The sequence below is a fragment of the Actinoplanes subglobosus genome (assembly GCF_042650585.1).
Taxonomy (GTDB): Bacteria; Actinomycetota; Actinomycetes; order Mycobacteriales; family Micromonosporaceae; genus Actinoplanes; species Actinoplanes subglobosus.
In genome coordinates, this window is the sequence record NZ_JBHSBL010000006.1 from 304,343 (window position 1) to 359,544 (window position 55,202).

The 55,202-nt window shown below is 71.6% G+C and carries 56 protein-coding genes and 1 pseudogene (1 of these 57 cut by a window edge); 34 read left to right on the top strand and 23 right to left on the bottom strand.

What is annotated here, in order from left to right:
• The 7 genes and pseudogenes from ACFO0C_RS07525 to ACFO0C_RS07555 form a co-directional block, all read left to right on the top strand.
• Nucleotides 1-1,143: pseudogene (locus tag ACFO0C_RS07525) on the top strand (malto-oligosyltrehalose synthase); the annotation flags it as partial.
• Nucleotides 1,140-2,867, top strand: a complete 1,728-nt coding sequence (treZ, locus tag ACFO0C_RS07530; protein ID WP_378065815.1) for a malto-oligosyltrehalose trehalohydrolase — start codon at nt 1,140-1,142, stop codon at nt 2,865-2,867. The pseudogene ACFO0C_RS07525 and the gene treZ, both read left to right, overlap by 4 nt.
• 27 nt (nt 2,868-2,894) lie before the next feature.
• Complete coding sequence (gene yidD, locus ACFO0C_RS07535; protein ID WP_378065816.1) at nt 2,895-3,269, top strand: membrane protein insertion efficiency factor YidD; 375 nt, start codon at nt 2,895-2,897, stop codon at nt 3,267-3,269.
• Nucleotides 3,270-3,314: 45 nt separating this feature from the next.
• A complete protein-coding gene (locus ACFO0C_RS07540) occupies nt 3,315-4,547 on the top strand; it encodes a transporter substrate-binding domain-containing protein (RefSeq protein WP_378065817.1) in 1,233 nt (410 codons plus the stop codon).
• Entirely contained in the window at nt 4,544-5,608 is a 1,065-nt protein-coding gene (locus tag ACFO0C_RS07545; RefSeq protein WP_378065818.1) for a hypothetical protein, read from the top strand. The genes ACFO0C_RS07540 and ACFO0C_RS07545 overlap by 4 nt, the downstream gene beginning before the upstream one ends.
• Before the next feature lie 81 nt (nt 5,609-5,689).
• Nucleotides 5,690-6,412, top strand: coding sequence for a PP2C family protein-serine/threonine phosphatase (locus ACFO0C_RS07550; protein ID WP_378065819.1), 723 nt, complete (start codon nt 5,690-5,692; stop codon nt 6,410-6,412).
• A 47-nt stretch (nt 6,413-6,459) separates the two neighbouring features.
• Complete coding sequence (locus tag ACFO0C_RS07555; RefSeq protein ID WP_378065820.1) at nt 6,460-9,114, top strand: putative bifunctional diguanylate cyclase/phosphodiesterase; 2,655 nt, start codon at nt 6,460-6,462, stop codon at nt 9,112-9,114.
• A gap of 26 nt (nt 9,115-9,140) precedes the next feature.
• Here ACFO0C_RS07555 and ACFO0C_RS07560 read toward each other — a convergent pair whose 3' ends face one another.
• Both ACFO0C_RS07560 and ACFO0C_RS07565 read right to left on the bottom strand, forming a co-directional pair.
• Nucleotides 9,141-9,887: a hypothetical protein gene (locus ACFO0C_RS07560; RefSeq protein ID WP_378065821.1), complete on the bottom strand. Its 747-nt coding sequence runs from the start codon at nt 9,885-9,887 to the stop codon at nt 9,141-9,143.
• Between the two features lie 200 nt (nt 9,888-10,087).
• Nucleotides 10,088-12,847 carry an ATP-dependent RNA helicase gene (locus ACFO0C_RS07565; protein WP_378065822.1) on the bottom strand — a complete coding sequence of 920 codons (2,760 nt, stop codon included), beginning with the start codon at nt 12,845-12,847 and terminating at the stop codon, nt 10,088-10,090.
• A gap of 439 nt (nt 12,848-13,286) precedes the next feature.
• Between ACFO0C_RS07565 and uraD the strand changes: the two genes are divergently transcribed.
• From uraD to ACFO0C_RS07600, 7 genes are all read left to right on the top strand, one after another.
• A complete protein-coding gene (gene uraD / locus ACFO0C_RS07570) occupies nt 13,287-13,802 on the top strand; it encodes a 2-oxo-4-hydroxy-4-carboxy-5-ureidoimidazoline decarboxylase (RefSeq protein ID WP_378065823.1) in 516 nt (171 codons plus the stop codon).
• The gene (gene uraH, locus ACFO0C_RS07575) at nt 13,792-14,151 is read left to right on the top strand and encodes a hydroxyisourate hydrolase (RefSeq protein WP_378065824.1); all 360 of its coding nucleotides are present in this window, start codon (nt 13,792-13,794) and stop codon (nt 14,149-14,151) included. The genes uraD and uraH overlap by 11 nt, the downstream gene beginning before the upstream one ends.
• Before the next feature lie 14 nt (nt 14,152-14,165).
• A complete protein-coding gene (gene pucL / locus ACFO0C_RS07580) occupies nt 14,166-15,017 on the top strand; it encodes a factor-independent urate hydroxylase (protein WP_378065825.1) in 852 nt (283 codons plus the stop codon).
• On the top strand, nt 15,014-16,363 hold the full coding sequence (locus ACFO0C_RS07585; protein WP_378065826.1) for an 8-oxoguanine deaminase: 1,350 nt from the start codon (nt 15,014-15,016) through the stop codon (nt 16,361-16,363). The genes pucL and ACFO0C_RS07585 overlap by 4 nt, the downstream gene beginning before the upstream one ends.
• 103 nt (nt 16,364-16,466) lie before the next feature.
• Nucleotides 16,467-18,014: a malate synthase A gene (gene aceB, locus ACFO0C_RS07590; RefSeq protein WP_378065827.1), complete on the top strand. Its 1,548-nt coding sequence runs from the start codon at nt 16,467-16,469 to the stop codon at nt 18,012-18,014.
• Nucleotides 18,015-18,073: 59 nt separating this feature from the next.
• Complete coding sequence (locus tag ACFO0C_RS07595; protein ID WP_378065828.1) at nt 18,074-19,210, top strand: DUF6986 family protein; 1,137 nt, start codon at nt 18,074-18,076, stop codon at nt 19,208-19,210.
• A 22-nt stretch (nt 19,211-19,232) separates the two neighbouring features.
• Nucleotides 19,233-19,901, top strand: a complete 669-nt coding sequence (locus tag ACFO0C_RS07600; protein WP_378065829.1) for a hypothetical protein — start codon at nt 19,233-19,235, stop codon at nt 19,899-19,901.
• Between the two features lie 84 nt (nt 19,902-19,985).
• On the opposite strand, the gene ACFO0C_RS07605 is transcribed toward ACFO0C_RS07600, so the two are convergent.
• Nucleotides 19,986-20,300 (bottom strand): hypothetical protein, encoded by a 315-nt coding sequence (locus tag ACFO0C_RS07605; RefSeq protein WP_378065830.1) that lies wholly within the window; start codon nt 20,298-20,300, stop codon nt 19,986-19,988.
• Between the two features lie 243 nt (nt 20,301-20,543).
• Between ACFO0C_RS07605 and ACFO0C_RS07610 the strand changes: the two genes are divergently transcribed.
• Complete coding sequence (locus ACFO0C_RS07610) at nt 20,544-20,696, top strand: hypothetical protein (protein WP_378065831.1); 153 nt, start codon at nt 20,544-20,546, stop codon at nt 20,694-20,696.
• 15 nt (nt 20,697-20,711) lie between these two features.
• On the opposite strand, the gene ACFO0C_RS07615 is transcribed toward ACFO0C_RS07610, so the two are convergent.
• Nucleotides 20,712-21,146, bottom strand: coding sequence for a glutaredoxin family protein (locus ACFO0C_RS07615; RefSeq protein WP_378065832.1), 435 nt, complete (start codon nt 21,144-21,146; stop codon nt 20,712-20,714).
• A gap of 92 nt (nt 21,147-21,238) precedes the next feature.
• On the opposite strand from ACFO0C_RS07615, the gene allB reads away from it, so the two are divergent.
• Genes allB through ACFO0C_RS07630 form a run of 3 tightly spaced genes read left to right on the top strand, consistent with a single transcriptional unit; the run spans nt 21,239 to nt 24,647 of the window.
• On the top strand, nt 21,239-22,549 hold the full coding sequence (gene allB / locus ACFO0C_RS07620) for an allantoinase AllB (protein ID WP_378065833.1): 1,311 nt from the start codon (nt 21,239-21,241) through the stop codon (nt 22,547-22,549).
• Nucleotides 22,549-23,520: an allantoicase gene (gene alc, locus ACFO0C_RS07625; protein ID WP_378065834.1), complete on the top strand. Its 972-nt coding sequence runs from the start codon at nt 22,549-22,551 to the stop codon at nt 23,518-23,520. The genes allB and alc overlap by 1 nt, the downstream gene beginning before the upstream one ends.
• Entirely contained in the window at nt 23,517-24,647 is a 1,131-nt protein-coding gene (locus ACFO0C_RS07630) for a phosphotransferase family protein (protein ID WP_378065835.1), read from the top strand. The genes alc and ACFO0C_RS07630 overlap by 4 nt, the downstream gene beginning before the upstream one ends.
• Here ACFO0C_RS07630 and ACFO0C_RS07635 read toward each other — a convergent pair.
• Nucleotides 24,633-25,388: a transglutaminase-like domain-containing protein gene (locus tag ACFO0C_RS07635; protein WP_378065836.1), complete on the bottom strand. Its 756-nt coding sequence runs from the start codon at nt 25,386-25,388 to the stop codon at nt 24,633-24,635. The genes ACFO0C_RS07630 and ACFO0C_RS07635 overlap by 15 nt on opposite strands.
• Nucleotides 25,389-25,429: 41 nt before the next feature.
• On the opposite strand from ACFO0C_RS07635, the gene ACFO0C_RS07640 reads away from it, so the two are divergent.
• Nucleotides 25,430-26,527 carry a protein-L-isoaspartate O-methyltransferase family protein gene (locus tag ACFO0C_RS07640; protein WP_378065837.1) on the top strand — a complete coding sequence of 366 codons (1,098 nt, stop codon included), beginning with the start codon at nt 25,430-25,432 and terminating at the stop codon, nt 26,525-26,527.
• A gap of 193 nt (nt 26,528-26,720) precedes the next feature.
• On the opposite strand, the gene ACFO0C_RS07645 is transcribed toward ACFO0C_RS07640, so the two are convergent.
• From ACFO0C_RS07645 to ACFO0C_RS07655, 3 genes are all read right to left on the bottom strand, one after another.
• On the bottom strand, nt 26,721-27,362 hold the full coding sequence (locus tag ACFO0C_RS07645) for a response regulator (protein WP_378065838.1): 642 nt from the start codon (nt 27,360-27,362) through the stop codon (nt 26,721-26,723).
• Nucleotides 27,359-28,612, bottom strand: a complete 1,254-nt coding sequence (locus tag ACFO0C_RS07650; RefSeq protein ID WP_378065839.1) for a sensor histidine kinase — start codon at nt 28,610-28,612, stop codon at nt 27,359-27,361. Before ACFO0C_RS07650 ends, ACFO0C_RS07645 begins: the two co-directional genes overlap by 4 nt.
• Nucleotides 28,613-28,778: 166 nt before the next feature.
• The gene (locus tag ACFO0C_RS07655; protein WP_378065840.1) at nt 28,779-28,904 is read right to left on the bottom strand and encodes a hypothetical protein; all 126 of its coding nucleotides are present in this window, start codon (nt 28,902-28,904) and stop codon (nt 28,779-28,781) included.
• 102 nt (nt 28,905-29,006) lie between these two features.
• Here ACFO0C_RS07655 and ACFO0C_RS07660 point away from each other — a divergent pair, with 102 nt between their 5' ends.
• Nucleotides 29,007-30,590, top strand: coding sequence for a phospholipase D family protein (locus ACFO0C_RS07660; protein ID WP_378065841.1), 1,584 nt, complete (start codon nt 29,007-29,009; stop codon nt 30,588-30,590).
• Nucleotides 30,591-30,594: 4 nt separating this feature from the next.
• Here the strand turns inward: ACFO0C_RS07660 and ACFO0C_RS07665 are convergent, their stop codons facing one another.
• From ACFO0C_RS07665 to ACFO0C_RS07675, 3 genes are read right to left on the bottom strand one after another with little or no spacing between them, the layout of a single operon-like run.
• Nucleotides 30,595-31,791, bottom strand: a complete 1,197-nt coding sequence (locus ACFO0C_RS07665; protein ID WP_378065842.1) for an aminopeptidase — start codon at nt 31,789-31,791, stop codon at nt 30,595-30,597.
• Nucleotides 31,792-31,806: 15 nt separating this feature from the next.
• Nucleotides 31,807-32,757 carry a pirin family protein gene (locus ACFO0C_RS07670; protein ID WP_378065843.1) on the bottom strand — a complete coding sequence of 317 codons (951 nt, stop codon included), beginning with the start codon at nt 32,755-32,757 and terminating at the stop codon, nt 31,807-31,809.
• A gap of 5 nt (nt 32,758-32,762) precedes the next feature.
• Nucleotides 32,763-33,203, bottom strand: a complete 441-nt coding sequence (locus tag ACFO0C_RS07675) for a MarR family winged helix-turn-helix transcriptional regulator (protein WP_378065844.1) — start codon at nt 33,201-33,203, stop codon at nt 32,763-32,765.
• A gap of 68 nt (nt 33,204-33,271) precedes the next feature.
• Here ACFO0C_RS07675 and ACFO0C_RS07680 point away from each other — a divergent pair, with 68 nt between their 5' ends.
• Nucleotides 33,272-33,727, top strand: coding sequence for a GNAT family N-acetyltransferase (locus tag ACFO0C_RS07680; protein WP_378066078.1), 456 nt, complete (start codon nt 33,272-33,274; stop codon nt 33,725-33,727).
• 62 nt (nt 33,728-33,789) lie between these two features.
• Complete coding sequence (locus tag ACFO0C_RS07685) at nt 33,790-34,296, top strand: GNAT family N-acetyltransferase (RefSeq protein ID WP_378065845.1); 507 nt, start codon at nt 33,790-33,792, stop codon at nt 34,294-34,296.
• Between the two features lie 32 nt (nt 34,297-34,328).
• Here the strand turns inward: ACFO0C_RS07685 and ACFO0C_RS07690 are convergent, their stop codons facing one another.
• From ACFO0C_RS07690 to ACFO0C_RS07715, 6 genes are all read right to left on the bottom strand, one after another.
• Nucleotides 34,329-34,949: a Clp protease N-terminal domain-containing protein gene (locus ACFO0C_RS07690; protein WP_378065846.1), complete on the bottom strand. Its 621-nt coding sequence runs from the start codon at nt 34,947-34,949 to the stop codon at nt 34,329-34,331.
• A 1-nt stretch (nt 34,950) separates the two neighbouring features.
• Nucleotides 34,951-35,187, bottom strand: a complete 237-nt coding sequence (locus tag ACFO0C_RS07695) for a helix-turn-helix domain-containing protein (RefSeq protein WP_378065847.1) — start codon at nt 35,185-35,187, stop codon at nt 34,951-34,953.
• A gap of 101 nt (nt 35,188-35,288) precedes the next feature.
• Nucleotides 35,289-35,492, bottom strand: coding sequence for a DUF3072 domain-containing protein (locus ACFO0C_RS07700; RefSeq protein WP_378065848.1), 204 nt, complete (start codon nt 35,490-35,492; stop codon nt 35,289-35,291).
• Nucleotides 35,493-35,700: 208 nt separating this feature from the next.
• A complete protein-coding gene (locus tag ACFO0C_RS07705) occupies nt 35,701-36,417 on the bottom strand; it encodes a VOC family protein (protein WP_378065849.1) in 717 nt (238 codons plus the stop codon).
• Between the two features lie 144 nt (nt 36,418-36,561).
• On the bottom strand, nt 36,562-37,821 hold the full coding sequence (locus ACFO0C_RS07710) for a cation:proton antiporter (protein WP_378065850.1): 1,260 nt from the start codon (nt 37,819-37,821) through the stop codon (nt 36,562-36,564).
• Complete coding sequence (locus ACFO0C_RS07715) at nt 37,818-39,977, bottom strand: ATP-binding SpoIIE family protein phosphatase (protein ID WP_378065851.1); 2,160 nt, start codon at nt 39,975-39,977, stop codon at nt 37,818-37,820. The genes ACFO0C_RS07710 and ACFO0C_RS07715 overlap by 4 nt, the downstream gene beginning before the upstream one ends.
• A 190-nt stretch (nt 39,978-40,167) precedes the next feature.
• Here ACFO0C_RS07715 and ACFO0C_RS07720 point away from each other — a divergent pair, with 190 nt between their 5' ends.
• Nucleotides 40,168-40,644 carry a hypothetical protein gene (locus ACFO0C_RS07720; RefSeq protein ID WP_378065852.1) on the top strand — a complete coding sequence of 159 codons (477 nt, stop codon included), beginning with the start codon at nt 40,168-40,170 and terminating at the stop codon, nt 40,642-40,644.
• Nucleotides 40,645-40,758: 114 nt separating this feature from the next.
• Nucleotides 40,759-43,350 carry a mechanosensitive ion channel family protein gene (locus ACFO0C_RS07725; RefSeq protein WP_378065853.1) on the top strand — a complete coding sequence of 864 codons (2,592 nt, stop codon included), beginning with the start codon at nt 40,759-40,761 and terminating at the stop codon, nt 43,348-43,350.
• Between the two features lie 149 nt (nt 43,351-43,499).
• Here the strand turns inward: ACFO0C_RS07725 and ACFO0C_RS07730 are convergent, their stop codons facing one another.
• Entirely contained in the window at nt 43,500-43,856 is a 357-nt protein-coding gene (locus ACFO0C_RS07730) for a DUF6401 family natural product biosynthesis protein (RefSeq protein WP_378065854.1), read from the bottom strand.
• A 315-nt stretch (nt 43,857-44,171) separates the two neighbouring features.
• Here ACFO0C_RS07730 and ACFO0C_RS07735 point away from each other — a divergent pair, with 315 nt between their 5' ends.
• A complete protein-coding gene (locus tag ACFO0C_RS07735; RefSeq protein WP_378066079.1) occupies nt 44,172-44,654 on the top strand; it encodes a hypothetical protein in 483 nt (160 codons plus the stop codon).
• A gap of 16 nt (nt 44,655-44,670) precedes the next feature.
• Here ACFO0C_RS07735 and ACFO0C_RS07740 read toward each other — a convergent pair whose 3' ends face one another.
• Nucleotides 44,671-44,880, bottom strand: a complete 210-nt coding sequence (locus tag ACFO0C_RS07740; RefSeq protein WP_378065855.1) for a hypothetical protein — start codon at nt 44,878-44,880, stop codon at nt 44,671-44,673.
• Between the two features lie 79 nt (nt 44,881-44,959).
• Between ACFO0C_RS07740 and ACFO0C_RS07745 the strand changes: the two genes are divergently transcribed.
• The gene (locus ACFO0C_RS07745; protein ID WP_378065856.1) at nt 44,960-46,018 is read left to right on the top strand and encodes a hypothetical protein; all 1,059 of its coding nucleotides are present in this window, start codon (nt 44,960-44,962) and stop codon (nt 46,016-46,018) included.
• 100 nt (nt 46,019-46,118) lie between these two features.
• Here the strand turns inward: ACFO0C_RS07745 and ACFO0C_RS07750 are convergent, their stop codons facing one another.
• Nucleotides 46,119-46,583 carry an SRPBCC family protein gene (locus tag ACFO0C_RS07750; protein WP_378065857.1) on the bottom strand — a complete coding sequence of 155 codons (465 nt, stop codon included), beginning with the start codon at nt 46,581-46,583 and terminating at the stop codon, nt 46,119-46,121.
• A gap of 80 nt (nt 46,584-46,663) precedes the next feature.
• On the opposite strand from ACFO0C_RS07750, the gene ACFO0C_RS07755 reads away from it, so the two are divergent.
• A complete protein-coding gene (locus ACFO0C_RS07755; RefSeq protein ID WP_378065858.1) occupies nt 46,664-48,226 on the top strand; it encodes a phytoene desaturase family protein in 1,563 nt (520 codons plus the stop codon).
• Here ACFO0C_RS07755 and ACFO0C_RS07760 read toward each other — a convergent pair.
• Both ACFO0C_RS07760 and ACFO0C_RS07765 read right to left on the bottom strand, forming a co-directional pair.
• Nucleotides 48,192-48,434, bottom strand: a complete 243-nt coding sequence (locus tag ACFO0C_RS07760) for a hypothetical protein (RefSeq protein ID WP_378065859.1) — start codon at nt 48,432-48,434, stop codon at nt 48,192-48,194. The two genes, ACFO0C_RS07755 and ACFO0C_RS07760, sit on opposite strands and share 35 nt — an antisense overlap.
• Nucleotides 48,434-48,649, bottom strand: coding sequence for a hypothetical protein (locus tag ACFO0C_RS07765; RefSeq protein ID WP_378065860.1), 216 nt, complete (start codon nt 48,647-48,649; stop codon nt 48,434-48,436). Before ACFO0C_RS07765 ends, ACFO0C_RS07760 begins: the two co-directional genes overlap by 1 nt.
• Nucleotides 48,650-48,860: 211 nt before the next feature.
• Here ACFO0C_RS07765 and ACFO0C_RS07770 point away from each other — a divergent pair, with 211 nt between their 5' ends.
• Nucleotides 48,861-49,094 carry a hypothetical protein gene (locus ACFO0C_RS07770; protein WP_378065861.1) on the top strand — a complete coding sequence of 78 codons (234 nt, stop codon included), beginning with the start codon at nt 48,861-48,863 and terminating at the stop codon, nt 49,092-49,094.
• Between the two features lie 35 nt (nt 49,095-49,129).
• Complete coding sequence (locus tag ACFO0C_RS07775) at nt 49,130-50,005, top strand: helix-turn-helix domain-containing protein (protein WP_378065862.1); 876 nt, start codon at nt 49,130-49,132, stop codon at nt 50,003-50,005.
• Here the strand turns inward: ACFO0C_RS07775 and ACFO0C_RS07780 are convergent.
• Nucleotides 49,978-50,424 (bottom strand): SRPBCC family protein, encoded by a 447-nt coding sequence (locus ACFO0C_RS07780; protein ID WP_378065863.1) that lies wholly within the window; start codon nt 50,422-50,424, stop codon nt 49,978-49,980. The genes ACFO0C_RS07775 and ACFO0C_RS07780 overlap by 28 nt on opposite strands.
• Nucleotides 50,425-50,547: 123 nt before the next feature.
• Here ACFO0C_RS07780 and ACFO0C_RS07785 point away from each other — a divergent pair, with 123 nt between their 5' ends.
• The 5 genes from ACFO0C_RS07785 to ACFO0C_RS07805 form a co-directional block, all read left to right on the top strand.
• Nucleotides 50,548-51,687 (top strand): glycosyltransferase, encoded by a 1,140-nt coding sequence (locus tag ACFO0C_RS07785; protein ID WP_378065864.1) that lies wholly within the window; start codon nt 50,548-50,550, stop codon nt 51,685-51,687.
• Between the two features lie 82 nt (nt 51,688-51,769).
• Nucleotides 51,770-52,663: an ABC transporter ATP-binding protein gene (locus tag ACFO0C_RS07790; protein WP_378065865.1), complete on the top strand. Its 894-nt coding sequence runs from the start codon at nt 51,770-51,772 to the stop codon at nt 52,661-52,663.
• Between the two features lie 5 nt (nt 52,664-52,668).
• Nucleotides 52,669-53,409: an ABC transporter permease gene (locus tag ACFO0C_RS07795; RefSeq protein ID WP_378065866.1), complete on the top strand. Its 741-nt coding sequence runs from the start codon at nt 52,669-52,671 to the stop codon at nt 53,407-53,409.
• 2 nt (nt 53,410-53,411) lie between these two features.
• A complete protein-coding gene (locus ACFO0C_RS07800) occupies nt 53,412-54,680 on the top strand; it encodes a sensor histidine kinase (RefSeq protein WP_378065867.1) in 1,269 nt (422 codons plus the stop codon).
• On the top strand, nt 54,677-55,202 hold the 5' portion of the coding sequence (locus tag ACFO0C_RS07805) for a response regulator (protein WP_378065868.1). It continues 101 nt past the right edge of the window; the window shows 526 of its 627 coding nt (coding positions 1-526); it begins with the start codon at nt 54,677-54,679; its stop codon lies off the right edge, out of view. The genes ACFO0C_RS07800 and ACFO0C_RS07805 overlap by 4 nt, the downstream gene beginning before the upstream one ends.

A 55,202-nucleotide genomic window follows, 5' to 3' on the forward strand; every position in this document is an offset into this window, starting at 1 on the left:
GCCGAGGCCACCCGCCGGCGCCCGCAGCTGATCCCCGTCCTCGACCAGGTGACCGCCCGGCTGCGCAACCCGGCCGACGAACTGGCGGTCCGCTTCCAGCAGTTCACCGGCGCGGTGATGGCCAAGGGTGTCGAGGACAACGCGTTCTACCGGTGGACCCGGTTCGTGGCCCGCAACGAGGTCGGCAACGACCCGGCCAAGTTCGGCGTCACCATCGACGAGTTCCACCACTACGCCGAGCAGCGGCAGGCCGAGTGGCCGGACACCATGACGTCGCTGGCCACCCACGACACCAAGCGCGGTGAGGACGTCCGCGCGAGGCTGGCGGTCCTCGCCGAACTGCCGGGCGACTGGACGTCGGTGGTGCGCCGGTGGGTCCGGTTCGCTCCGCTCCCGGATCCCGCGCTGGCCCATCTCCTCTGGCAGGTCACGGTCGGCGCGTGGCCGATCTCCCGGGAGCGACTGCAGGCGTACGCCGTGAAAGCCGCCCGGGAAGCCGGGACCGGAACGAACTGGCTGACCCCGGACGAGGGTTTCGAGACCACCCTGCGGGAGATGGTGGACCGGATCTACGACGACCCGGACCTCCATCGCGAGGTGACCGATTTCGCCTCCTCGATCGCCGCTCCCGGCTGGTCGAACTCTCTCGGTCAGAAGCTGGTGCAGCTCACCATGCCCGGCGTCCCCGACGTCTACCAGGGCACCGAGCTGTGGGACCACTCTCTCGTCGACCCGGACAACCGCCGCCCGGTCGACTTCCCGGCCCGCCGTGAGTTGCTCGGCCGCCTCGACGACGGCTGGCTGCCACCGGTGGACGAGACCGGAGCGGCCAAGCTGCTGGTGACCAGCCGGGTGCTGCGGCTGCGCCGGCAGCGGCCGGAGCTGTTCACCGGTTACCGCCCGGTCTTCGCCGACGGGCGCGTCCCGGAGCACGTGCTCGCCTTCGACCGCGGCGGCGTGGTGGCGATCGCCACCCGGCTCCCGGTCGGATTGTCACGGCACGGCGGCTGGGGGGACACCACGCTGTCACTGGACGGACATAGTTGGACGGAAGTGTTCACGAACACCAGCTACGGTGGGAATCGTCTGACGGTGGCCGAGCTGCTGCACACCTATCCCGTCGCTCTCCTGGTGAAAGAATGACGATCTTCGAAGTGTGGGCTCCGGGTAAGACGGTCCGGCTACGGCTGGGCGACCGGGATTACGCGATGGAGCCCGGCGAGGACGGCTGGTGCCGCGTGGACGTTCGATCACCCTCCGACGCCGATTACGGATTCCTCCTGCCCGGCCAGGAGCAACCGCTGCCCGACCCGCGTTCGGCCCGGCAGCCCGACGGGGTGCACGGCCTGAGCCGGCTCTACGACCACTCCGCGTTCGCCTGGTCCGACCAGTCGTGGACCGGCCGCCAGCTGCCCGGCTCGGTCCTCTACGAGCTGCACATCGGCACCTTCACCCCCGAGGGCACCTTCGACGCCGCGATCGAGCGGCTCGACCACCTCGTCGACCTCGGTGTCGACCTGGTCGAGCTGCTGCCGGTCAACGCGTTCAACGGCACCCACAACTGGGGCTACGACGGGGTCTGCTGGTTCGCGCCCCACGAGGCGTACGGCGGTCCCGACGGCCTCAAACGGTTCGTCGACGCGGCCCACGCCAAAGGCCTCGGCGTGGTGCTCGACGTGGTCTACAACCACTTCGGGCCCAGCGGGGCGTATGCGCCGATGTTCGCCCCCTACCTCAGCAGCGGCAGCAACGCCTGGGGCAGCTCGGTCAACCTCGACGGGCCGGGCTCCGAGCAGGTGCGCCGCTACATCGTCGACAGCGTGCTGATGTGGCTGCGCGACTACCACATCGACGGGCTGCGGCTGGACGCCGTGCACGCGCTGCACGACGAGGGTGCCGTCCACCTGCTCGAGCAGATGGCCGTCGAGGTCGAGACACTCTCCACCGAGCTGCGCCGGCCGCTGTCGCTGATCGCCGAGTCCGATCTCAACGACGCCAAGCTGATCACCCCGCGTGAGGGCGGTGGCTACGGCCTGCACGCCCAGTGGGACGACGACGTGCACCACGCGCTGCACACCCTGCTCACCGGGGAGCGTCAGGGCTACTACGGCGACTTCGGCTCGCTCGACTGCCTGCGCACGGTCCTGGAGGGCGCGTTCTTCCACGCCGGCACCTGGTCGTCGTTCCGCGGCCGCCCGCACGGCCGCCCGGTCGACCGGCAGCGCACCCCCGGCCACCGGTTCGTCGCCTTCCTGCAGAACCACGATCAGATCGGCAACCGGGCGGTCGGCGACCGGCTCACCGCCAGCCTCTCGCCCGGCCTGCTCAAGGTGGCCGCCACCCTGCTGCTCACCTCCCCGTTCACGCCCATGCTGTTCATGGGTGAGGAGTGGGCGGCCAGCAGCCCCTGGCAGTACTTCACCTCGCATCCCGAGCCCGACCTGGCCTCCGCCGTGCGGACCGGGCGGCGGCGCGAGTTCGCCAGCCACGGCTGGGCCGAGGCCGACGTGCCCGACCCACAGGACCCGGCCACCTTCGAGCGCTCCAAGCTCGACTGGTCGGAGCTGGGCAAACCCGGCCACGCCGAGATCCTCGAGCTGTACCGCAAGTTGATCGCGCTGCGCCGGAGCATCCCCGGGCTGACCGATCCGTGGCTGCACCAGGTCGAGGTGTGGCACGGCGACCAGCACGTGGTCATCCGGCGCGGGCCGAACGTGGTGGCCGCCAACCTCTCGGCGAGCCCGCAGACGGTCAGCGTGCGGTCCCTGCCACGGTCGGTGCTGCTGGCCACCGCACCCGGCGTCATCGTCGAACGGGACCGGCTCGTGCTGCCACCGGAGAGCGCGGCGGTGGTCTCGGTCCGCTGACGTGCGCGCTTCCGCCATCATGTGATCGTGAGCTTTGGGAGATCGCGGAAGAAGAAAAAGAAGCATTCGTGGCTCGACTCGTGCAACCCGAACACCAACTGCGACTGTGACATCCCCGGGTGCGACTGCTTCTCGCTGAGCATGATGCTGCGGTTGTTCGCGGCGCTCAGCCGTACCCCCGGAAGCTCCCGGGCCGAACGGGCGGTGACCGGCGCGATCCGTGGTTATCGGAAGGTCTCGCCGAGGCTGCCCACCCGGTGCCGCTACCAGCCCACCTGTAGCGCGTATGCGCTGCTCGCGATCGAGCGCCACGGTCTGCGTGCCGGCCTGCGGCTGACCGCCTCCCGTCTCGCCCGGTGCCGTCCGGGTGTCCCGTTCGGTACCGGGGATCCCGTTCCGTAGGGATGTCGGGCACGATGACTCGTCTGGGGATGAAGGGACGGGTCGATGGCTGACACCGACAACGGCGGCGACGAGACCGCGCCACAGCAGCCTCCGCCACAGCCACCACGGGCGCAGCCGGACGACAGCTGGCTCCTGCGGACACTGCAGCAGCTTCCGCCGAAGCAACTGGCCGCGATGCGCCGCTTCGTGACCGCCGCCGCACCGCCGGAGCCGCCGTCCGTCCCGGTCGAGGAGCTGACCGTCGAGGAGATCGCCTCCCGGGACATCGCCGCGCAGGCGGCGATGGAGAAGGCACGCGCGGAGGCCGAGCACGCGGCCATCACCCGGCGGGACAACCAGTTCAAGGTGTGGCGGCTCGCCGGGCTCGGCCTGCTGATCGTCCTGACCCTGACGGTCGCCCTGGTCCGGCTGCTGATCGGCGGGCCGGAGTCGGTCGCCGAGCTGCGCGCGAAGTCCGGGGTCGACAGCTGGACGACCCTGGCGATCGGGGTGAAGGACGACCAGTACGGGACCGCCTTCTACGACCAGGCCACCAAGACATGGTCCGGGTTCGACATCGACATCGCCTACATGATCGCCGCCGATCTCGGCTTCCGCCGTGACGACGTGCGCTTCTACGGCCTGGAGAGCGAGGACCGGGCCCGGATGCAGGCCACCGACCCGGCCGACGGGAAACGTGTGCCGGTCCAGCTGGTGATCGCCAGTTACAGCATCACCGAGGAGCGGAAGAAGGCCGGCGTGCACTTCTCCGAGCCGTACCTCTACACCGAGCAGTCGGTGATCACGCTCAAGGGACACCGGTCGGTCGTCGCGCTGAAGGACCTCGAGGGCCAGCGGGTCTGCACCCTCTCCACGTCGACCAGCGAGAGCGCACTGTCCAAGGCCATGGCGATCGTGACCCAGAAGAACCGGGTCGGGGAGTGCTTCGAAGCGCTCGACCGCAACGAGGTCGAGGCGGTGAGCACCGACGCGGCGATCCTGGCCGGCTGGCAGCACAAGTTCCCGCAGAAGTACGAGCACTGGGACCTCGGCCTCGAGGCCAACGAACGGTGGGGCGTCAACGTCGGTGAGAACCCGGCCCTGGAGAAGCTCGTCAACCTGACGCTCTACCGCTCCTACGCCGACCCCGAGGACGACCGATGGGAGAAGGCCTACGAGCAGAACCTGCAGACCCAGATCGATCCGGTGAAGGACACCCCGATCGCGGTCGGCCAGCAGCCTCCGGCGCAACGGCCGGACATCAGCTGGCTGCCCTGGGAGGATCCACTGGGATGAGCGGCTTCTCCGAGGATCTGATCCGGACCGGTGCGGTCAGCAAGGAGCCACGCGCCGTGGTCCGGCCGGGCTACCGTGCCGAGTTCAACTGGCTGCTCGCCGTGCTGCCCGGTTTCCCGCTGGTGCTGCTCGTGCTGCGGCTGTGGTATCTGAGCCGGCAGGACCTGCCCACGATGCTCCTGCTCGTGCAGTACATCAACCCGCTGGGCATGGTGGGCGCGCTGTTCATCACGCTGAGCTGGACCCTGCCCGCCGCGATCCTGCTGGTCCGGGTCCTCGGCGGGATCGCGCTGGTCAGCTCACCACGGCACACCGCGACCTCGTTCCTGGCCGTGGCCGCGTTCCGGATGCCGGGCTGGGTGGTGGTCCTCGCGGCCGGGATCGCCGCGTTCACCTGGCAACTGCGCATGCTGCCGCTGCTGATGATGCTGGTCGTGGCGGTTCTCGGGCTGACCGCGGTACAGGGGGAACCGGGTGAGCCATGGCTGATGCGGTGGATCACGCTCGGGGTGCCGATCATCGTCGGTCTGCTCGTGTGGATCTTCGTTTGGCCGGGAGTGGTCGCGGCCGTCCGGGCCGGTGCGTACACGACGGCCGTACTGCTGGTGGCTCCGCCGTTGTTCGGCCCGGTGCTGACCGGGCCGTTGCCGGACCGCTGGGCCCGGATCGCCACCCACTGGCCGGCCGTCGCCGTCGCCTTCGCCATGCCGTTCATGGTCGGCGTCGCCTTCCTGCGCGCGCCCGTCCTGCCGGACAGCGCCATCGAGGTGGTCACCGAGGGCGAGCCGATCCGGGTCGTCCGCGGCCAGCTCATCGCCGTCGACGACACCTCCACCACGATGCTGGAGCCGACCGGTGAGGTCACCTTCATCCCGAACGGCGAGGTCCGGTCGAAGACCCTCTGCCCACAGGCCGGCGACGACCCCGCCAGCGGGCTCACCGTCCGCGGGTGGCCGGTCGAGGCCCCGGCACTGGAATGGATCGCTCCGACACGGCCCGTGACCGAAATCGATCCTCGTTGCCTCGGACGGCCCCTGAATCGGGGTTCAGGCGGTGGATGAGTGTAATTTCAGCAACGACATGTGCGACATGCCGCCCACCACGTGCAGACAGGCTGGCGCCGACCTGGCAGGCTGCACGCCATGACCTTGCACCTCCGGTGGGCGGCCGTCACCGACCAAGGACACGTCCGGAGCAACAACGAGGACTGTCACTTCGCCGGTGACTCGCTTCTCGTCGTCGCGGACGGCATGGGCGGCATGGCCGCCGGCGATCTGGCCAGCCGGATCGCCATCGAAGCCATGGTCTCGCTCGACACGCCGATCGCCACCGAGCACCAGATGGACGCCCTGCACCGGGCACTCGAGCTCGCCAACGGGCGGATCGCCGAGACAGTGGCCACCGACCCCACGCTGGCGGGCATGGGGACGACGTTGACGGCGGTGCTGTTCAACGGCGAGCGGGCGGCCATGGCCCACGTCGGCGACTCCCGGGCCTACCTGCTCCGTGAGGGCCGGCTCAACCAGCTCACCAAGGACGACACGTATGTCCAGATGCTGGTCGACCAGGGCCTGATCAAACCGGAGGAGGCGGCCGCCCACCCACGCCGGGCCGTCGTCACCCGGGTGCTCCAGGGCGAGCCGGTCACCCCCGCCTACGTCATCGTCGAGCCGCAGCGCGGCGACCGCTGGCTGCTGTGCAGCGACGGTCTCACCGGCGTCGTGCCCGACCCCGTGCTCGAGGAAGAGCTGCGCACCATCGCCGACCCGAAGTCCTGCGCGGAGAGGCTCATCGATCTCGCACTGCGCGGCGGCGGCCCCGACAACATCACGGTGATCGTCGCCGACGTGACCGCGGGGGACTGAGCGGGTATTTTACTCCGGCCGCACTGCTCGCGGCCCGGACTCTGGTGGTGATCACGACGGCGCGACTGCTCGGCACGCTGGCGTTCATCCTGGGTGTGGTCGCCTTCGGCGAACTCGTCCTCGGCACGCCCCGCCTCTACACCGACACGGCGCAACTGGTCGCCGGGCTCGTCGCGGCCGCCGTCTGCCTCACCGTCGGCCGGGGCCGGGCCGGCATCCCGCGCCGCTGGCGGCTGCTCTCCGCCGGTGGCCTCGTCGTCTGGTCACTCAACCGGCTCTGGTGGGTCGTCCAGGACCTGGCCGGTGTCGACCGGGTGCCGCCGCACGCGCTCACCTGGGCGGGGCTCTTCGTGCTGCCGGTCTGCATGCTCGTCGGGCTGCTCGGTGCCGTGCACAGCCGGCCCCGGCCGCTGGTGCCCTCGTCGACACTGCGTGACCAGCTCGCCCTCGTCATCGACAGCCTGCTCATCACCGGCTCGGTGCTGGCCCTGGTCTGGTCGGTGCTGCCCGGCTCGCCCGGCCTCGGCGGACTGGACGTCGTCCAGCTGGTCTACCTCATCGCCGACCTGGTCATGTTCACCATGGTGGTGCTGCTGCTCACCACCCGGCCCGACTCCCCGGCCGGGCGGCTGCCACTGCGGCTCGTCGGCTCGGCGCTGCTCGCCTTCGGCGTCGCCGACACCGTCCGGCTCCTCGGCAACGGACCCACCTGGCTCGAAGGGCTCGGTCACCTGCTCGGGCCGGCGTTCATCGCGATGGCGGCGCTCAGCCCCAACCGGACGCCACCCGACCAGCCCGACGCCGAGGTGCCGGAGCGCGACTGGTTCCGGTTGCTGCTGCCGTACGGCCCCGTCCTCGTCACCGGGGTGGTGCTCGTCGTGCGTACCGTCGCCGAAGGGTCTCTCAGCCCGTTCGAGGCCTACCTCGGCTGGCTCGGCCTCGCCCTCGTCGTCACCCGCCAGATGATCACCATCGTCGACAACACGGTGCTCTTCGACCGGGTCGCCACCGCCCAGCGGCGCCTGCACCACCAGGCCTACCACGATCCGCTCACCGGTCTGGCCAACCGCGCGCTCTTCCGGGAACGTCTCGTCCTCGCCATCGACGCCCACCAGAAGCGCGGCACGCCCGTCGCGGTCCTCTTCGCCGATCTCGACGACTTCAAGCTCATCAACGACACGTTCGGGCACGCCATCGGCGACCGGGTGCTCCAGGCCATCGGCGAGCGGATGCGGGCCGGGGTGCGCTCCGGGGACCTGGTCGCCCGCCTCGGCGGTGACGAGTTCGCCATCGTGCTCGATCAGGGCGGCGTCGCCGTTCCGGCACCCCGGCGCCGGGCGCCATGGCGGCGCCGGATCGACGGCGGTCTGCGGCAGCGGCGTTATGTCCTTTCCGCCGCGGGGGTACGGGTCTCCGAAGCCGCCTTCGCCGGAGGCGCCACCGTGTCCCCCTCGTGGGAGACGGCCACTTCCGGCCACCCCGGCGCCGCTTCGGTCTCGGACTCGCTGGCCTCCGCCGCTTCGGTCTCGGACTCGCTGGCCTCCGCCGCCGCTTCGGTCTCGGATTCGCTGGCCTCCGCCGCCTCGGTCTCGGATTCGCTGGCCTCCGCCGCCTCGGTCTCGGATTCGCTGGCCTCCGCCGCCGCCTCGGTCTCCGCCGGTTCGCCGGCCTCCCCGGACCTCGACGCCGACTGGGACGCCGAGGCCGAAGCCATCGGACAGCGTGTGCTGGCCACCCTCCGCGAGCCGTACGTCATCGACGGCCGCTCGGTCGGCGTGGGCGTCAGCATCGGCCTGGTCACCGCCGAACCCGGCGACGAACTCACCGCCGACCTGCTGCTGCGCCGCGCCGACGCCGCCATGTACGCGGTGAAACGCAGCGGCAAGGGCGAACTGATCCGCTACACCGGCCCCAAGGACGCCGGCCCGCACGCCGACCTGCCGCAGCTCCTCGCCGGCGCCCTGTCCGGCCCGAGCCCCGCGGCCGCCGGTTTCGACGTGCACTACCAGCCGATAGTGCGGCTCACTGACGGCGCCACCGTCGCGGTCGAGGCCCTGGCCCGCTGGACCGACCCGGTCGCCGGCCCGGTCCACCCCGACGTGTTCGTCACGATGGCCGAGCGGACCGGCCTGGTCGCCGCGATCGACGACTTCGTCCTCGACCGGGCCTGCGCCGACGCCGCCCACCTGGCCCTCGTCTACGGACGCCCGATCGACGTGCACGTCAACGTCTCGGCCGGCCGCCTCGCCGGCCAGGGCCTGGAGGACGCCGTCCGCGCCGCCCTGAGCCGCCACCGCCTCGACCCGGCGCGGCTGATCATCGAGATCACCGAGACGTTGCGCATCCCCGACCTGCCCTGCGCCGCCGGGCTCGTCCAACGACTGCGAGCCTTGGGCGTACGGGTGGCCCTCGACGACTTCGGCAGCGGCTTCAACGCGCTCGCCCAGTTGCACGCCATCCCGGTCGACATCGTGAAACTCGACTCCACCCTGACCGACGTCGACACCTCCCCGGACCGGGCCGGCGCCCTCTGCCGCTCGGTGCTGGCCATCTGCGCCGAACTGGGCATCACCGTGGTGGCCGAGGGCCTGGAGACCGAGGACCGGGCCGGCGCGATGGCCGCTCTCGGCTGCCCGCTGGGCCAGGGCTACCTCTACGGCGCACCGGCCCCTCTGTCCCGCCTGCCCGGCACCACTCCCTGACCCCGGCCTCCTCCGCCGGTGGTCCGTCACCCGCTGAGGTCCGCCTTCGCCGTGAGGGCGCGGACCTGCTCGAGTCGTTCGTCGTCGCCGGCCGCCGTCCAGTAGACGCGGAGCGCGCCCAGCAGCAAGGGGTACTCCCGACGCAGCTGAAAGCGGCTGTTCAGGCGGACGAGCGCCAACCATCTGTCGCAATGTTCGCGCAACTCGTCGTAACGGCCGGTGTCACCGAGAGCCCTGAACAGCAGGAGGACGGTGTCCATCCGAGCGGTGCGCCACTCCGGAAGCACCGACTCGGCCTCCCTCAGGGCGAGCAGGGCATCCTCGGGACTGTTGTGCATCAGCAGGTGCCGGGCCAGTTCGGTGTAGGCCCGGCCGAGCTCGACCCCACCCACCGGACGTGCCGCCGTGAGGGCCTGCTCGACGAGCCGGTAGCCCGCTTCCCGGTAGCCGGCGGCGGCAAGGAAGAAGGCGGCGCGGGTCACCTCGGCGGTCGCCTTGGCCGACGTGGCCTTCCGGCACCAGCCATAGGACTCGTTCGCGGCCTGTTCGTCGTCCCGTCCGGCCCGGTGCAGACAGTAGGCGTGGATCGCCAGCACCCGGCCCAGCGAAGCCGGCCAGCGCTCCCCGATCGGCCGGCACCGTGCCACCCCGGCCTCGGCCAGCAGGACGGCGCGGTCGTGCCGCCCCGCGTTGCTCTCCCGCAGCGCGGCCCGCTCCCTGGATTGCGCCGCCCGCCGCCGGGGCAGCGCAGCCAACCCGCCGAATCCGGCCATTCCCGCCCCCTCCCGCTGATCTCTCTGCTCTCGCGCCGGCGATTTCTCTGCTCTCGCGCTGCCGGTCTCTCTGCTCTGGCGCTGCCGTTTCTCCGCGCTGGCGCCGGCGATCTCTCTGCTGCCTCGCCGCCGCTCTCTGCGCTGTCCATGTCGGACGTGATCGTAGGAAGTGCCGGCGACCCGACGCGAGGTGTGCCCGATCAGCGGGACCGTGGTTTGGCGCGGCGGGTCGGCTCAGCCGTGGTCGGGTCCTCCGGCCAGGGGTGACGCGGGTACCGGCCGCGCATCTCGGCGCGGACCTGCGGGTAGCCCTGGACCCAGAACGAGCCGAGATCACTGGTGACGGCGACCGGCCGCCCCGCTGGGGACAGCAGGTGCAGCAGGACCGGGATCCGCCCGTCGGCCAGCCGTGGCGCCTCCCGCCAGCCGAACGCCTCCTGCACCTTCACCGCCAGCACCGGTGCCGCCGGGTCGCTGTAGTCGATCCGCACCTGCGAACCGCTCGGCACCGGGAGCCGCTCCGGCGCCACGTCGTCCAGCCGGCCCGCCACCGACCAGGGCACCCGTCGCCGCAGCCCACCGGCGACGTCGAGTCTCGCCAGGTCGGACCGCCGCCGGGCGGAACCGAGATCCAGCCAGTCCTCCGGGTTCGCCAGCAGAGCGTCGTCGGAAACGTCCGGCCACGGGTCGCCGAGCGCCGCGTGCGCGAACGCGAGCCGTCTCCGCAGGTCCTCGGCGTTCCGGCTCCAGGTCAGCAGGCCCAGCCCCTCCTGCCGCAGCCCGGTGACCAGGGCCTCCCGGAGCAGCGCCGGGGCCGGATCGGTGAGGCGGGTGGACGCCAGGGTGATCGCACCCAGCCTGCGAACCCGCCGGGCCACCACGTCGCCGTCGACCCACCCGATCTCGGTGCCGTCGGTGAGCAGTGGTGCGGCGACCTCCAGGGCGGTCGCCTCGTCCAGCGGCGCGGCGCTGCGGATCCGGGCCACCCGCGCTCCGGCCGGCCGGTCCGCGCTCGCCACGGCCAGCCACGTGGCTCCGGCCAGCGAGCTGTCGGCCGGCAGCTCGGCTGCGTTGCCACCGGCCATCAGGTAGGCCCGGCCGCCCGGCTCCCGCACCCGTGCCACCCGCTCCGGATAGGCCAGCCCGGCCACGAGCCCGGCCGCGACGTCGTCGCTCATCACCTGCCTCGCGGAGGGACGGTCCTGAGCCTGCCTCGCGGAGGGACGGTCCTGAGCCTGCCTCGCGGAGGGACGGTCCTGAGCCTGCCTCGCGGAGGGACGGTCCTGAGCCCGCCCCGCGCCGGCCCTGGTGCCCGGTGGTGTGGCGCCCTTGTCGGCCGGCTGTGCGATGGCTTCGGCGCCCGGCCCTGGGGCGGCCCTGTCGGCGGGCGCTGGGGTGGCCATGTCGGCCGGTGGTGCGGCAGCATCGGAGTCCCTGGCACTGGCATCGCGTTGGCCGGCGGCCGAGGGAGGGGCTGCGGCCCGTTCCAGGGCGCGCGTCAGGCGGCGGACCTCGGCCCGCCAGGCCGGATCGTTGCGGGCGGCCCGCCAGACGGTGACCACGTCGCCGCTGGTGGTGCGGTCGTCGTCGAGGACGGCGACGATCTCCGCGGCCCGCGCCGAGCCCACGGTCGCGGCGCCGTCGAGCAGGGCGCGCGCCAGCCGTGGATGCAGCCCGGCGCCGGCCAGGGCACGGCCCCGATCGGTGACCCGCCCGTCGGCGTCGACGGCGCCCAGATCGTGCAGCGTGGCCACGGCCGCCCGCAGCGCGCCGGCCGGTGGTGGATCGGGCAGGGCCAGGCCGCTGCCGTCGGGATGCCCCCACAACGCCAGGTCCAGGGCGAAGCCGGTCAGGTCGGCGGCCGTGATCTCCGGCTCGGGCTGGGCCGGCAGCCGATCGTGCAGGGCCGGCGACCAGCAGCGGTAGACCCGGCCCGGTGCCTCCCGCCCGGCCCGCCCGGCGCGCTGGTCGGCGGACGAACGGGACACCGGCACCGTCGCCAGCGCTCCCAGACCGCGGGCGTGATCCATCCGTGGCACCCGGCTCAGCCCGGCGTCGACCACGGCGCGCACTCCGGGGACCGTCAGGCTGCTCTCGGCGACCGCGGTGGCCAGCACCACCCGGCGGCGCGCGCCGGCCCGTAGCGCCGCGTCCTGTGCGGTCCCGGACTGCCGGCCGTGCAGGGGGACGACGTCACCGTCGAGCCCGCCGAGGCGACCGGCGACCGTCGAGATCTCGCGGGCCCCGGGAAGGAAGACGAGGACGTCGCCGTCGCCCTCGGCCAGGGCCCGCCGGGTCGTGGCGGCCACGTGGTCGAGCAGCCTTGGGTCGACGCGGAGCCCGTGCGGCGGGGTGATCGCTCCGGCCGGTGGCGCCCAGACGACCTCGACCGGATAGGTCCGCGCGTGGGCGGTGACGATCGGGGCCGGGCTGTCCGGCTCACCGAGGACCGCGGCGAGCCGGTCGGCGTCGGCCGTCGCCGAGGTGGCGAGGATCCGCAGGTCGGGCCGCAGCGCGGAGCGTGCCTCGACGAGGAAGGCGAGCGCCAGGTCGGAGTCGAGGTGCCGCTCGTGACACTCGTCGAGGATCACCGTGGTGACCCCGGCCAGCTCGGGGTCGGCCTGCAACCGGCGGACCAGCAGCCCGGTCGTGACGACCTCGATGACCGTCTCCCGGGAGATCTGCCGCTCACCCCGCACCGCGAACCCGACCCGCTGCCCGGCTCGCTCGCCGAGCAGCGCCGCCATCCGCCGCGCGGCGGCCCGGGCGGCGACCCGGCGCGGCTCGGCCACGATCACCCGGCCGCCGGAACCGGCCAGGGCGAGGGGGACCAGCGTGGTCTTGCCGGTGCCGGGCGGCGCGACGAGGACGGCGGCCCCGGCGGCGGCCAGGGTGTCGGCAACCTCGGGCAGCACGGGACGGACCGGGAGGTCGGGCAGGGAACCGGCGGGGATGAGCACGCGCCCAGTCTGGCCCATCCCGGCGGCGGCCTTCCCGGTTGTCCACACTGGCGGCGGGGCCGACCGCGATTCGTGCTCCTGTGGATGACGCCGGAGCTGGGCGGCACCCCCGACGAATTCGGCGGCCGGGTTGTGTCCACGAGGGCCTTCACCGGTCCCGGACCGCTCGGCTGGCCGCCTGACCTGCTCCGCTGGATGCGCCGTAGGAAACGGCAAGATCACCGGCGGATAACAGCGAGGTCGCGGTGCCTTCCCGGCGGTTGTCCCCAGGATCGGCCGGGAAACGCCGGTCTGCGCAGCTGAACGCGTTGTCCACAGCCCTGGCCGGACGGCGAGATTTCCGGCCCTCATCCGTGGCAGGGTGGCGCTTGTTAATTCTTCGGTCCGTCCGTGCGTGTCACGGGGCCGGGCTGCTTGACTGATCGACATCGACGAGGGGGTGACCGAATTGGGTGCGGTGGAGTCGTTCAACGCTCTGCCCGCGGAGCGCCTGGCGGCCGAGCTGCTCGCCTGCTGCGCGGCGCCCGCCTGGGGTGCCGCCGTCGCCGCCGGGAGGCCGTTCGCGGACCGTGACGGCATTCTCGCCGCCGCTGACGCCGCGGGCCGCGGCCTGACCTGGCCCGAGGTGCTGGAGGGCCTGTCCGCGCATCCGAGGATCGGGGAGCGGGCTGCCGGCGACTCCCAGGAGGCGGCCTGGTCGCGTGCCGAGCAGTCGGCCGCCGCGCAGAGTGCCGACGACACGACGAAGGCCGAGTTGATCGCGGCGAACCGGGCTTATGAGGAGCGGTTCGGCCACGTCTTCCTGATCTTCGCGAGCGGCCGGTCGCAGGCGGAGATCCTGGCCGCCGCCCGCGAGCGGCTGGGCAACGACGAGGCGGCCGAGCGGCCGATCGTGACGGATGAGCTGCGCAGGATCGCGCGGCTCCGGCTGGAGCGGGTGCTCGATGCCCTCTGACGGTGTCGCCGCGGCGTTCCACGCCCGCATCTCGACGCACATCCTGGACACGGTGACCGGCGATCCGGCCAGGGACGTCTACGTGCGGCTGGAACGGCGTGACTCCGACGGCTGGAGCACCATCGCCGAGGGCCGGACCGACGACGACGGCCGCCTGCGTTACGAGGTGCCGTTGCGCGAGTGGCAGGCCGGTGGTTATCGCCTGTTCTTCTACGTGGAGCCCTATCTGGGCGGTGACTGCTTCTTCCCGGAGATCACCGTCGCCTTCCACGTCCACGACCCGAATCGCCATTACCACGTGCCGTTGCTGCTGAGCCGGTACGGCTACACCACCTACCGAGGGAGCTGACACCGTTGGGGATCGTGCTCGGACCGAACCGCTACGGCAAGGCGGAGACCCGTCTGGTGCGGGTGCACCGTGACGGCGAGTCGCACGGCCTGGTGGACTTCAACGTCAGCATCGCGCTCTCCGGCGACCTGACCGCGACCCACCTGACCGGTGACAACTCCGGTGTCCTGCCGACCGACACGATGAAGAACACGGTGTACGCGTTCGCCAAGGAGCACGGCGTGGGCGAGCCCGAGTCGTTCGCCCTGCTCCTGGCCCGGCATTTCGTGCACACCCAGCCACAGGTGCACGGTGCGAAGGTGTCGGTCGAGTCGTTCGCGTGGGACCGCCTGGGCCCGCACTCGTTTCGCAGGCGGGGCGATCACGTGCGTACCACTGTGGTGACCGTGACCGCCGATGCGACGCAGGTCGTCTCCGGTGTCTCCGGCCTGGTGCTGCTGAATTCGACGGATTCGGAGTTCCACGGTTTCGTCGAGGACGGCTACACCACGCTGAAACCGGCCACCGACCGCATTCTGGCGACGGCTGTGGACGCCCGCTGGCGGCACGCCGGCGACGACACCGACTGGGCGGCGTCGTTCGAGGGCTCGCTGGCCGCGCTGGTGTCGGCGTTCGTCGGCACCTACAGCTACTCGTTGCAGCAGACGCTCTACGCGATGGGCGCCGGGCTGCTGGAGGCTCGCCCGGAGGTGGCCGAGGTGCGGCTGGCTCTGCCGAACAAGCATCACTACCTGGCCGACCTGTCGCCGTTCGACCTGGAGAACCCGGGTGAGGTGTTCATCGCCGGCGACCGGCCGTACGGATTGATCGAGGGCAGTGTGGTCCGTGACGACGCGCCCGCCGCGACCGCGGAGTGGTGGCTGTGATCATCATCGAGGGCGCCGCCGTCGCGACCGTCGACGCGGCTGGGACGGAGTACCTGACCGGTCACGTGGTGGTCGGTGACGACGGCCGGATCGTCGCGGTCGGTGCGGGCCGTGCCGACGAGAGTTTCCAGGGTCGCCGGGTGGACGGCCGGGGCTGCCTGGTCACGCCCGGCCTGGTGAACACGCATCACCACCTGTACCAGTGGGCGACGCGTGGCCTCGCGCTGGACGAGACACTGTTCGGCTGGCTGACCACGCTCTACCCGATCTGGGGCCGGCTGGACGCGGAGATCGTCGGCGCGGCGGCCGGTGCCGGCCTGGGCTGGCTGGCGCTCTCCGGGTGCACCACGAGCATGGATCACCACTACGTGTTCCCGCGTGACGGCGGGGACGTGCTGGCCGCCGAGATCGAGGCGGCCCAGTCGATCGGTGTGCGGTTCCACCCGACCCGCGGTTCGATGGACCTGAGCCGCAAGGACGGCGGCCTGCCACCGGACCACGTGGTCGAGGACACCGACGAGGCACTGGCGGCGACCGAGGCGGCGATCGACCGGTGGCACGACCCGTCGCCGGACTCGATGCTCCAGATCGCGGTGGCGCCCTGTTCGCCGTTCTCGGTCACCACCCGCCTGATGGAGGAGGCGGCGGTGCTGGCCCGGCGCAAGGGCGTCCGCCTGCACACGCACCTCGCCGAGACCGACGACGAGGAGGAGTTCTGCCTCAAGCAGTTCGGCTGCACCCCGGTGGAGTACGCGGAGCGCGTCGGCTGGCTCGGCGACGACGTCTGGCTGGCCCACGGTGTGCACTTCAGTGACTCGGCGATCGAGAAACTGGGTGCCACCCGGACCGGCATCGCGCACTGCCCGAGTTCGAACGCGCGGCTGGGTGCCGGTTCGGCCCGGGTGCGTGAGCTGATCGACCACGGCGTGCCGGTGGGTCTCGGTGTGGACGGGGCGGCCTCGCAGGAGGTCTCGCACCTGGGTGCCGAGCTGCGGCAGGCGCTCTACACGGCACGGCAGCGGCTGGGCCCGAAGTCGTTCAACGCCCGCGAGGCGCTGCGACTGGGCACGATCGGCGGGGCGCAGTGCCTGGGCCGGCAGGCCGACATCGGTTCGCTGGAGCCGGGCAAACTGGCCGACCTCGTGATGTGGCGGCTGGACGGTCTGGGGCACGAGGGCATCGACGACAGGGTCGCGGCGCTGGTCTTCGGCCCACCGGCGCGGGTCGATCTGGCCCTGGTCGGCGGCCGTCCGATCGTCGAGCGCGGCGAGCTGGTGCACGCCGATGCCGACACGTTGACGGCGAACGCTCGCCGGGCCCACCGTCGTCTCCTGGATGTTTCATAGAGAAGAACACCACAGGATCCGGGTAGTGGTGGACCGGCCGGGAGCATGAATAATGCTCGATTACGGTACGGGGGAGTAACCACACTGAGAGGAATCGTCAACGATGACCGAGATCCTGTCCGACGAGGCCGTGGCGTTCGTCGCCGACCTGAACCGGCGATTCCGGCCTCGCCGTAACGAGCTCCTCCAGGCGCGTGCCACGCGCCGCGCGGAGATCGCGGCCGGAGCCACGCTGGGTTTCCTGGCCGAGACAGCCGACATCCGTGCCGCTGAGTGGTCGGCCCCTCCGGCGCCGGCCGATCTCCAGGACCGGCGGGTCGAGATCACCGGCCCGACCGAGCGGAAGATGACGATCAACGCGCTCAACTCGGGCGCGAAGGTGTGGCTGGCCGACCTCGAGGACGCGAACACCCCGCACTGGGCGAACGTCGTCGACGGCCAGCAGAACCTCTACGACGCGATCCGTCGCACGATCACGCTGGAGACCGAGAAGAAGACGTACGAGCTGAACGGCGGGCCGTACCCGACGATCGTGATGCGCCCCCGCGGGTGGCACCTCGACGAGCGGCACCTCCCGGTGGACGGCGAGCCGGCCGTCGGCGCGCTGGTCGACTTCGGGCTCTACTTCTTCCACAACGCGAAGGAGCTGCTGGAGCGGGGCAGCGGGCCGTACTTCTACCTGCCCAAGATGGAGTCCCACAAAGAGGCCGCCCTGTGGAACGACGTCTTCACCCACGCGCAGGAGGCGCTGGGCATCCCGGTCGGCACCATCCGGGCCACCGTCCTGATCGAGACCATTCCGGCCGCGTTCGAGATGGAGGAGATCCTCTACAGCCTGCGGCCGCACATCTCGGGCCTCAACGCCGGCCGCTGGGACTACCTGTTCAGCATCATCAAGTACTTCCGGGACAATCCCACCATGATCCTGCCGGACCGGGCGGCCGTGACGATGACCGCGCCGTTCATGCGGGCCTACTCCGAGCTGCTCGTCTCCACCTGCCACAAGCGTGGGGCGTTCGCGATGGGTGGCATGGCCGCGTTCATCCCGAGCCGCCGTGATCCGGCGGTCAACGAGGTGGCCCTGACCAAGGTCCGGGAAGACAAGGAGCGCGAGGCCGGCGACGGCTTCGACGGCTCCTGGGTGGCCCACCCCGACCTGGTGCCGGTCTGCAAGGGCATCTTCGACCGGGTGCTCGGCGACAAGCCGAACCAGCTCGACAAGAAGCGGCCCGACGTCGCGGTGGACGCCACCGACCTGCTGCACGTGGCCGGTACCGGCGGCGCGGTCACCCGCGCCGGCCTGCACAACAACGTCAACGTCGCGCTGCAGTACCTGGAGGCGTGGCTGCGCGGCAACGGCGCGGTCGCGATCCACAACCTGATGGAGGACGCCGCCACCGCGGAGATCTCCCGGTCCCAGGTCTGGCAGTGGATCCACAACGGAGTGAAGCTCGAGGACGGCACGCCGATCACCGCCGAACTGGTCGGGCAGATCGAGGACGAGGAGCTCGCGAAGATCCGCGAGACCGTCGGTGACGAGGCCTGGACCGGTGGCCGCTACGACGACGCCCGCAAGCTGTTCGAGCGGGTCGCCCTGGCCGACGACTTCGCCGACTTCCTGACCAGCGCCGCCTACGACTCCATCGACTGATCACACCGGTGCGGCCGGGCCCCGGGTCCCGGCCGCACCCAGCGAAGAAGGGCCGTCCGTTGCGTCTCACCGAGGACGACTACCACGAGATCGACGCGAGCCTCGCCGCGCACGACGCCTTCCTCAAGGCCCGCTATCCGGGCGAACGTCCCGGGCGCCAGCCGGTCCACACGGTCTACGTCCCGGCCGATCGTCTCGACGACTTCCGCGACTGGGGCGGCATCGCCCTCGACGCGATGGACCGGCACGACTTCCCCTGGTCCGACCCGGCGGTCCGGGCCAAACTCGCCGCCGAACCGATCGAGGACCTGCGCGTCGACTTCGAGGACGGCTACGGCGTCCGCGACGACGACCAGGAGGACGCGGCCGTCCGCAAGGCCGCCGAGATCCTCGCCGACGGTCCACGGCCACCGTTCGTCGGCCTCCGGATCAAGTCGCTGGAGGCGGCGACCCGGCACCGCTCGCTGCGCACGCTCGACCTCTTCCTCGAGAGCTACCAGGACCTTTTCACCATCACGCTGCCCAAGGTCAGCGGTTCCGACCAGGTCCGCACGATGGTCACCCTCTGCGAGAGACTCGAGCGGTCGTACGGCCTGAGCGCCGGCGCCCTGACCTTCGAGATCCAGATCGAACTGCCGTCGGCCGTGCTCGCCGCCGACGGCTCCGCGGCTGTCGCACCCCTGATCACCGCGGCTGACGGCCGGTGCACGGGGCTGCACTACGGCACCTACGACTACAGTGCCGCCGCCGGGGTGGCCGCCGCCTACCAGTCGATGGAGCATCCGGCCGCCGACTACGCGAAAGCGGTGATGCAGGCCGCCGCCGCCCAGACCGGGGTGCGCCTGTCCGACGGTTCCACCAACGTCCTGCCGGTCGGTGGGACCGCCGACGTGCGGGCCGCCTGGCAGTTGCACCACCGGCTGGTCCGCCGCTCGCTGGAACGCGGCTACTACCAGGGCTGGGATCTGCATCCTGCCCAGTTGCCGACGCGTTATGCGGCGACCTACGAGTTCTTCCGGGACGGCCGGGATGCGGCCGTCACCCGCCTGCGCCGGTACCTGGACCGGCAGGACAGCGGTATCGCCGACGAGCCGGCCACCGCCCGTGCGCTCGCCGGCTACCTGCTGCGCGGTCTGGACTGCGGCGCCCTGACCGACGCCGGGCTGCCACGCGAGCAGTTGACCGCCCTGGCCTGAGACGAGCAGCGGAGGAACGGCAGTGGGCTACGAAACGGTTTTCACCGGACAGATCGCCATTGTTCCCCCGCTGAATCCGCGCGAGGTCGAATATCTCGACCGGTTCGCCGAGACGCGGCACGAATCGCGGGACGCCGGCCCGTACGCGGTCAACGGGAACGGGCTGGCGCCCGGTGCGATGTACGGCGGGAATCAACCCGGCCCGGAGCATCCCGGATTCTGGTGCAAATGGGTGCCGACCGCCGCCGGTGACGCGTTGATCTGGAACGGGGAGGAGAAGTTCTACCACGCGGAGAAATGGCTCGCCTATCTGGTGGAGACGTTTCTGGCGCCGGGCGCGGAGATTCGTGGCGACCTGCCGGTGGCGTGGTTCCGGCCGGCCGTCTTCGAACACTTCACCTGCGATCATCTTCTCAACGGGGTGGTCGAGGCCGAGGGCGCGGAAGAGGACGACCGGTGGCGGATCGAGGTGCGCGACAACGTCGTCTACGTGGTGCGCCTGGTGGAGTGGCCGGATCATTCCGATATCGATCCGCGGAGCCCCGGGGAATGGGGGAGCGGGCAGTGGGACGAATACGCGGCGCGGGCCCGGCGTAATCACGTCTACACGATCAGTGGCGCGGGTGAGATCCACGAGTGTGGGCCGGCCGTGGAGCACGGATTCGCGCCGGTCGACGATCGGGCCGCCTGACACCTGCCGCCGATAGCCGCCGGAGGCGGGGTTCGATGTGGTGCGTCTGCGGGAGGTGTGGCACGTATCCGATGAAAGGATTTTTTAGACCATCGAGAAGACGCCGACGATCAGGAGCGCGCTGAGCGTCAGCCAGGTGGCGAGCTGTTCGTGGCCGCGGTTGCTCTCCCGGACGGCTTTGATGAGCAGGCCCGCCATCAGGCCGGCGAGGCCGGTGGCGGCGGCAATCGAGGAGACGCCGGGCTCGCCGAACCACTCGGGCGCGAGGCTGACCAGGAACGCCGGGTCGATGATCGCGATCGTGCCGAAGGTGAGGACGGCGCCGGCCAGGACCGCGACGGCGGCGGCGCGCAGGAGGAGGTTCGGTCCGGTGTTCACCGCGGTCTGCTGGTTCGTCACGCCAGGTCGCCTTCCGTGATGGTCCATGTCGGGTGAGTCAGACCATAGCGGCACTGGCAAATCCCGTGTGGATCGAACCTTTCCCGCTTGTCGGGAGTACTACGAGGCGGGACCGCGCGCAACGCGAGGGAGTGTCGTTCAGTGAGTAAGACTGTGACGCAGAGTGATGGCGAGCATGTGTGTGAACGGCCGTCGTGGGAGTGCCGGGCATGTGGTGACCCGTGGCCGTGCACGCCGGCGCGAGTGTCGCTGTCGGACGGTGCGGACCGGGTGATGCTGACGATGTACATGTGGGGACATCTCGATCGGGCGATGGCCGAGCTGCCGCCGGGGCCGCCGGCGGAGCTTTTCGACCGGTTCCTGCGCTGGACCGACGGCCAGTTGATCAAGGCTTGACAGCGGCGGGCCCGCTCAGGACTGCGGGGCGGCCGGCAGGATCTGGTCCCGGATCCAGGACGGGTCGGGGTTGACGTGGCCCCGGCCGCCGATCACCACGGTCGGCACGGTCTCGTCTCCACCGGTGATCTCCCGGACCGCGGCGGCGGCGGACGGGTCCTGCCAGATGTCGACCCAGCGCAGCCGGTCGGCATCCGCGCCGAGGCGGGCACGCAGCCGCAGGCAGAAGACGCAGCCGGGCCGCCAGTAGACGATCGGCCGGTCGTCGCCGGTGGCGGCGGACGTGGCCGGCGAGCGGGGGAACGCGAGCGGCGACAGCACGAACGCGAGCACCAGGAACCCGGCCAGCAGCAGAGCGGCGGTGCCGGGTGCGCCGTCGCCGAACCGGGCCGCGGCGATCAGGACACCGCAGAGGGCGGCCATCGCCGCCACGCTCCATCGTCGCACCATGGAGCGGCACGGTACTCCGCTACCGCCGGTAACGGCATCCCGGACGGGACTGATGAGCGCCGAGTGAAACAAAGCGCCGATAGGGTCGGTCCATGGCTGATCTTGTAGTGCGCTCGCGGCGCGTGACGACACCGGACGGCGAGCGGGCGGCGGCCGTCGTGGTGCAGGACGGGACGATCGCGGCGGTGCTGCCCTACGACGCGGAGGTGCGGGCGGCGCAGGACGTCGACCTCGGCGCGACCGCGCTGCTCCCGGGCCTGGTCGACACCCACGTGCACGTCAACGAGCCGGGCCGGACCGAGTGGGAGGGGTTCGCCACGGCGACCCGGGCGGCCGCGGCCGGCGGTGTCACCACGATCATCGACATGCCGCTGAACAGCCTGCCGCCGACCGTGACGGGCGAGGCGCTGAAGATCAAGCAGGCGGCCGCGGCCGGCCAGTGTCACGTCGACGTCGGCTTCTGGGGCGGTGCGATCCCGGGCAACGCCGGTGACCTGCCCGATCTGCACGCGGCCGGGGTCTTCGGCTTCAAGTCGTTCCTCGCCGACTCCGGTGTGCCCGAGTTCCCGCCGGTCGACGCCGATCAGCTGGCCGAGGCGATGGGGGCGGTCGACGCGCTGTTCGTGATCCACGCCGAGGACCCGGACCACCTGCGCGAGGCGGCGAGCTCGGCGGCGTACGCCGATTTCCTGAACTCCCGTCCCCAGGACGCCGAGCACGCCGCGGTCGCCACCGCGATCGCGGTGGCCCGCGCCACCGGCCGGCGCGCACACATCCTGCACCTCTCGGCGGCTTCCGCGCTCCCGCTGATCGCCCGGGCAAGAGCCGAGGGGGTACGGGTGACCGCCGAGACCTGCCCGCACTACCTGACCCTGGACGCGGCCGAGATCCCCGACGGCGCCACCGAGTTCAAGTGCTGCCCGCCGATCCGTGACACCGCGAACGCCGACAAGCTGTGGGAGGCCCTGGCCGACGGCCTGATCACGTGCGTGGTCAGCGACCACTCGCCGTGCACGCCCGACCTGAAACGGCAGGACACCGGTGACTTCGCGGCCGCGTGGGGCGGGATCGCCTCGGTGCAGCTGGGTCTTCCCGTGATCTGGACCGCGGCCGCCGCGCGGGGACATACCCTCGCGGACGTGGTGAAGTGGATGGCGCGCCGCCCCGCCGATCTGGTGGGATTGCGGAACAAGGGCCGCATCGCGGTCGGCGCAGACGCGGATCTGGTGGCGTTCGAGCCGGACGAGGAGTTCGTCGTCGACGCTCACGCACTGCACCACCGGAACCCCGTCACGCCGTACGCCGGAAAGGTCCTGCGGGGTGTGGTCCGCACCACCTGGCTGCGCGGAAGCGCGGTGACCGGCGACAACGCCGGCGGAAAGTTCTTGGTAAGGGAGATCTGATGGACTTCAGCGCGCTGCCCGACCTCGCGTCCCGGGCTTTCGGCGGAGGCGTCGTGCACGCCAACGACGAGTTCTTCGCCGCCGCCGACCACCTGGTGCTGCCGGATGCGCCGGGTCACGCGCCGAAGACGTTCGACCACAAGGGACAGGTCTACGACGGCTGGGAGACCCGCCGCCGCCGGGTGCCGGGCCACGACTTCGCGGTCGTCCGGCTCGGCGCGCCCGGCATCGTGCACGGCGTCGACATCGACACCGCGTTCTTCACCGGCAACTTCCCGCCGTACGCCTCGGTCGAAGCAGTTGAACTGCCGGGGTATCCCGGCCCGGACGAGCTGGCCGGCGCCGATTGGGTGGAGATCCTGCCGAAGTCGCCGCTCAAGGGCGACGGCCGCAACCTGTACCCGGTGGAGGACCGCCGCCGGTTCACACACGTGCGGCTGAACATCTTCCCCGACGGCGGCGTGGCCCGGCTGCGCGTGCACGGCGAGGTGGTGCCCGATCCGGAGCTGCTGCCGAAGGTGTTCGACGTGGCCGCCGCCGAGTACGGCGCGACCGTCGTCGACTGCAGCAACATGTTCTACGGCAACCCGCAGCGGATGCTGATGCCCGGCCTGGCCCGCAACATGGGCGACGGCTGGGAGACGTCCCGGCGCCGTGACGACGGCAACGACTGGGTGCTGGTGCGGCTGGCCGCTCCGGCCGTGCTGCGCTTCGCCGATCTGGACACCAGTCACTTCAAGGGCAACGCACCCGGCTGGGCCACGCTGACCGGTTTCGACAGCGAGGGTTTCGCCCACGAGCTGCTGCCGCGGGTGGTGCTGCGCCCCGACACCCCGCACCGGTTCCCGCTGGTCAAAGCACCTGAGGTGGTGCAGGTCCGGCTGGACGTGTTCCCGGACGGCGGCATGGCCCGGCTGCGACTGCTGGGGCGTGCCGACCGGAAGTTCCTGCGTGCGAGACTCGGCCGGTGAGCCGTACCGTCTCTCTCGTGCTCGTCGATCCGGCGGGTGTGCTTCTCGGTCAGTTGCCGCCGTTCATCGTCGAGGTGCCCTGGTGGCAGGAGGTCGCCGGGGTGGTGGCCGGTGCCGGGATCGACGTCACCGTGCTGCGCCTGCTGCACGGCGACCAGGCCATGCCGCCCGGCGGGCACGTCACCTACCTGGCGATGACCGATGAGAAACCGGCCGGGCTGCTGCCCGTCGACGTCGATCTGTCGCCGCATCCGTTGCGCGCGTCCTATGCCGAGCCGGCGGGCGCGGCGGCGTCACTGGCCTGGGCGGCCGGTGCCCTGGACCGGATCGGCCTGTCCGGTCTGACCGCCCGGCAGCAGCGCACCTGGAACCTGTCGGCGATCTGGCGGTTCGACGGGCCGGACGGAGTGCCGGCGGCCTGGCTCAAACAGGTTCCGTCGTTCTTCGCGCACGAGGCGGCGGTGCTCCGGCTGGTCGACGGTGTCGCGCCGGGCCTGACGCCGTATGTGCTGGCAGCCGGGGACGAGGGCCGGGCGCTGATCGCGCACGTGCCCGGCGAGGACCGCTACGGTGCGCCGCCGGCTTTCCGGGCCGAGGTGCTGGCCGCGTTGCAGCCGGTGCAGGAGCATTTCGCCGGCCGGGTCCACGAGCTGCGCGCCGCCGGGATCCCCACGTTGTCGCTGGAGGGCCTGCCGCACATCGCCGCCCCGCACATCGCCGGCATTCCGGGTCTTCGGGAGCTGCTGGACGACCTTCCCCGCCGGCTCGCCGCCGTGGACGAGTGCGGCCTCCCGGACACCCTCGTCCACGGTGACCTGCACATGGGCAACGTGATCCACGACGGGGAGTCGTTCACCATCGTGGACTGGGGCGACGCCGCGATCGGCAACCCGGCCTTCGACGCGGTGCGGATGCCCGGCGAGCCGGAGGTGCTCACCGCGTGGGCGGAGCTGTGGCCCGGCCACGACGCCCTTCGGGCCGCCCAGCTGCTGCAACCGGTCGAGCTGCTGCGTCAGGCGGTCGTCTACGACACCTTCATGGCCAGGATCGAACCGTCCGAGTGGCCCTACCACGCCGACGACGTACGCCGGTGCCTCCAGACCGCTGTCGACCTAGCCGGGCAGTGACACCAGCTCCCGATGGTCGTCGAAGGGCAGGTTCCCTCCGGCGACCGCCAGGATCTCGGTGCCGGTCAGGCTGAGCGTCCCGGACAGCGTCGTGGCGAACGCCGTGTCCGCGGCGTCGCGGCCGGTCGCGATCCGCATCAGCGACTGCCGCGGCGCGAGCCGGGTCGCGTCCCACACCCGCCATCGGCCGTCGATCGCGGTCTCCACCACGAGGTGGAAGTCCATCGGGGACAGTCCCGGCGCGTAGACGGCGGCGACCCGGGCCGGGATGTCGCGGGCCCGGCACAGGCTGGCGGTCAGGTGGGCGAAGTCACGGCACACCCCCGCCCCGGCCAGCAGGGTGTCCACCGCGTCGGTCGTCGGGCCGCTGCTCCCACCCTGGTAGGCGATGTGCTCGTGCACCCAGTCGGTGATCGCCCGGACCGTCGCGGCCGGGTCACCGTCACCGAAACGGGTCGCCGCGAATCCGCCGAGCCGGTCGGACGGGCAGTACCGGCTGGGCCGCAACCCGACGATCCGCTCCTCGTCGCCGACCGGTGGCGGCGCGGACCCCGGTGGCACGGTCGCCCGGTAGCGCACGACCACCGTGCCCTTGCCCACTGTGATCAAGGAAGTGTCGCTCGGCGCACCGTCGACCAGCAGCGTTGCGGTGGCCGCGCCGGCCGCCGCGATCTGGAGGGCGATCTCGGCGGGCTCGGTGACGTCGAATTCCAGGGTGCAGCCGACCTCGGAGATATCCACGGAACTCACCGTATCGGCGCCGCGTTACGTACCGTGTCAGCATGGAAGACGTCCGCCGGCGTTATGTCCAGCTGATCCGGGGCGACGGGCTCCCGCCCGCGCTGGCCGAGGCGTTCGCGACCGTGCCACGCGAGATCTTCGTCGCCGACGGGTTCCACCGCCGCGACGGCCGGCGCGTGGTGCCCGCCGACCCCGAGTACCTTCCGACCGTCTACAGCGACGACGTCCTGGTCACCAAACTCGCCGGTGAGGTGCCGGTGAGTTCCTCCAGCCAGCCGTCGCTGATGGCCATCATGATCGAGGCGCTGGACGTGCGGCCCGGCATGCGGATCCTCGAGATCGGCGCGGGCACCGGCTACAACGCGGCACTCCTCGCTTCGCTCGGCGCCGAGGTGACCACGGTGGACGTTCAGGCCGACGTCGCGGCCCGGGCACGGTCCGCCCTGGCCCGGGCAGGCATCACGGGGGTACGGGTGGAAGCCGCCGACGGCTACACCGGAGGCCCGTTCGCCCGTTACGACCGCATCATCGTGACCGTCGGCGTCGCCGGGATCTCCCCGCACTGGCTGGACCGGCTCGAACCGGGCGGCCGCCTGATCGTCCCCGTCGCGCACGGCGGCATCCACCCGGTCCTCGACATCCGCACCGGCCCACTGACCGCGACCGTGGTCTGCTCGGCCGGATTCATGGGTGCCGCGGGCCCGCTCGGCGCCCGCCATCCGCGCAGCCACCCACCGGTCGCGACCGGGCTGGAAGGCCTGGAGGAGGTGTCGCCGGCCCGCTGGAAACCGTCGCTCGACGCCGACGCCTACCGCGGTCTGTGGTTCGCGGCCGCCGCCTGGCATCCGCGGGTGAGTCACGCCTCGATCCCCGGCCGGGAGCAGAGTTACCTCGCGGTCCTCGACGACAGCGGCGGGGCCGGCGCGGTCGTCCTGGCCGATGGCGCGATCCTCGCCTCGGGACCGGAGGCGGAGCGGTGCACGGCCGTCGGCACCGCCCTGTCTGACCGCTGGTGGTCCCTGGACCGCCCACCGATGCGGGCCTGGCGCATCGGTTTCTCCCTGGTCGGCGACCCGGCCGCGCCGATCTGGGCCCCGGCCCGCTGGACCCTGACCCCCACCACCGCCCCGGACGCGTAGATGCTCACCTGAGGTTCCTCGGCGGTCCCGGCTCCATAGATGCTCACCTGAGGTTCCTCGGCGGTCCCGGCTCCATAGATGCTCACCCGAGGTTCCTCGGCGATCCCGGACGCGTAGATGCTCACCCGAGTCTCCCGGTGAACCCGGACGTGCCGGGCCGGTGGCCGATCGGGCCGCCGCCTTCTGCCGGCGCTCAGCGCGCCCGCAGGTAGGTCAGCACCGCCAGCACCCGCCGATTGGTGTCGTCGGTCGGTGGCAGGCCCAGCTTGGCCAGGATGTTGCCGACGTGCTTGCCGACCGCCGGATCGCTGATGAACAGGGCCGCCGCGATCGCCGAGTTGGAGCGGCCCTCGGCGATCAGGGACAGCACCTCCCGCTCCCGCCCGGAGAGCCCGGCCAGCGGATCCTGCGGGCGGCGGATCAGCCGGCGGACCACGTCGGGGTCGACGACGGTGCCGCCGGCGACCACCGTGCGCAGCGCGGCCACGAACTCGGCGATGTCGGCGACCCGATCCTTCAGCAGATAGCCGACCGCCTCGCCGGTGCCGATCAGGTCGGCGGCGTAGTCGTGCTGCACATGCTGACTGAGCACGACGATCGGCAGGCCGGGCCGATCCCGCCGCAGCCGCACCGCCGCGCGGAGCCCCTCGTCCTGAAAAGTCGGTGGCATCTTGATGTCGGTGATCACCAGCCCGGGATCGTGCCGCTCGACGGCGGCGGTCAGCTCGGCGGCGTCACCCACCGCGGCGACCACCTCGAACCCGAACCGGACCAGCACCCCGACCAGGCCCTCCCGCAGCAGGACACCGTCCTCGGCGAGGACGACCCGGGTCACAGCTCGACCCGCAGCAGGGTCGGGCCACCGGGCGGGCTGGCCAGCAGCAGCTTGCCCCCGGCCGCGGCGACCCGGTCGGCCAACCCGGTCAGGCCGGACCCGCGGGCCGGATCGGCGCCGCCCCGCCCGTCGTCGAGCACCTCCAGCACGGTCGCCTCACCGGCCCGGTCGAGTCGCACCCGCACCGACGTGGCGTGCGCGTGCTTCGCGACATTGGTCAGTGCCTCTGCCGCCACGAAATAGGCGGTGGTCTCGACCCGCTCCGGCAGCCGGCCGGCGACCGCGTCGGCGTCGACCGTCACCGGCACCGGCGAGTTGGCAGCCAGCTCCCACAGCGCGGCCGGCAACCCCAGGTCGGCGAGGGTCTGCGGGCGGATGCCGTGCACCAGGTCGCGCAGCACCACCATCAGCTCCTTGGCCTGGTCGTGGGCCCGGCCGAGTGGCTCGGCGGCGGGTGAGTCGCCGGGCAGGTCGAGCCGGGCCATGCCGAGCTGGAGGGTGAGGCTGGTGAGCCGGTGCTGCGCGCCGTCGTGCAGGTCACGCTCGATCCGGCGGCGCTCGGCGTCGAACGCGTCGGCCAGCCGGGCCCGGGACAGCGACACCTCGCTCAACTGGTCGCGCAGCCCGTCACCGCCGCCGAGCAGCCGCCGGGCCAGGGCGCCGTGCAGCGCCGCCACCGCACCGGCGAGGTAGAGCAGGAGCGGGAGCAGGACCAGCCCGAGCAGCATGAACGGCGCCGACCCGGAACCGCCGTGCACCACCAGGTCGCCGAACTGCCACTCGGCGATCCACGGGCTGAGCAGGAGCACCACCTCGAGGACGGCGAGCAGGGCGGCACCGAGCCAGAGCAGCGGAGCGGCCACGGCGAGCAGCACCGCATAGGCGACGGCCCGCCAGGTCGACTCCTCCCGGTAGCGGGCGGCGAACCAGGCGACCGGGCCGGTGGTCAGCGGCCGGTGCGGGACGGGCAGCCGGAGCCGGCGCCGCTCCAGCGCGGCCAAGGGCAGCGCCACGGCCGGGCCGGCGCCGGCGAACAGGGCCGCCGACAGGAGCATCAGCACGACCACGGCCGGTTTGGGCCCGCGGCCCTCGGTGACCTCCCGCACGGCGACCAGCCACGGCAGCGCCAGCATCCAGAACCCGAACGCGACCGGCGTGGCGACCACGGCGGTCACCGCGAGGCGCAGCAGCGCCCGCCACGGCTGGACCGTGAGCAGGTAGCGGCGGTCTTTCAGGGCATCGATGAACACCGGCTCACGGTAGCCACCACGGCCCGGCCCGGCCCAGCATGCCAGGGACACCTTCCGAGGTATGGCCAGCTATACCCTCGTCCGGCCGGTGGCTCGCAGGTCCTGGCGATGTTCGGTCCTGGCGATGTTCGGTCCCGGCGATGTTCGGTCCCGGCGGTGTTCGCGGTCAGGACATCAACAGCATCGCGGTGGTGCCGAGGAGCACCAGCACCAGGACCGCGATGAGCAGCCCCTTCTCGGCGGTGTCGGTGGCCTCGGCGATGGGCGTGGTGGTCAGTGGCTCACTGCTCATGGGTCCTGTCCTCCGCGGGGGTCGAGGGGGATCACCGCTCCGGGTGCGAGCGGCTGGCGGGAGGCTTACGGTGAGGGCGTCGTCGACCTCGAAGGGGTTGCAGTGCCGCCGCAGGAATGGCTTCTCTCCGCTGCCGAACGCGGCAACCCGGACACCTCCATACCCATATGGAACACTGGAAACACGGTCGAGCCACTTATTCACGGGCAAAGTTACTTCGATCGGCTGGTGACCGAAATCGGCCGGCTGGAGCCCGGTGACCACCTGTTCTTCACCGACTGGCGCGGTGACCCGGACGAGCGTACGAGCGACGACGGCCCGACCGTGGCCGAGCTGTTCGCCGCGGCCGCCGCACGCGGGGTGATCGTCAAGGGTCTGCTCTGGCGCTCCCACCTGGACAGGCTGGCGTACAGCGAGGAGGAGAACCGGAACCTCAGCGACGACATCGAGGCCGCCGGCGGTGAGGTGCTGCTCGACCAGCGGGTCCGTCGGGGCGGGTCGCACCACCAGAAGCTCGTGGTGCTGCGCCATCCGGGCCGCCCCGAACTGGACATCGCGTTCGCCGGAGGCATCGACCTGTGTCACAGCCGCCGCGACGACGCCCGGCACCACGGCGACCCGCAGGCAGTCCGGATGGCGTCGCCGTACGGCCCGAACCCGCCCTGGCACGACATCCAGCTCGCGCTTCGCGGCCCGGTCGTGGGTGCCCTCGACCATTCGTTCCGGGAGCGGTGGACCGACCGGGTCCCGCTCGACCAGGACGGGCCGATCGCCACGATCACCGACCGGCTGCGCCACGAGGACATGAGCCCCGACCCGCTGCCCGAGCAGCCGCCGGACCCGCCGGAGTGCGGCCCGCACACCGTGCAGGTGCTGCGGACCTACCCGGCGATGCGGCCGCCCTACGGCTTCGCGAGACTCGGTGAGCGCAGTGTCGCCCGCGGCTACACCAAGGCGATCAAGCGGGCCCGCCGGCTGATCTACCTGGAGGACCAGTATCTCTGGTCGAAGGAGGTGGCCCAGCTCTTCGCCGAGGAGATGCGCGACGAGCCGGACCTGCACCTGATCGCCGTGGTGCCGCGCCACCCGGACGTGGACGGCGGTTTCGCGCTGCCGCCCAACCAGGTGGGCCGGGAACAGGCCATCGAGCTGTGCAGGCGGGCCGCCGCCGACCGGGTGCACGTCTTCGACCTGGAGAACGACGCCGGTACCCCGATCTACGTGCACGCGAAGGTGTGCGTGATCGACGACATCTGGTGCAGTGTCGGCAGCGACAACTTCAACCGTCGCTCGTGGACGCACGACAGTGAGCTGTCCTGCGCGGTCCTCGACGGCACCCGCGACGAACGGGAGCCCCGTGACCCGGCCGGGCTCGGCGACGGTGCCCGGACGTTTCCCCGTGATCTGCGGCTGGCCCTGATGCGTGAGCACCTGGACCGGGCCGACGGCGACGACGCGGACCTGCTCGACCCGGTCGCCGCGGTCGAGGCGATGACCGCGGCCGCCGACCGGCTGCGGGACTGGCGGGACGGCGGACGGGTCGGACCCCGCCCGCCGGGCCGGTTGATCCCGCACGAGACCGAGCGCCTGCCGTGGCATCAGCGGCTGTGGGCGCTCCCCGCGTACCGCCTCGTCTATGACCCGGACGGCCGTCCGTGGCGGGATCGCCGGCGCGCCCGCTGGTGAGCGGTCAGAGCACCCACTCGTCGTTGCGGATGATCTCGACGGTGCCCTTCGGCCCGGTGCCGGTGACCGTGATGCCCTCGCCGCCGATCACCACGTCGGTGTGCACGGCCGACGTGTTCAGCCCCAGCTCCTCGCGCTGGGCGGCGGGCAGGTCGAGGGCGCCGGGCACCGCGAACGGGAAGCTCGATCCCCAGGCCACGTGACACCCCGCGTTCTCGTCGAAGAGCGTGTTGTGGAAGACGAGCCCGGTGCGGGCGATCCGGCTCTCCGAGTCGACCAGGGACACCTCGCCGAGCGACCGGGCGCCGGGATCGGTCTCCAGTTGCGCCCGCACCGCGTCGGCGCCGGAGTCCGCGGACACGTCGACGATCCGGCCGCCGGCGAACTCCACGCGCAGCCCGCGCACCAGACTTCCGTTGAGCACCAGCGGTTTCGTCAGCCGGATCACCCCGTCGGCGCGGCGCCGGTCGGGGCTGGTGAACACCTCCTCGGTCGGGATGTTCGGCATGTACGGCACGCCGGCCGCGTCGACCAGCCCGCCACCGATCCACCGGCAACCCGGGATCAGGCCCACCGTGAGATCGGTGCCGTCCCCCTCGTACCGGATCGAGGTCAGCTCCAGCTCGTCGAGCCGGGCCCCGCGCCCGGCGAGGACCGCGGCCCGTTCCTGCCAGGCGGCCGCCGGGTCCTCGGTGTCCAGGCGCATCGCCGTCGACACCGCCTCCCACAGCCGCTCGGTGTCCGGCTCACCGAAGACCTGGGCGGCCCAGCCCGGGTTGGGCGCGCCCACGATGGTCCAGCGCAGGCGGCCGAGAACCATCTCCCGCATGGCGCGGACCTCGTCGGCCGGGAACGCGGCGGCACGCACCGGGTCGGCGCCGTCGAGCAGGTGCGGATCCGCGTCGCCGTGCAGGGCGATCGAGGCGACGCCCTGCTCGGACCACTCGCGGATGCGCTGGAGGGCCCAGCCGCGGCTGGCGGACAGTGACTCCGCGCTGGCGTGATCGACGGCGGCGCGGCGCATCGGGCCGTCCGTCCAGATCGGCTCGACCCAGGCGGCCCCGGCGGCATACGCCGCCGCCACGACCGCCCGGGCGATCTCCAGGTGCGCGGTGTCCGTACGAAGAATGACTCCCTGCCCGGGCTGGACGTTGGCGCCGGCCCGGACCACGACGTCGGCGAATCGCTCGATGCGGTCCATGATGGTCAGACTAGGTCAATCCACGTGCGGTATGCGCGCCGCCGGAATGACGCCGAGCCGCCCTTTCTGGAAGTCCTCGAAAGCCTGCTTCAGCTCGGCCCGGGTGTTCATCACGAACGGCCCGTAGTGGGCGATCGGCTCGCGGATCGGCTGCCCGCCCATCACGAAGAGGTCGAGCTCCGTCTTCGCCTCCACCCGGATCGCCTCGCCCGGCCCGTGGGTGGCCAGCTGCCCGAGCTGGACCGGCCGCATGTCGGTGCCCACCCAGCCCTCACCCGAGAGGGTGTAGACCAGCGCGTTGTAGTCGGTCTGCCACGGCAGGTCGAGACGTGCGCCGGGCTGGAGGGTGATGTGCGCCAGGTTGATCGGCGTGAACGTCGACCCCGGACCGCGGTGCCCGGCGATCTCACCGGCGATGACCCGGATCAGCCCGCCGCCGTCCGGTGTGGTGAGGAGCGCGGCCTTCGTACCCCTGATGTCCTGGTATTTGGGGTCGATCATCTTGGCCGCCCGCGGCAGATTGACCCAGAGCTGGAGCCCGTGGAAGAGGCCACCGCTCACCACCAGGTGCTCCGGCGGCGCCTCGATGTGCAGGATCCCGGAGCCGGCGGTCATCCACTGGGTGTCGCTGTTGGAGATCGAGCCGCCACCACCGAGCGAGTCCTGGTGGTCCATGATCCCGTCGATCATGTAGGTCACCGTCTCGAATCCGCGGTGCGGGTGCCAGGGCGTCCCCTTGGGCTCGCCCGGCGCGTAGTCGACCTCGCCCATCTGGTCCAGGTGGATGAACGGGTCGAGCTCGGACATCGGCACCCCGGCGAAGGCCCGGCGCACCGGGAAACCCTCACCCTCGTAGCCCTGAGGTGCGGTGGTCAGCCGCCGGACCGCGCGGAACTCGGTGGTCACCGGGTCGAGTCGCGGCAGGCGGGGCAGGACGAGGACGTCGTCGACGGTGATGGCGGGCATGGGTCTCACACCTTCCTGATCTTGGCGAAGACGCGGCCGATCACGGCCAGCTCCTCGTCGTCGAGATGATCGATGAAGCTCTCGCGAACGGTCGCCAGATGCGCGGGCGCGGCCTCGCGCAGGACCGTCAGCCCCTCACCGGTGAGCACGGCCTCCTGGCCGCGCCCGTCGTCCGGGCAGCTCTCCTTGCGCACCAGGCCGCGCTTGACCATGGAGTTGATCTGATAGGTGATCCGGCTCGGCGACAGGACGAGCCGGCTGGCCAGCTCGCCCATCCGGATCCGCCGGTCGGGGGCGTCGGCCAGCGCGACGAGCACGTGATAGTCGTTCATGCTCAGGCCGGTGGCGGCGCGCAACTCGTCCTCGAGGCGGGTGTGCAAGGCCCACGAGCTCTCGATGAAGGTGCGCCAGTGCGCCAGCTGCGTCGCGGTGAGCGGTTCGGCCATGTCACGAACCGTACTCCTTCAAATCTGAAATTTCAAATCTGAAATAAGGTTAGGGTGGTCACGTGACGATGCGCCGAGCCACCCCTGACGACGTCGACGAGCTGATCCGCCTCCGCGCGATCATGCTCCGGACCTTCCCCCGCGACTGGAACGACGACTGGCGCGCGCCGGCCCGCGCCTCCCTGCTGCGCCGCCTCGCCGCCCCGGAGCCCGCGCTCGCGGCCTTCGTCGTGGAGAATCCCGACGGCCCGGGCCTCGCCGCCTGCGCGGTCGGCGTCATCGACGAGCACCTCGGCAACCCGTACAGCCCCGACGGCCGGGTCGGCTACGTCTTCAACGTGGTCACCGACCCCGGCATGCGCCGCCGCGGATACTCCCGCGCCTGCCTGGAGGCGTTGCTGCAATGGTTCCGCGACCAGGGCGTCCGCGTCGCGGACCTCAAGGCCTCGCCGGACGGCGAGCCGCTCTACACCACCCTCGGCTTCCAGCGCACGCCCGACCCCGCGATGCGCAAGCGCCTTTGACCATTTTGTACGGCCACCCGCGCGACGATCCACGAGAACTCCGGCCCGGCTACCGTGGCCCGGTGACCGAGCTGACGACCGACCGCCTCCTGCTGCGCCCCTTCCGCTCCGGGGACGTGCCGGCCGTCCACGCCTACGCCGGCGACCCCGAGGTGGTCCGCTACATGGAGTGGGGGCCGAACACCCTCGCCGAGACGGAGGCCTTCGTCGCCGAGGCCGTGCGCCCGGCCCCCGGGGTCCACCTGTTCGCCATCGACCTGGCCGGCACCGTGATCGGCGCCGTCCAGCTCCGGGTCACCAGCGAGGCCCACGCCCGGGCGGAGATGGGCTACACGCTGGCCCGCTCGGCCTGGGGCGAGGGGTACGCCACCGAGGCCGCGACGGCCGTCGTCACCTACGGCTTCGACCGGCTGTCGATGCACCGGGTGGCCGCCACGTGCGACCCGGCCAACGTCGCCTCCCGCCGCGTCCTGGAGAAGGCAGGCCTCACCTACGAGGGCCACCTGCGCGGTTACCTGCTGATCCGCGGCGCCCGGCGGGACCGTCTGCTCTTCGCGAAGACCCGCTGACCCCGGCCCCGCATGGTGACCCGTGCCGTCACCTAGGCGGCCGGGGTGTTGAGTGACTGGGTGAGCCGCTCCCGGGCGGTGCCGACGTCGACGCCGCGCTCGGCCAGGATCAGCATGGCCAGGCCCTGGCCCTCGCGCAGGATGCCCAGCGCGATGTGCTCCGGCGCGATGAAGTTGTGCTTGAGGCGGATCGCCTCGCGCAGGGACAACTCCAGCACCTTCTTGTTGCGTGCCGAGAACGGCCGGTGCCCGGTCACCGCGGTCGGGGTGAACCGGCCGAGCAGCCCCTTCTTCTTCGGTGCCGGACCGGGCAGCCGCAGCGCCCCGGCCCCGAAGTTCTCCTCGATCGCGGCGCGCACCGCGTCCAGGTCGATGCCGATCGACTTGAGCGCCGCCGCGTCCTCGGCGTCCCGGTCGGCGATCGTGGTCGTCTCGCTCCGGTCGCCGACGTGCCGGATGATGGCCGCCCGGACGTAGGCCTCGTCGACCTCCCCGGCCTCGCTCCGCAGCGCCTCCCGGACCGCGCCGTTCTCGGCGGCGACCAGTGACAGCAGTGTGTGCTCGGTGCCGATCGAATCGTGCCCGAGCAGCCGCGCCTTCTCCTGCGCGCCGATCACGGCCTCGCGGGCCGCCTTGGTGAATCGCTCGAACATCTCAGTCCTCCCGTGGATCCGGCATCGGCAGCAGCCGGGCGTGCTTCTTGTGCACGCCCTGGCGGGTCACTTCGAGCGCGTCGGCGATGTCCTGCCAGGACCAGCCCCTGGCCCGGGCGTTCGCCACCTGCAGTCGCTCCAGCCCCTCCAGGAGGCGGCGCAGCGCCACGACCGCCCGCAGGCCGACCCGAGGATCGGTGCTGCCGGCAGCGGCGGCGAGATCGGTAGCTTCGGTCATGCCGTCAACTTACGTTGACAACCTCGGCCGTGTCAACTCAAGTTGACGCCCGGGACGGCGGAGGGCCGGCCCGATCACGGGCCGGCCCTCCGGGAAGCGCCTCAGGCGCCGCGGCCGGTCTTCTCCTGCAACTCGTCGATCTTGCGGGAGGCGTCCGCCTTGGTGAGGTCGCCGGGAACGTCCTCCTGTGCCTCGGTGGCGAGAGTGCGCAGGTAGGACTCCTGCGCCCCGGTGGCCGGTTCGTCCCCGGTGGTCCAGTCCGCCGGGTCCTTGATGGCACTGCCGGCGTCCGTCTGGTCAGCCATGACGCGGTCCTTTCCTGACGATTGTCGAACGCCTGTACCCCTACCCGCAGTCCGGCGGACCCACACCTGAGATCGCCGGCCGTCGTCCGGCCGGGCCTCGCCCGGCGGTGGGGGTGTCTGGGCGACGGCCGGCGAACTGGCCTGGATGCACGGAGAGGCCGGCCCCGAAGGGCCGGCCTCTTCCGAGAGTTGCGGGCGGTGCTGTCGATCAGTCCCAGGCGGGCAGGGTGCCGAGGGAGACGGTCAGCTCGACCGGGTGGTGCACCGGCGCGGCGACCGTGAAGCGGGTGCCGAACGGGTCGCGAAGCTCGGCGAGGGCAGTCAGCCCGGCCTCGGACGGCTCCAGGATGATCGCGCCACCCATCCGCTCGCAGTGGTCGGCCGTGGCCTGGATGTCCTCGACCTGGAAGGCCGCGCGCCACCAGGCGCCACGGTATCCGGGGGCGAGGCCGGCGACGGCGTCGTGGGCCTGGTTGAGCCACTCGCCGGAGCCGAACTGCTGGTTGAGCAGCCAGCCGAACGCCGAGCCGTAGAAGCGGGCCGCCGCGTCCGGGTCGTCGGTGATGAGCTCCGGCCACGACATCGTGCCGGGCTCGCCGCCGGCCTGCGCGCCGGCGAAGTCGTAGGCCTGCCAGAGGCCGATGATGGCGCCGTTGGGGTCGGCGACGATCGCGCGCCGGCCGCCGTGGGCCTCGGCCGGGTGGCTGAGGCAGTGGCCGCCGGAGAGGGCGACCTGTTCGAGCGTCTCCTCGAGGTCGGGTGTGCTCAGGTGGGTGAGCCAGCCGTCCGGCCGGTCGAACTGGCTGCGGGTGAGACCGGCGACAGCGCGCCCCCCGAGCTTGAACCGATCACCCGCTGACTCCCAGCCGAACAACTCTCCGTAGAACTGCGCCGCGCGTGCGGGGTCCGCACTCGCCAGTTCCACCCAGCAAGGTGTCAAGGGTGCATAGCCTCTGATCCGCATGAGCCGCTCCATGGTGGACATCCCCAGTTACCTTCGTACTCTACGGCACTGATAACGCTTCGTCACCACCGGCCGGTTCATTGTCTGGTTTAGAGCAGTTTTAAACTACTCTTGGTAAGCAGGTGTGTGATCCAGGTGACGCATCACCGGGGTCGCGGCTACGCCGTGCAGCACTACGGACACGACGACGACGAATGCCGCGGTCGCCCAGAGGAGTGGTTCGCCCGGGAAATCGGCATGTGTCACTGCATACGCTAGGTAATAGAACGTGCCGACGCCACGGATACCGAACGTGGCGATCACCCAGTGTTCCGATGGGCGTCCGGGGGCACCGCGCAGGGCCGCGAACGCGGCCAGCGGACGGACCACGAAGACCAGCGCGAGACCCGTCAGGGCGGCCTGCCAGGTGAGCGGCGCCAGCAGTCCGCCGACCACCGCACCACCGAGAAGAAGCAGCAGGAGTACGGTCAGCAGCCGCTCGATCTGCTCGGCGAAATCGTGCAGCACCTGGTGGTACTCGCTGGACCGTTCGGCCGCACGGATCGCCCGCGCCGCCACGAAGACGGCCAGGAAACCGTAGCCACCGACGACCTCGACCAGCCCGTACGCCAGAAAGGTCGCCGCCAGGGCCTGGAAGCCCTCGGAGTGCCGGGCCAGCCGCAGCGAGTTCTTCCGTGCGCGGAAGAACAGTTTCCCGAGCAGCTTCCCGATCACGACGCCGCCGACCAGGCCGACCAGCCCCTTGTAGAGGACGTCGGTCAGCACCCACCCGCCGAGCCAGCCGCCCGGGTCGAGCCCGTGCGCCGCGATCGCGATCGCCGCGTAGACGAACGGGAAGGCCAGCCCGTCGTTCAGTCCCGCCTCGGAGGTCAGCGCGAAACGCACCTCGTCCTCCGAGTCCTCCTCATCCGTCGGCTCACCCACCTGCACATCGGCTGCCAGCACCGGATCGGTCGGCGCCATCGCCGCGCCCAGCAGCAGGGCCGACGCCGGCACCAGCCCGGCCCACCACCACCCGAGCAGCGCCACGGCCGCGATCGTCACCGGCATCGCGATGATCAGCAGGCGGAACGTCGACGCCCACCGGCGGCGCCCGAACGGCCGGTCGATCTTCAGCCCGGCGCCCATCAGCGCCACGATCACGCACACCTCGGTGAGGTGCTCGGTCAGTTTCGGATGTGCCAGCGGATCGGCCTCCGGCAGGCCCAGCGGCAACCCGAAGAGCAGCAGCCCCAGCCCGAGGAACGCCATCGGCATGGACAGCGGACGGCGTTCCAGTGCTCGCGGGAGGATGCCGGCAAGCAGGGCGCCGGCACCGAACAGGGCAAACAGCACATCGGACACCTGTATGCCCGGAAAATTCATGCCCGCGCTTTACCCGCCAAGAGCATCTCGAACCACACCGTCGATCCGCGGACCGTCGGATCGGTGCCCCACGAGTCGCTGAGCTCTTCGATCAGGCCCAGACCGCGGCCCCGGCTGGCCAGGGTGTCGGCATGCGCCCGGATCACGCTGCCCCGGGTGCCGGTGTCGGCCACCGAGACCAGCAGCCGCTCCGCGTTGAGGTCGATGTGCACCTGCGCCGGGGTGCCGGCGTGCAACAGAGCGTTCGTCGTCAGCTCGCTCGTGCACAGGATCGCCGCGCCGATCACCGGCTCCGGGACGCTCCACTCGCGCAGCCGCGTCGTCATCCACTGCCGCACCCGGCTCGGGCTAGTCGGCTCGGCGGCCACCTGCAGCGTCGCCGACCGGCTCATCGCCAGCGCGTGCTCGACCGCCAGCAGCGCCACGTCGTCATCGGTCGTGCCCGGCACCGCGGCCGTCGCCAGCGAGCACAGGTTGCGCGGATCACCGCTCGGCGACGCGGCCGCCGCCGCGACCAGCGCGTCCAGCCCGTCGCTGAGCGGGCGGTCACGACGCTCCACCACACCGTCACTGAACATCAGGATCGAATCGCCCGGCTCCAGCCGCACCGCGCCGGTCTGCCAGCGCCCGCCCAGACCCAGCGGCGCGCCCGGCGGAACCTTGACCAGCTCGGCGGTGGCCGGCTCACCGGCCCGGCCGGCCCGGCGCAGCACCGGCGGCGGGTGACCCGCGCTGGCCAGCGTGATCGAACCGTCCGACGGGTCGAGCACCCCGTAGACGACGGTCACGAAGATCTCCTCGTTACGCGACTCGGCGCCCAGCGAGCCGACCAGCCGGTCGAGCCCGGCCAGCACGCTCGGCGGCGCCGGATCGGTCAGCGCCATCGCCCGCAGCGCCGCCCGGACCTGGCCCATCACCGCGGCGGCCCGCACATCGTGGCCGGCCACGTCACCCAGCACCATCGCCAGCCGGCCGTCGATCAGGTGGAACGCGTCGTAGAAGTCACCGCCGGCCGCATTGCCGTCGACACCGACGTCATAACGCGCCGCTATCCGGAACGTGTCGAGCTCGGGCAGGTGCTCGGGAAGCATGCTGCGCTGGAGCAACTGCGCCGTGCCGTGCTGGGCCTCGAACCGCCGGGCCCGCTCCGCCGCCTGCGCCACCAGCTCGGCCGCCGCCGTCAGCAGCGCCCGCTCGGCCGGCAGCCAGACATGCGCCCGGCGGAAACCCACGGTCAGCGCACCCCGCAGCGACGGCGTCCGCAACGGCAGGGCGGCCAGGGCGCGGACCCGCCGCTCGTGCCGGTCGGAGGCGACGGCGGCCAGCGGCTCACCGTCGGAGACGAACGTCGCCCGCCCGGTCTCCGCCGCCGCAACCGCGGGCGCCGCCGGATCGGCGCTGATGCGCCGCCACACCGGTGGCAGCCGCTCGTCGACCTCATCCAGCATCTCGCCACGGATCCGGCGGACATAGCGATAGGCGAGGCCCTCGTCGACGGCGAGGACGCAATGATCAAGATCAAAAGATGCCATGGCGTACGTCAGGACGACGCGCGTGACATCGTCGATGGTGAGCGCGCCGGCCAGCCGTGCGGTCAGCTCGCCGAGACTCTGCAGCCGGTGGATCACGTGCGTGGTCTCGGCCGCCACGGTGAGCACCCCGGCCACCGCGCCCCGCGACGTGCGGATCACCGAGTGGCCCCGGGTGTAGAACGCCGGCTCGGTGCGGCCCGGCGCGAACTGCACCTGACTCTCCGGCTCCAGGATCGACCGGCCGGTCCGGTGCACCTGCTGGACGACGTCACCCAGACCCGGCTGCTCCCACGCGGCGCCGAACGCCGTCGCGGCCGGCTGACCCAGCGCCGCCGGATGCAGGGCGTCGAGCACCTCGGTGTAGGCGTCGTTGTAGATGACCACGAAATCGTCACCGACGGTGAGCAGCATCGGGACCGGCGAGGAGAGGACCAGCTCGACCGCCGCGCGGACCGCCGGGTCCCACCCCGTGATCGGACCCATCGAGGTCGTCGACCAGTCGAAGGCATGCACCAGCGCCGCGCAGCCCAGGCCGGTGTGCTGTGTCCCGGCTGTCTGCACGGGGAGCGTGGTGATCGGGGACGGGTGGAGACCCCCCGCCCCGAAACCTCCCGAGCCGACCATGCGGAAAGCCTATCCCGTGTGGTCCGTTTGTACGATGCCCCACCGGCCGACCGTCCGGTTATTGACCGTTCCCCGGTACCGCTGACGGTTTGATGCTGAGGACGATTCACGCTCGTGTTAACCCAGAGTGACCAGTGGATGCGCGGTGAGATCTTGGTCAGTGGAACGGTCGGCCACCTATAGTCGCGCCGTGATCGAACCGCCGCACGGTGTGACGCGTTCCACCGCCTACCCCCGGACCTCGCCGTATGCCGACCCGCTGCCCGCGCGCCCGGCGACGGCACCCGCCGGGCAGCCCGCCGGGCCGGACTTCGGTGACCAGCGGTATGCGGCGCTCGCGGCCTGGTCGGCGTCGGCCGAGACGATCACGATGGCCGCGGTCGTGGCGGGGCCCGCGGACGCGTACCCCCCGAGGGTCGGCAACGATCGGAAAGCGGGAGCGCCCCGGCGTGCCGTGCCCCGCACCCACGCCGCGACCGGCGTCCTCCGCGGCCACCGTCTGTGGATCGTCGTCCTCGTCGCCGGCCTTGTGGCCCTGGCCGCCGCACTGATCGCGATCCGCGGCCGGGACGAAGCCCCCGCGCCCGCCACCACCGGGACCCGGGCCGCCGCCACCGTCAGTGGTCACCCGTCCGGGTGCCGCCGCGCCGGGGAACCCTGCCTCTGACCCGACCGGGTGTAATGCCGCTTTGTGCAAGGGCGCGCCCGATTGTCAGGGGAGCGTGGTACTCCTGCTTGAGGCGGTGTCCGAGGTTCCGCCGTGCCGACTCAGGGGGGACGGATGACCGGAGACGGGCTCACCCGGAGCCTGAACGACATGTGGCGGTCCGTGGTGCTCTACCTGCCGACGGTCCTGGTGTCCGTGCTGATCCTGGTCGCCGGCTACCTGCTGGCCCGGGTCGCGCGCACCCTGACCGCCAAGACCCTGCGCCGGGCCGGTTTCGACCGGGCCGTCCAGCGAGGGCCGGCCGGTCGCCTCCTCCGACCGGGCACACCCAGCGTCACCGACGTGTGCGCCCGGCTCGTCTTTTTCGTGGTGCTGCTGTTCGCGCTCCAGGCCTCGTTCGGTGTCTGGGGGCCCAACCCGGCGAGTGATCTGATCACCGCCCTCATCTCCTGGCTGCCACAGGTCCTCGTCGCCATCGTCATCGTGGTCGTCACCGCTGCCATCGCCCGGGCCGCCCACGACCTGGTGCTGGCCGTCCTCGGCGGTCTCGGTTACGCCCGGGTCCTGGCCAAGGCGGCCGCCGCCGTCATCGTCACGCTCGGCGTGATCGCCGGTCTCGACCAGATCAGCATCGCCACCTCGGTCACCCGCCCCCTGCTGATCACCGTGCTGGCCACGGTGGCCGGCGTGATCATCGTGGGTGTCGGCGGCGGGCTCATCCGGCCCATGCAGCAGCGGTGGGAGCGGTGGCTGGAGAGAGCGGCCACCGAGTCGGCGGTGATCCGGTCGCAGGCCCGCGCCTACGCCGAGGAGCGATCCCGGCAGGCGGCCGACGAGGAGCAGGCCACCATCCCACCGGACGACCCCGCCACTCCCGGCCCGGCCGGTTCCGCTGGTCCGTCCGGCCCGGCGGCCTCCGTCATCCCATCCGGGCCTGCCGTTTTCGCCGCGCCATCCGCTTCCGCTACGCCATCCGGGCCTGCTGCTTCCGCCGTGGCATCCGGGCTTGCTGCTTCCGCTACGGCATCCGGGCTTGCTGCTTCCGCCGCGCCATCCGGGCCTGCCGCTTCTATTGCGCCATCCGGGCGTGCCGCTTCTATTGCGCCATCCGGGCGTGCCGCTTCTATTGCGCCATCCGGGCGTGCCGTTTTCGCCGCGCCATCCGGGCCTGCCGGCCTGGTTTCAGGTGCCGGGCCGACCGATCCGCCTGGTCCTGCTCGCTCCGCTGGTCCCGCCGGTGCCGTGCGATCCGAGGGCGACGCCGACCCCACCGCCGCTGGTCAGACGGCGCGAGAGCCGGGCACCGGAGAACCTCGGACGGTCGCGGGCGATCCGGGTCCGGTTGTGGGCGAGTCGGGGACGGGCGAGCCCGCGACGGGCGCGGGTAGGACGGGCGCGGGTAGGACGGGCGCGGGTGGGACGGGGCCGGGTGCGGATGGGTCGGGCGCGGGTGGGCCGGGTGCGGATGGGTCGGGCGCGGGTGGGTCGGGCGCGAGTAGGCCGGGTGCGGATGGGTCGGGGCCTAGCGCGGGTGCGCGGCTTGCGGAAGTGCGGCAACGGGCGGCTGAGGCACGTGGCGCCGGGGAAGCCGATCTGGAGGCCGAGATGCGCCGCGCCGCGGAGGCCCGGCAGGAGGCGACGGCCGGCGCGCTCGTTGCCGGCGGTCTGGCCGGGGCTGAGGGCGAGTCGTCCGGTGGAGGTCCGTCGCGTGACTCTGCGTCCGGCGGCAGCGTGGCCGGCGAGTGGTCCGGCGGCGGGGCGGTCAATGAGTGGTCCGGCGGCAGTGCGGTCAGTGAATCGGCCGGGAATGCGGCCGGTGAGCCAGGCGGCGGCAATGTGGTCGCTGAGCCGGTCGGCGGCGGTGCGGCGGGTGAACCGTCCGCCGACGTCGCGGGGGAGCCGCCCGGCGGTGGGCAGGCGGCAGCTGGGCCGGCGTATCCGGAAGAGGGCGGCGACTGGGCCTGGGAGACACGCTGGGACGAGGAGGAACGGCGGTCCCGGGAGCACGACAGCGATGAGACTCAGGTGATCGTGGCGCCGGTCGACGATCTTCCGGACTTCGTTCCGGGGTTCGGCCGCCATGACGAACCGCCCGCGGAGCCGGTCGGCGGTGATGAGGAGGACACCGTCCACGTGCGTCTGGGTGCTGCCGAAACCACCTTCCTCACCCCGGGCGTGAGGCCCCGGCCGTCACCGTCCGCCGGCGAACCGACGGCTGACCTCGCCGAGGAGCCGACAGCGTTCCTGGCGGTTCCGGGGGAGGCCGCGGGTTCGGTCGCCCGGGGCGCGGATGTCGAGGAGGAGCCGACGACGTACTTGGCGGTTCCGGGGGACCTGGTGGGCTCGGGCGGTCGGGGTGCGGGAGTCGGGGAGGAGCCGACGACGTACTTGGCGGTTCCGGGGGACCTGGTGGGCTCGGGCGCTCGGGGTGCGGGCGTCGATGAGGAGCCGACGACGTCTCTGGCGGGGGCGGAGGAACTCACGACCTCGGTCATCACCCGCGGTGCCGATGTGGGGGAGGAACCGACCGTCGTTCACGGGCCGGGGCCGGATGCCGCCGTGGTGATCGATGAGGGCGACGAGGAGCGCACCCGGATCGTGCCGCTACCGGCTGGCATGGATGAACCGACCGTGCCCCGTGTCGGATCGGGGGAGGACGAGCCCACGGTCGAAGGACCACGGCCGGGCGGGTCGACGAGGACGTGACGGAGGGCCGGCACCGGGGTTCCGGTGCCGGCCCTCGTGGTCGGGACTCGAGTGGCAGGGGCGGCCGAATCAGCCGGCTGGGCCGGTCGATTCCGGGCTGGGAATGCTCAGCGCAAGGCTGGGAATGCTCAGCGCAAGGCTGCGAATGGTCAGCGCGGGGCCGGCAGCGTCGAGGACAGGATGCAGACCGCGAGGAGGCGGCGGACGACCCAGTCGTTCTCGGACCAGTCGATCTCGCCCTCGGGAGCGGACCAGCCGTGCTGGAACGCCGCGTCGCGGACACCTTCGGCGTAGGCCGCGAGCAGGATCGCGGTCAGCGGGCGGGAGTCGGCGTTCAGGCTGTCCCGGATGCCGGCGGCGTGCTGGTCGATCACCGACATGAGGCCGGGGTTCGCCTGGGCGGCGGCGAGACCGGTCACGCCGACTGCGGCGGTGAGGTCGGCGAGCGAAGCGTGGGCGGAGCGCTGAGCAGCGCGGGCGGCGGCGTTGCTGAACAGGCCATTCATGAGAAGAAACGTTAGGTAGCCCAGGGTGACCGACGGGTCCCTCACCGTTGCAGGCCGGTTGAACTCGGCGGACGGGGGAAAGTCCCTGGGGCAGCGACGGTCGGCCGCGGCGTTCGACGCGCGTGAGCGGTTGAGCGACGAGTAGCGCGGCGGCGAGCGGTGTGGCGGCGGCCAGCGGCGTGGCGGCGGCGAGCGGCGAGCGGCGTGGCGGCGGCCAGCGGCGAGCGGCGTGGCGGCGGCCAGCGGTGATCGGCGTGGTGGTTCGGGCGGGCGCCGGGAAGCGTGGTGGTTCGGGTGGAGATCGGGAGGGCTGTGATGGGTGGAGCGGGCGGACCGGAGCGTGACGGCGGGCCGGAGCGTGACGGCGGGCCGGATGCGGCGCACCGGCGGCCGGAAGGGCTCGACGACGTGACCGTGGCGGCTCTTGGGAGGCTCAGTGAAGCCCTGGAGACGGTGGAGCGGGCCCGGGGACACCTCTACAGCGTGCATCAACTCATCGGTATGGCGGACTTCGCTCTGGACGAGGCCGTCTCGCTGTTCATGCAGGCCGGGCACGTGGGGACGGCGGAGCGGATCCAGCAGGAGCTGATCGGCCGCAACGTCGTCCCGGGGCACTGGACGTTCCAGCTCGTCGAGGAGTTCGACGACGGGTACTACGCCGAGTTCCGTGAGGTCGAGCGGGAGGCCCGGACACGGCTCGCGGGTGGGCGGCGGCACCTGCACGAGGCGGAACTCAAGGAGCGCCGGCGGACGCACGGAAGGCCCGGGCACGAAGCGTGCCCGGGCGACAGCGGCTGAGACGGGAAGCGGGAGGTTACTCCACGTAGTCGACCGGCTCGGGACGACGGCGCTCGGCATCGTCGGCGATGATCACCGTGGCGACCACGAGGGCGACCACGACGGCGAAGAACCAGGACGCGTCATCGACCAGCTTCGCTGCCAGGGGAGCCTGGAAGGCGGTCAGGAGAAAACCGACCCAGGCGAAGCGGCGCTGACGCTCGGAGAGGAAACCGACAGATCGCACTCGGAAATTCTGGCGCGATATGGGCGGAACGCCGTCACCCGTTCGGCCGATTCTGCGTTGTCCGATGGTGCCCACCGACTTGCGTCTCCGTCGCTCAATCATCGTCGCCGCCGGGGCGGTGGCGCTGGCCGTGGGAGGCGTCGCGACGGTCTGGCCGACACCGTCCACGCCGCGTCCCACCGTCGTCGTGCCGGTCGTCGACGAGCGGGTGGTCGCCGGGCCACTGGACGGCCGGACCGCGGCCTGGCTCACTGTGGGTGATGCCGCGGCGCGGGTACGGGTGCGGTTCGCCCGACTGCCAGGCCAGCTCTACCGGATCAGCACCGCCTCCGACGCGGGTGTCGTGCCGGTGGTGAGCCGTCGTGACGGCCGGGTCACGCTGCGGCTGATCGAGTCCGACGGGGACGGGCTCGACGAGGTGCGGATCGTCCTGAACCGCAACGTCCGATGGGACATCCGCCTCCCGGCCGGTGCGGGGGAGCAGCAGCTCAACCTGCGTGACGGCCGGGTGCAGCGGGTCGAGGTCGGTGCGGCCGGGCTGGCCGAGGTGTGGCTGCCGGATCCGGACGGGACGGTGCCGGTCGTCTTCACCGGCGGCATCGGCACGGCGGTGGTGTCGGTGCGCCGCGGGATCCCGGTCCGGGTGCACCTGGCCGAGGGTGCCGGATCGGTGGAGGCGCCCTGGATCGCCAACAACGGCACCGCGGCGGGCACCGTGTTCCGTGAGCCGGAGTTCCCCGAGGCCCACGACCGGTATGCGATCCGCGCCGAGGACGGCATCGGCGCGCTGGTCATCCGCCGCCCACCGGACCGGGCGACGCCGGGGACCGTCCCGGACGCCGTGGTGCAGGCGCCCGGCCCGGGGCCCGTGGTGCAGCGGCGGCCCGATCCCGAGCCGGAGGAGCCCGAGCCGGCGGTACGCAAGACCCGCCGGACCGTCCCCGCGCCGAAGACAGCGCCGGCACGTCCGCACCGGAGCCCCGTCGCCACCGCGCCGCAGGTCAGGCCCAAGCCGAAGCCCGCACCGACCACGCCGCCCGCGAGGAGCACGAAGCCGGAGCGGCCCGCCCCGACTGTGGAGCCGGTGCGGACCACTCCGGCCGAGAAACCGGTGTCTGCCGGTGACGCCGTGGGGTGACCACCGCATTCAGCCCGGCGGCCGGGCTTCGGCCCGGTGTTCCGCCTGCCGGGCCGTGGTGGTCACGGGACCCGGCGTGGCCGTACCGAATGATCGGTTTTCAGCTGCCGGGCCGATCGACCTGGCCGCGCCATGCGCCGGTCTCGATGCCACCGCGGCTTTCGATGAATTCCTTGAACCGGTGCAGGTCGCTCTTCACCCGCCGGTCGATGATGCCGAGTTTGTCGCCGGCCGTCTCGACGAAGCCCTGCGGGTCGAAGTCCATCTGCACGGTGACCCGGGTGTGGGTGTCGTCGATCCGGTGAAACGTGACCACGCCGGCCTGTTTCTCGCCGTCGGTCGCGTGCCAGGCCACCCGCTCGTCGGGCAGCTGCTCGGTGATCTCGGCGTCGAATTCGCGCCTGATCCCGGCGATCTCCGTCTTCCAGTGCGTGTGGGTGTCGTCGAGCTGGCGGATCTCGCTGACGCCCTCCATGAACCGGGGGAACTCCTCGAACTGGGTCCACTGGTTGTAGGCGGTACGAACCGGGACGTTGACGTCAACGAACTCGGTGACCGTGCTCACGCCGTTCTCCCTTCGCTTGCTTGCACGATCACTGAGGTGCCCGGCAGCGGATGCCCTAAACACCAGGTAGCTTGCGAAACGTGGACGACGTGGACGCGATTGTCGTCGGGGCCGGGCACAACGGTCTCGTCGCGGCGAACCTGCTGGCCGACGCCGGATGGACGGTCCGGGTGCTGGAGGCCACCCCGCAACCCGGCGGGGCGGTCCGGTCCGGACATGTGACGGCGCCCGGCTATCTCTCCGACCTCTTCAGTGCCTTCTACCCGCTCGGGTACGCCTCCCCGGTGCTGCGCGGACTCGACCTCGACGTGCGGTGGGCACACGCGCCCGACGTCTTCACCCACCTGCTGCCGGACGGGCGGGCCGCCACCGTCAGCCGCGACGTCGACCGGACCGCCGCGTCGATGGAACAGTTCGCGCCCGGTGACGGCGATCGGTGGCGCAACGCCTACGCCGAATGGCGGTCCGTCTCCGGCACCATGCTGGACACCCTGTTCACACCGTTTCCGCCGGTCCGGCACAGTGTCGGGCTGGTCCGGCGGCTCAAGCTCGGCGGCGCCCTGCGGCTGGCCCGCCGGCTCGTGCTGTCGGTACGCGAACTCGGTTCCGAACTGTTCGACGGCGAGGGCGCGGCCCTGGCGCTGGCCGGCTGCACGCTGCACACCGACCTGTCGCCGGAGGAGGCGGGCGGCGGCGTCTACGGCTGGCTGCTCGCCATGCTCGGGCAGGAGATCGGCTGGCCGGCCCCGGTCGGCGGCGCGGGCGAACTGACCTCGGCGCTGGTACGGCGGTTCCCCGGCGAGACCGTCTACGACGCCCCGGTCACCCGGATCCTCGTCGCGCGGGGACAGGCCATGGGGGTGCGCACGGCGGACGGCCGTGACTGGCGGGCCCGCCGCGCGGTGATCGCCGACGTGCCGGCGCCCGCGCTCTACCTCGACATGGTCGGCCCGCGCTGGCTGCCGCCCCGGCTCCGCGAGGACCTGGAGCACTTCCGCTGGGACGGGGCGACGATCAAGATCGATTGGGCGGTACGGTCGAAGGTGCCCTGGAAGAACCCGGCGGCCTCCGGTGCCGGGACCGTCCACCTGGGCGCCGACATGAACGGCCTCACCCGGTACGCCGCGCACCTGGCCGCCGGCGAGATGCCTCCCGACCCGTTCCTGCTCGCCGGGCAGATGACCACCACCGACGCCGGGCGGTCACCGGCCGGGACCGAGTCGATGTGGGCGTACACCCACCTGCCGCACCGCCCGTCCTGGCACCCCGACGAGATCGCCGCCCACGTCGAACGGATGGAGGCGGTCGTCGAGGCACACGCCCCCGGGTTCCGGAGCGAGGTCGTGGGACGCAACGTGTTCGCCCCCGGCGACATGGAACGGGAGAACCCGTCACTCGTCGGAGGAGCACTCGGCGGGGGTACGGCGGCCGCGTTCCAGCAGCTGTTCCTGCGCCCGGTGCCCGGCCTGGGACGGGCCGACACCCCCGTCGACCGGCTCTATCTCGGCAGCTCGTCGGCACATCCGGGCGGCGGCGTACACGGGGCGCCGGGAGCCAACGCGGCACGGGCGGCGCTGGCCCGGCACGGGAACCCGCTCTATCCAGCGGTCATCGGCGCGGCCCACCGGGTGATCTACCGCTGATCAGCTCACGGCGGTGCGCCGTCGCGGCCCGCAGCGCAGGCCAGAGGCGGAGTCGCCGGGAACTGTCGACCTGAGCGAGCAGGTGGGCCAATGCGAGGCGGTCCTCCCGCGGAACCAGGGTCACGATGATCAGGATCGGGGCGATCGCGGCCGTTATCTCGACCAGCAGCATGAACACCACCAGCAGCGCGACGACGGCGACGATCATCAGAATCCTCCCACCAGGGCCGCGGCTATCAGGACGAGAGCGGCCCCGACGGCCAGCCCGCCGGCGGCCAGCGCGGCGGCGGCCTGGACGAGGGCACCGATGGGGGCTACGGCGCGCTTGATCAGATGCAGGGCCAGGAGCAGGCAGGCCCCTGCGATGACCAGGTAGAGGAGGCTGCCGGCATGTTGGCCGAAGGCCAGATCGCTCGTCGACATGATGGCTCCTTGTCGCGGGGCGGACAGGAGTGACGGCATCGTCACGTAGATGCAATGCGTCCATGCGGGTCGGTCGACCTGCCATTCATGATGCAATGCATCTCATGGTCAATGCAATGCATCATGCTCGCCTGTTCAGGTGCTGGTCTTGATGGTGCATAGGGGGTACCCTGCGCTGCATTGAAATCCGTGATACATGGATACTGACACGATGCAGAATTCTGATAAATCGGACCTTAGCCTCACCGCGATCGCCTACTCGTGCAGCACAGGCACATGCCCGACGGTGTACGAGACGAATCGTGGCACCATCATGGTCCAGGGCTACACGGTCACCGCTGATCAGGCGCGCGCCGCCGGTGTCGACATGCCCTCGGGTGAGCAGATGGTGGAGATCCCGCTCGCTCTGCTCGCCGAGGCCGCTCACCTTGCGAAGCAGTCCTGAGCAGGATTCCGGAACAGGCTAGGAGGGCTGGGCTCGTGTCGGAAGGTCATGGGTCCAGCTCGGAAACGCTGAGTGTCGGCTCACTCCTGCGGGCCCATCGTGAGGAGTTGCGCCTGAGTGGCAGCGCCTTGGCGGCCAGGGCCGGCCTGACCCAGTCGAAGGTGTCACGGATAGAGACCGGCCAATCGTCGGCGAGTCCCGACGACGTGCGTCTGCTAGCCGAGGCGATGCGGCTCGCCCCCGCCCGGGTGGATGAGCTGGTCCGGTTGGCAACCGAGTCGCGCGCCGGTCATGACATGGACCAGTGGCGCCCGGAGAGTTCGAGCCAGCTGACCCGGAAACAGGCCGAACTACAGGAAGCGGAGTGGGCGGCCCGGGAGATCCGGGTCTTCCAGCCCTCCATCGTCCCCGGACTCGTTCAGGTCAGCGGCTACGCCGAAGCGGTCATGCGACCCTGGTACGACATGCCCGGCGGGGCCGGTGGGATGAAGTCCGGTCTCTACGGTGCCGTCGCGGCCCGCATGCAGCGGCAGCAGATCCTCGCCGCTCCCGGCAAGACGTTCCACCTCATCATGACCGAGGCGACTCTCAGCAACCGGCTCGGCAACCCCGAGGACATGGTGGCGCAGATCCGCCGGATCCGGGAGACCGCCGAGCAGGACAACGTCACGATCGCGATAATCCCGGCCGACGCGGCGCTGATCTTCCCGCTGAGCCACAGTTTCGAGCTGCTCGACGACACGCATGTGCTCATCGATCTCTACACGGTGTCGCTCACCTCGGAGGTGGTCTCCGACCTCCAGTCGTACCGGCACATCTTCGACATCCTGACCGCCGCCGCCACCACCGATATCAAACCGATCCTCGACCGGTATGCCGACCTCTACCTGGAGCTGTCCGCACGCCGCTGACGTTCGGCGATGTCGGCGAGGCGGCGGAGGGTCTCCACGTTGCGGCGGTGGAGGAGCAGGTCGTTGAGTTTGTTGCGGGCCCACCGCAGCGGGCCCTCGGTGAAGTCCTCCTCGATCTCCACCCGGGTCGCGCCGTGTTCCACCGGGGTCAGCCGGATGTCGACCTCGGCCGCACCGAGCGGCCACAACCCGGCGTTCAGTTTCAGCGACCGGCCGGGATCGCAGGCGAGGACCGTCGACGAGTCCTGCAGGGACAGCGGCCACGGGCCGGCCTTGTGGTGGAGTCTCGCGCCCGGCGCCGGCCACGAGGGCTCGACGTCGCGGACGTGGACGGTGCCGACCACCCAGTCGCTGTAGGTCCAGCCGTCGGCGAGGACCGCGAAAACCTTGTCGGGTGGGGCCTGAACGGTTCGTGTCACGATCGCCACGGCATTCGGTTTACCCTGCTCAGACAGTCTGTAACTGGCATCCCATGTTTACGGTTCGTGCTGTCGGGCAACTGCTGGCGCGTAGCCGACCCCAGCCTGTTGGAGGAGATCCCGGTGCACATTGCGATGATCTCCGAGTACGCCGAGGTCGCCGACCTGTCGGCCGCGCTGGCCGAACTGGGCCACGACGTCCGGATCTACACCCGCCGCGAGGACCCGGACGTCGCCGAGGTGGTGATCACCCCGAGCGGCGTGCACGTGGTCCACATCGCGGCCGGTCCGGCCCGCCCCCTGCCGGCCGACCTGGTGCTGCCGTACATGGGGGAGTTCGCCCGGATCCTCGGCGAGCAGTGGCGTGACGGCTGGGCGCCGGACGTGGCGCACGCCCACTTCTGGACCAGTGGCCTGGCCGCGGTGACCGCCGCCAAGCAGTTCGACATCCCGGTGGTGCAGTCATTCCACGAGCTCGGCGAGTTCGGTGAGGTCGCCGACGGCCCGACCCGGGCGGGATACGAGCGGGCGCTGGGCCGGGCGGTCGACCGGGTGGTCGCGCAGACCCAGGAGGAGGTGCGCGGCCTGGTCCGGATCGGCGTGCCCCGGGCCAGCCTGACCGTGGTCCCGGCCGGCGTCGACAGCGAGACGTTCAGCCCGGACGGACCGGCGGTCCAGCGTGACCCGGAGCGTCCGCGCATCCTGTCGGTCGGCAAGCTGGTCGAGCGCAAGGGGTTCGGCGACGTCATCCAGGCCATGCGGTTCGTGCCGGGCGCCGAGGTGGTGCTGGTCGGCGGCCCCCCGCCTGAGCAACTGACTGCGGACCCGGGCGCCCGGCTGCTCCGCTCGATGGCCGAGCAGTTCAAGGTCGCCGACCGTTTCCGGCTGGTCGGGTCGGTGCCGCGGCGGGACCTGCCGAGCTGGTACCGGTCCGCCGACGTGCTGATCGCGACCCCGTGGGAGGAGCAGGCCGCGCTGGAGGCGATGGCCTGCGGCGTGCCGATCGTCGGTCCGGCGTCCGGCGCCCTCACCGAGACGGTGGTCGACGGGCTGACCGGTGACCTGGTTCCGGCGCGTGACCCGCGGGCGCTCGGCGGTGCGCTGCGCAGGCTGGTCAACGACAAGGTGCGGCGGTTCACCTACGCGACGGCGGCGATGGACCGGGCGCGGCAGGCGTACTCGTGGAAGCGGGTGGCCGCGCAGATCGGCTCGGTCTACACGAGCCTGCGGCGGACGCCGGCCGTGGCGGAGGACGCGGTGTAGGGCGGCATCAACCGATCGGTGGACCGGATCCGTCGCCCGCTGTTCGATTCGGGCACGAGGGTCGCCGGGTGACGCTGTATGCATGACAGTCATCGAGGTCAGGAACCTGGCGAAACGGTACGGCGAGACCGTCGCCGTACGCGATGTGTCCTTCACCGTCGAGCAGGGTGAGATCTTCGGCATCCTCGGCCCGAACGGCGCCGGCAAGACCACCACCGTCGAGTGCATCGGCGGCCTGCGCACCCCCGACTCCGGATCGATCACGGTCCTCGGACGTCCCGCCGGTGACCCGTCCCTGCGGTCCGTCATCGGTGTGCAGCTCCAGGAGAGCGAACTCCAGGAGAAGATCACCGTCCGGGAGGCGCTGGAGCTCTACAGCACCTTCTACCCGAACCCGGCCGACTGGCGTGCCCTCGCCGACGATCTGGGCCTGACGCCGAAGCTGAGGTCGCGGTTCGGGAAGCTCTCCGGCGGCCAGAAGCAGCGCCTGTCGATCGCGCTGGCCCTGATCGGCAACCCGGAGATCGCGATCCTGGACGAGCTGACCACCGGCCTGGACCCGCAGGCCCGCCGGGAGACCTGGGAGCTGATCTCCGGCATCCGCGACCGTGGCGTCACGCTGCTGCTGGTCACCCACTTCATGGAGGAGGCCGAGCGCCTCTGCGACCGGATCGTGGTGATCGACAAGGGTGCCGTGGTGGCCCTGGACACCCCGGCCGGCCTGGTCGAGCGGACCGGCAACGAGCAGCGGATCCGGTTCCGGCCGTCCACCCCGATCGACGACGAGCTGCTGACCGTGCTGCCCGAGGTGCGCGAGCTGCGCCGCCAGGGGCCGCGGATCGAGGTGGTCGGCACCGGCAACCTGTTGCACGCCGTCGTCTCAGTGCTCGCCGGCAACGGCATCGTGGCCGCCGAACTGACCCTCGAACAATCCACTCTCGACGACGCCTTCGTGCAGCTGACCGGCAAGGAGTGACCGCTATGACCGTCTTCACCAGGCTGACGCGGACCGAGCTCCGTCTCACCCTCCGCGACCCGCTCTACGCCTTCTTCACCCTGCTCTTCCCGGTCCTGCTGGTGCTGATCCTCGGCAACGTGCCCACCATGCAGGAGTCACCTCCTGAGCTGGGCGGGCTACGGGTCATCGACCTCTACGCCGGGCTGGCTCTCGGCCTGGCGATCGGCATCATCGGCCTGCAGGGCCTGCCGTCGGTGCTGGCCACCTACCGGGAGCGAGGGATCCTGCGCCGTCTCGCCACCACACCGGCTCCGCCGGCCACGCTGCTCGCCGCCCAGCTGGTGATGAACCTGGTGACCGTGCTGGTGTCGATGGTGCTGGTCTACTCGGTGGCGATCCTCGCGTTCGACGTGCCGTTCCCGGCGAACCCGGCCATGTTCCTGCTCGCCGTCCTGCTCAACTGCGCCGGCGCGTTCTCCATCGGCCTGCTCCTGGCCGCCGTCGCACCGACCGGCAAGACCGCCAACGCCATCGGTACGTTCCTGTTCTTCCCGCTGATGTTCTTCGCCGGTCTGTGGGCTCCGCGCGAGCTGATGCCGGAGATCCTCCAGCGGATCGGCGACTTCACCCCACTGGCCGCCGGCCAGGACCTGATGACCGACGCCCTCACGGGACAGTCGCCGGAGCTGCTCTCGATTACCGTTCTCATCGGATACCTGGTGATCTGCGGCGCCGCCGCGGTCAAGCTCTTCCGCTGGGAGTGACGATGCACGAGCCCGAGGCGCTGGAGCGGCCGGCCGCATCCCGAGAGCTCTGGATCACCGGGCTGTCGTACGGCACCCTGTTCGGTTCCCTGCTGCTGTCCGTGGTCACCCGGGGCGTCGAGGAGCTGCCCCAGCGCGGCCTGGGCACGACCGCCGCGGTCACCCTCGTGACCGCGGCCTGGATCGCCTGGTGGGTTGATCTGCACCCGGCCTGGCAGCGGTGCCGGGGCCTGATGCTGATCTTCCTGGCCGGACTGCTCGCCCTCAACTCCGCGCTGGTCGCGTGCAGTCCGCTCTTCGGCGTCTTCACCTGGACCGGCTACATCTTCCTCGGTTACGCGGTGCCCGGCCGGTGGCAGCTGGCCGGCACCCTGCCGGTCGCCGCGATCAACGCGATGTCCCAGATCGGTGGATGGAGCACCTTCGCCGACGAGGACGACGGATACGTCATCTACCTCGCGGTCCTGCTCTGCAACCTGTTGATCGCCGGGACCATGACCTGGGTGACGCTGCGGGACGAGCGTGTGGCGGACACCCGGGTCCGGCGGATCGACCAGCTCGCCGAGGCCAACGCTAAACTCGCCGCCGCCCTCAAGGAGAACGCCGGACTGCACGCCCAGCTCCTCGTCCAGGCCCACGAGGCGGGTGTCCACAACGAACGGCAGCGGATGGCCGGCGAGATCCACGACGTCCTCGCCCAGGGCCTCACCGGCATCGTCACCCAGCTGGAGGCGGCCGAGGCCCACCCCGGCGACCGCGACCGGCACCTGGCCGCCGCGAAACGTCTCGCCCGGGAGAGCCTCACCGAGGCCCGCCGGTCGGTGCAGGCGCTGCGCCCCCAGCACCTGGACACGAACCGTCTGCCGGAGGCCCTCGACGAGGTGCTGCGCGGCTGGTCCGGCCTGCACGGCGTCCGCGCCGACCTGACCGTCACCGGAACGGCCCGGCCGCTGCTGCCGGAGATCGAGGCGACGCTGTTGCGGACCGCCCAGGAGGCTCTCGCCAACGTCGCCAAGCATGCCGCCGCCGGCCGTGTCGGTCTCACCCTGTCCTACATGGAGGATGTGGTGACCCTGGACGTCCGTGACGACGGCGCCGGGTTCGACCCGGAGGCGCCGCGGGAGGTCACCGCCGACGGCGGGTTCGGCCTGCGCGCCATGAGCGAACGTCTCACCCGTATCGCCGGGACCCTCGACGTCGAGTCGGAACCCGGCGGAGGCACCGCCGTCTCCGCGTGCGTGCCGGCCCTGTCCCTGGGAGGACCAGCATGATCAGAGTCGTCATCGTGGACGATCACCCGGTGGTCCGGGACGGCCTGCGCGGCATGTTCGCCGGTGACGACCGGTTCGCCGTCCTCGGTGAGGCCGGCGACGGGCGGGAGGCGCTGGCCGTCGCCGAGTCGGTGACCCCCGACGTCGTGCTGATGGACCTGCGCATGCCCGTGATGGACGGCGTCACCACGATCCGTGAGCTGAAGGCCCGTGGCTCGTCCGCCCGCGTCCTGGTCCTGACCACCTACGACAACGACACCGACGTGCTGCCCGCGATCAAGGCCGGCGCCACCGGCTACCTCCTCAAGGACACCCCGCGCGAGGAGCTGTTCCGCGCCGTCGTCGCCGCCCACCGCGGCGAGTCCGTCCTCTCCCCGACGGTCGCCGGGCGGCTCATGGGCCAGCTCCGCTCACCCGCCAAGGAACCCCTCAGCCAGCGCGAACTCGAAGTCCTCACACTGATCGCCCGCGGCTGCTCCAACCGCGAGACCGCGAAACGCCTCTTCATCAGCGAGGCCACCG

Bases quoted from the DNA above. Each gene is read 5' to 3' on its own strand.
- treZ (WP_378065815.1), top strand. From the start codon at position 1,140: ATGACGATCTTCGAAGTGTGGGCTCCGGGTAAGACGGTCCGGCTACGG.
- ACFO0C_RS07540 (WP_378065817.1), top strand. From the start codon at position 3,315: ATGGCTGACACCGACAACGGCGGCGACGAGACCGCGCCACAGCAGCCT.
- ACFO0C_RS07545 (WP_378065818.1), top strand. From the start codon at position 4,544: ATGAGCGGCTTCTCCGAGGATCTGATCCGGACCGGTGCGGTCAGCAAG.
- ACFO0C_RS07550 (WP_378065819.1), top strand. From the start codon at position 5,690: ATGACCTTGCACCTCCGGTGGGCGGCCGTCACCGACCAAGGACACGTC.
- ACFO0C_RS07560 (WP_378065821.1), bottom strand. From the start codon at position 9,887: ATGGCCGGATTCGGCGGGTTGGCTGCGCTGCCCCGGCGGCGGGCGGCG.
- uraH (WP_378065824.1), top strand. From the start codon at position 13,792: ATGCCCTCTGACGGTGTCGCCGCGGCGTTCCACGCCCGCATCTCGACG.
- aceB (WP_378065827.1), top strand. From the start codon at position 16,467: ATGACCGAGATCCTGTCCGACGAGGCCGTGGCGTTCGTCGCCGACCTG.
- ACFO0C_RS07615 (WP_378065832.1), bottom strand. From the start codon at position 21,146: ATGGTGCGACGATGGAGCGTGGCGGCGATGGCCGCCCTCTGCGGTGTC.
- allB (WP_378065833.1), top strand. From the start codon at position 21,239: ATGGCTGATCTTGTAGTGCGCTCGCGGCGCGTGACGACACCGGACGGC.
- alc (WP_378065834.1), top strand. From the start codon at position 22,549: ATGGACTTCAGCGCGCTGCCCGACCTCGCGTCCCGGGCTTTCGGCGGA.
- ACFO0C_RS07640 (WP_378065837.1), top strand. From the start codon at position 25,430: ATGGAAGACGTCCGCCGGCGTTATGTCCAGCTGATCCGGGGCGACGGG.
- ACFO0C_RS07655 (WP_378065840.1), bottom strand. From the start codon at position 28,904: ATGAGCAGTGAGCCACTGACCACCACGCCCATCGCCGAGGCCACCGAC.
- ACFO0C_RS07665 (WP_378065842.1), bottom strand. From the start codon at position 31,791: ATGGACCGCATCGAGCGATTCGCCGACGTCGTGGTCCGGGCCGGCGCC.
- ACFO0C_RS07670 (WP_378065843.1), bottom strand. From the start codon at position 32,757: ATGCCCGCCATCACCGTCGACGACGTCCTCGTCCTGCCCCGCCTGCCG.
- ACFO0C_RS07675 (WP_378065844.1), bottom strand. From the start codon at position 33,203: ATGGCCGAACCGCTCACCGCGACGCAGCTGGCGCACTGGCGCACCTTC.
- ACFO0C_RS07680 (WP_378066078.1), top strand. From the start codon at position 33,272: ATGCGCCGAGCCACCCCTGACGACGTCGACGAGCTGATCCGCCTCCGC.
- ACFO0C_RS07690 (WP_378065846.1), bottom strand. From the start codon at position 34,949: ATGTTCGAGCGATTCACCAAGGCGGCCCGCGAGGCCGTGATCGGCGCG.
- ACFO0C_RS07695 (WP_378065847.1), bottom strand. From the start codon at position 35,187: ATGACCGAAGCTACCGATCTCGCCGCCGCTGCCGGCAGCACCGATCCT.
- ACFO0C_RS07700 (WP_378065848.1), bottom strand. From the start codon at position 35,492: ATGGCTGACCAGACGGACGCCGGCAGTGCCATCAAGGACCCGGCGGAC.
- ACFO0C_RS07710 (WP_378065850.1), bottom strand. From the start codon at position 37,821: ATGAATTTTCCGGGCATACAGGTGTCCGATGTGCTGTTTGCCCTGTTC.
- ACFO0C_RS07715 (WP_378065851.1), bottom strand. From the start codon at position 39,977: ATGGTCGGCTCGGGAGGTTTCGGGGCGGGGGGTCTCCACCCGTCCCCG.
- ACFO0C_RS07725 (WP_378065853.1), top strand. From the start codon at position 40,759: ATGACCGGAGACGGGCTCACCCGGAGCCTGAACGACATGTGGCGGTCC.
- ACFO0C_RS07730 (WP_378065854.1), bottom strand. From the start codon at position 43,856: ATGAATGGCCTGTTCAGCAACGCCGCCGCCCGCGCTGCTCAGCGCTCC.
- ACFO0C_RS07735 (WP_378066079.1), top strand. From the start codon at position 44,172: ATGGGTGGAGCGGGCGGACCGGAGCGTGACGGCGGGCCGGAGCGTGAC.
- ACFO0C_RS07760 (WP_378065859.1), bottom strand. From the start codon at position 48,434: ATGATCGTCGCCGTCGTCGCGCTGCTGGTGGTGTTCATGCTGCTGGTC.
- ACFO0C_RS07765 (WP_378065860.1), bottom strand. From the start codon at position 48,649: ATGTCGACGAGCGATCTGGCCTTCGGCCAACATGCCGGCAGCCTCCTC.
- ACFO0C_RS07770 (WP_378065861.1), top strand. From the start codon at position 48,861: ATGCAGAATTCTGATAAATCGGACCTTAGCCTCACCGCGATCGCCTAC.
- ACFO0C_RS07790 (WP_378065865.1), top strand. From the start codon at position 51,770: ATGACAGTCATCGAGGTCAGGAACCTGGCGAAACGGTACGGCGAGACC.
- ACFO0C_RS07795 (WP_378065866.1), top strand. From the start codon at position 52,669: ATGACCGTCTTCACCAGGCTGACGCGGACCGAGCTCCGTCTCACCCTC.
- ACFO0C_RS07800 (WP_378065867.1), top strand. From the start codon at position 53,412: ATGCACGAGCCCGAGGCGCTGGAGCGGCCGGCCGCATCCCGAGAGCTC.